Source organism: Streptomyces sp. NPDC044002 (genome assembly GCF_056434525.1).
Genome location: NZ_JBWKEZ010000031.1, coordinates 26,159 through 79,883, shown reverse-complemented (window position 1 = coordinate 79,883; position 53,725 = coordinate 26,159). Strand labels below are relative to the sequence as shown.

The 53,725-nt window shown below is 73.9% G+C and carries 58 protein-coding genes and 2 pseudogenes (1 of these 60 only partly in view); 30 read left to right on the top strand and 30 right to left on the bottom strand.

Annotated features, from left to right (window positions below):
* Together AC07A6_RS23060 and AC07A6_RS23055 are read right to left on the bottom strand one after the other, a co-directional pair.
* Positions 1 to 49 carry the 5' end (the start) of an endonuclease/exonuclease/phosphatase family protein gene (locus tag AC07A6_RS23060; protein WP_478778329.1) on the bottom strand. It extends 806 nt beyond the left edge of the window, so the window shows 49 of its 855 coding nt (coding positions 1–49); it begins with the start codon at positions 47 to 49; its stop codon lies off the left edge, out of view.
* A 94-nt stretch (positions 50 to 143) separates the two neighbouring features.
* Positions 144 to 335: a DUF6381 family protein gene (locus AC07A6_RS23055; RefSeq protein WP_362460190.1), complete on the bottom strand. Its 192-nt coding sequence runs from the start codon at positions 333 to 335 to the stop codon at positions 144 to 146.
* 371 nt (positions 336 to 706) lie between these two features.
* Between AC07A6_RS23055 and AC07A6_RS23050 the strand changes: the two genes are divergently transcribed.
* A complete protein-coding gene (locus AC07A6_RS23050) occupies positions 707 to 2,908 on the top strand; it encodes an endonuclease (protein WP_478778328.1) in 2,202 nt (733 codons plus the stop codon).
* 82 nt (positions 2,909 to 2,990) lie between these two features.
* Positions 2,991 to 3,704 (top strand): NAD(P)H-binding protein, encoded by a 714-nt coding sequence (locus tag AC07A6_RS23045; RefSeq protein ID WP_478778327.1) that lies wholly within the window; start codon positions 2,991 to 2,993, stop codon positions 3,702 to 3,704.
* 40 nt (positions 3,705 to 3,744) lie between these two features.
* Here the strand turns inward: AC07A6_RS23045 and bla are convergent, their stop codons facing one another.
* Positions 3,745 to 4,662 carry a class A beta-lactamase gene (bla, locus tag AC07A6_RS23040; protein WP_478778326.1) on the bottom strand — a complete coding sequence of 306 codons (918 nt, stop codon included), beginning with the start codon at positions 4,660 to 4,662 and terminating at the stop codon, positions 3,745 to 3,747.
* A 242-nt stretch (positions 4,663 to 4,904) separates the two neighbouring features.
* Here bla and AC07A6_RS23035 point away from each other — a divergent pair, with 242 nt between their 5' ends.
* On the top strand, positions 4,905 to 5,186 hold the full coding sequence (locus tag AC07A6_RS23035) for a hypothetical protein (protein WP_478778325.1): 282 nt from the start codon (positions 4,905 to 4,907) through the stop codon (positions 5,184 to 5,186).
* A 483-nt stretch (positions 5,187 to 5,669) separates the two neighbouring features.
* On the opposite strand, the gene AC07A6_RS23030 is transcribed toward AC07A6_RS23035, so the two are convergent.
* Together AC07A6_RS23030 and AC07A6_RS23025 are read right to left on the bottom strand one after the other, a co-directional pair.
* Positions 5,670 to 6,842, bottom strand: coding sequence for an amidase (locus AC07A6_RS23030; RefSeq protein ID WP_478778324.1), 1,173 nt, complete (start codon positions 6,840 to 6,842; stop codon positions 5,670 to 5,672).
* A 46-nt stretch (positions 6,843 to 6,888) separates the two neighbouring features.
* The gene (locus AC07A6_RS23025) at positions 6,889 to 7,737 is read right to left on the bottom strand and encodes a MurR/RpiR family transcriptional regulator (protein WP_386274495.1); all 849 of its coding nucleotides are present in this window, start codon (positions 7,735 to 7,737) and stop codon (positions 6,889 to 6,891) included.
* Positions 7,738 to 7,811: 74 nt separating this feature from the next.
* Here AC07A6_RS23025 and AC07A6_RS23020 point away from each other — a divergent pair, with 74 nt between their 5' ends.
* Positions 7,812 to 8,666, top strand: a complete 855-nt coding sequence (locus AC07A6_RS23020) for an EamA family transporter (RefSeq protein WP_478778341.1) — start codon at positions 7,812 to 7,814, stop codon at positions 8,664 to 8,666.
* Between the two features lie 34 nt (positions 8,667 to 8,700).
* On the opposite strand, the gene AC07A6_RS23015 is transcribed toward AC07A6_RS23020, so the two are convergent.
* Entirely contained in the window at positions 8,701 to 9,075 is a 375-nt protein-coding gene (locus AC07A6_RS23015) for a VOC family protein (RefSeq protein ID WP_362460170.1), read from the bottom strand.
* Positions 9,076 to 9,372: 297 nt separating this feature from the next.
* Here AC07A6_RS23015 and AC07A6_RS23010 point away from each other — a divergent pair, with 297 nt between their 5' ends.
* The 3 genes from AC07A6_RS23010 (at position 9,373) to AC07A6_RS23000 (ending at position 12,320) form a co-directional block, all read left to right on the top strand.
* Positions 9,373 to 10,185 (top strand): M15 family metallopeptidase, encoded by an 813-nt coding sequence (locus tag AC07A6_RS23010; RefSeq protein WP_478778323.1) that lies wholly within the window; start codon positions 9,373 to 9,375, stop codon positions 10,183 to 10,185.
* Positions 10,186 to 10,331: 146 nt separating this feature from the next.
* Positions 10,332 to 11,183 carry a caspase family protein gene (locus tag AC07A6_RS23005; protein WP_362460157.1) on the top strand — a complete coding sequence of 284 codons (852 nt, stop codon included), beginning with the start codon at positions 10,332 to 10,334 and terminating at the stop codon, positions 11,181 to 11,183.
* Between the two features lie 96 nt (positions 11,184 to 11,279).
* Positions 11,280 to 12,320 carry a CinY protein gene (locus tag AC07A6_RS23000; protein WP_478778322.1) on the top strand — a complete coding sequence of 347 codons (1,041 nt, stop codon included), beginning with the start codon at positions 11,280 to 11,282 and terminating at the stop codon, positions 12,318 to 12,320.
* Between the two features lie 58 nt (positions 12,321 to 12,378).
* Here AC07A6_RS23000 and AC07A6_RS22995 read toward each other — a convergent pair whose 3' ends face one another.
* Positions 12,379 to 13,041, bottom strand: a complete 663-nt coding sequence (locus AC07A6_RS22995) for a deoxynucleoside kinase (RefSeq protein WP_362460151.1) — start codon at positions 13,039 to 13,041, stop codon at positions 12,379 to 12,381.
* A gap of 424 nt (positions 13,042 to 13,465) precedes the next feature.
* Here AC07A6_RS22995 and AC07A6_RS22990 point away from each other — a divergent pair, with 424 nt between their 5' ends.
* A complete protein-coding gene (locus AC07A6_RS22990) occupies positions 13,466 to 13,948 on the top strand; it encodes a DedA family protein (protein ID WP_362460410.1) in 483 nt (160 codons plus the stop codon).
* Positions 13,949 to 13,973: 25 nt separating this feature from the next.
* Here AC07A6_RS22990 and AC07A6_RS22985 read toward each other — a convergent pair whose 3' ends face one another.
* Positions 13,974 to 15,497: an FAD-dependent monooxygenase gene (locus tag AC07A6_RS22985; protein ID WP_478778321.1), complete on the bottom strand. Its 1,524-nt coding sequence runs from the start codon at positions 15,495 to 15,497 to the stop codon at positions 13,974 to 13,976.
* A gap of 87 nt (positions 15,498 to 15,584) precedes the next feature.
* Here AC07A6_RS22985 and AC07A6_RS22980 point away from each other — a divergent pair, with 87 nt between their 5' ends.
* Complete coding sequence (locus AC07A6_RS22980) at positions 15,585 to 16,220, top strand: TetR/AcrR family transcriptional regulator (RefSeq protein WP_478778320.1); 636 nt, start codon at positions 15,585 to 15,587, stop codon at positions 16,218 to 16,220.
* A gap of 31 nt (positions 16,221 to 16,251) precedes the next feature.
* Here AC07A6_RS22980 and AC07A6_RS22975 read toward each other — a convergent pair whose 3' ends face one another.
* Positions 16,252 to 17,130, bottom strand: coding sequence for an NAD(P)H-binding protein (locus AC07A6_RS22975; RefSeq protein ID WP_478778319.1), 879 nt, complete (start codon positions 17,128 to 17,130; stop codon positions 16,252 to 16,254).
* Positions 17,127 to 17,558, bottom strand: coding sequence for a nuclear transport factor 2 family protein (locus AC07A6_RS22970; protein WP_362460407.1), 432 nt, complete (start codon positions 17,556 to 17,558; stop codon positions 17,127 to 17,129). Before AC07A6_RS22970 ends, AC07A6_RS22975 begins: the two co-directional genes overlap by 4 nt.
* 91 nt (positions 17,559 to 17,649) lie before the next feature.
* Here AC07A6_RS22970 and AC07A6_RS22965 point away from each other — a divergent pair, with 91 nt between their 5' ends.
* Positions 17,650 to 18,246 carry a TetR/AcrR family transcriptional regulator gene (locus AC07A6_RS22965; RefSeq protein ID WP_478778318.1) on the top strand — a complete coding sequence of 199 codons (597 nt, stop codon included), beginning with the start codon at positions 17,650 to 17,652 and terminating at the stop codon, positions 18,244 to 18,246.
* Between the two features lie 192 nt (positions 18,247 to 18,438).
* Here AC07A6_RS22965 and AC07A6_RS22960 read toward each other — a convergent pair whose 3' ends face one another.
* Both AC07A6_RS22960 and AC07A6_RS22955 read right to left on the bottom strand, forming a co-directional pair.
* A complete protein-coding gene (locus AC07A6_RS22960; RefSeq protein ID WP_478778317.1) occupies positions 18,439 to 20,208 on the bottom strand; it encodes a methyltransferase in 1,770 nt (589 codons plus the stop codon).
* 123 nt (positions 20,209 to 20,331) lie between these two features.
* Entirely contained in the window at positions 20,332 to 21,498 is a 1,167-nt protein-coding gene (locus AC07A6_RS22955; protein ID WP_362460135.1) for a 4-hydroxybenzoate 3-monooxygenase, read from the bottom strand.
* 398 nt (positions 21,499 to 21,896) lie between these two features.
* Here AC07A6_RS22955 and AC07A6_RS22950 point away from each other — a divergent pair, with 398 nt between their 5' ends.
* On the top strand, positions 21,897 to 23,342 hold the full coding sequence (locus AC07A6_RS22950) for a hypothetical protein (protein WP_478778316.1): 1,446 nt from the start codon (positions 21,897 to 21,899) through the stop codon (positions 23,340 to 23,342).
* Positions 23,339 to 24,493 carry an ARPP-2 domain-containing protein gene (locus tag AC07A6_RS22945; RefSeq protein ID WP_478778315.1) on the top strand — a complete coding sequence of 385 codons (1,155 nt, stop codon included), beginning with the start codon at positions 23,339 to 23,341 and terminating at the stop codon, positions 24,491 to 24,493. The genes AC07A6_RS22950 and AC07A6_RS22945 overlap by 4 nt, the downstream gene beginning before the upstream one ends.
* 19 nt (positions 24,494 to 24,512) lie before the next feature.
* Here the strand turns inward: AC07A6_RS22945 and AC07A6_RS22940 are convergent, their stop codons facing one another.
* The 3 genes from AC07A6_RS22940 to AC07A6_RS22930 form a co-directional block, all read right to left on the bottom strand.
* Entirely contained in the window at positions 24,513 to 25,214 is a 702-nt protein-coding gene (locus AC07A6_RS22940) for an esterase/lipase family protein (RefSeq protein ID WP_478778314.1), read from the bottom strand.
* A 106-nt stretch (positions 25,215 to 25,320) separates the two neighbouring features.
* Positions 25,321 to 25,818 carry a hypothetical protein gene (locus AC07A6_RS22935; protein WP_478778313.1) on the bottom strand — a complete coding sequence of 166 codons (498 nt, stop codon included), beginning with the start codon at positions 25,816 to 25,818 and terminating at the stop codon, positions 25,321 to 25,323.
* Positions 25,815 to 26,558, bottom strand: a complete 744-nt coding sequence (locus AC07A6_RS22930; RefSeq protein WP_478778312.1) for an AAA family ATPase — start codon at positions 26,556 to 26,558, stop codon at positions 25,815 to 25,817. The genes AC07A6_RS22935 and AC07A6_RS22930 overlap by 4 nt, the downstream gene beginning before the upstream one ends.
* A gap of 116 nt (positions 26,559 to 26,674) precedes the next feature.
* Here AC07A6_RS22930 and AC07A6_RS22925 point away from each other — a divergent pair, with 116 nt between their 5' ends.
* From AC07A6_RS22925 to AC07A6_RS22895, 7 genes and pseudogenes are all read left to right on the top strand, one after another.
* Positions 26,675 to 27,460: a YqjF family protein gene (locus tag AC07A6_RS22925; RefSeq protein ID WP_478778311.1), complete on the top strand. Its 786-nt coding sequence runs from the start codon at positions 26,675 to 26,677 to the stop codon at positions 27,458 to 27,460.
* 25 nt (positions 27,461 to 27,485) lie between these two features.
* Positions 27,486 to 28,001: a hypothetical protein gene (locus tag AC07A6_RS22920; protein ID WP_362460114.1), complete on the top strand. Its 516-nt coding sequence runs from the start codon at positions 27,486 to 27,488 to the stop codon at positions 27,999 to 28,001.
* Positions 28,002 to 28,116: 115 nt separating this feature from the next.
* Positions 28,117 to 28,644, top strand: coding sequence for an Lrp/AsnC family transcriptional regulator (locus AC07A6_RS22915; protein ID WP_478778310.1), 528 nt, complete (start codon positions 28,117 to 28,119; stop codon positions 28,642 to 28,644).
* 189 nt (positions 28,645 to 28,833) lie between these two features.
* Entirely contained in the window at positions 28,834 to 29,640 is an 807-nt protein-coding gene (ddaH, locus tag AC07A6_RS22910; RefSeq protein WP_478778309.1) for a dimethylargininase, read from the top strand.
* Positions 29,637 to 30,902, top strand: coding sequence for an ornithine--oxo-acid transaminase (rocD, locus tag AC07A6_RS22905; RefSeq protein ID WP_478778308.1), 1,266 nt, complete (start codon positions 29,637 to 29,639; stop codon positions 30,900 to 30,902). The genes ddaH and rocD overlap by 4 nt, the downstream gene beginning before the upstream one ends.
* 107 nt (positions 30,903 to 31,009) lie before the next feature.
* The gene (locus AC07A6_RS22900; RefSeq protein WP_478778307.1) at positions 31,010 to 31,999 is read left to right on the top strand and encodes a PI-PLC domain-containing protein; all 990 of its coding nucleotides are present in this window, start codon (positions 31,010 to 31,012) and stop codon (positions 31,997 to 31,999) included.
* Between the two features lie 62 nt (positions 32,000 to 32,061).
* Positions 32,062 to 32,280: pseudogene (locus AC07A6_RS22895) on the top strand (Imm49 family immunity protein); the annotation flags it as partial.
* Positions 32,281 to 32,324: 44 nt separating this feature from the next.
* Here AC07A6_RS22895 and AC07A6_RS22890 read toward each other — a convergent pair.
* On the bottom strand, positions 32,325 to 32,957 hold the full coding sequence (locus AC07A6_RS22890; protein ID WP_478778306.1) for a TetR/AcrR family transcriptional regulator: 633 nt from the start codon (positions 32,955 to 32,957) through the stop codon (positions 32,325 to 32,327).
* 107 nt (positions 32,958 to 33,064) lie between these two features.
* Between AC07A6_RS22890 and AC07A6_RS22885 the strand changes: the two genes are divergently transcribed.
* The 3 genes from AC07A6_RS22885 to AC07A6_RS22875 all read left to right on the top strand — a co-directional run bounded on the left by AC07A6_RS22885 (position 33,065) and on the right by AC07A6_RS22875 (position 34,927).
* Positions 33,065 to 33,580 carry a VOC family protein gene (locus tag AC07A6_RS22885; RefSeq protein WP_478778305.1) on the top strand — a complete coding sequence of 172 codons (516 nt, stop codon included), beginning with the start codon at positions 33,065 to 33,067 and terminating at the stop codon, positions 33,578 to 33,580.
* Positions 33,581 to 33,726: 146 nt separating this feature from the next.
* On the top strand, positions 33,727 to 34,008 hold the full coding sequence (gene ppnP / locus AC07A6_RS22880; RefSeq protein WP_362460404.1) for a pyrimidine/purine nucleoside phosphorylase: 282 nt from the start codon (positions 33,727 to 33,729) through the stop codon (positions 34,006 to 34,008).
* A gap of 127 nt (positions 34,009 to 34,135) precedes the next feature.
* Positions 34,136 to 34,927, top strand: a complete 792-nt coding sequence (locus tag AC07A6_RS22875) for a bestrophin-like domain (RefSeq protein WP_478778304.1) — start codon at positions 34,136 to 34,138, stop codon at positions 34,925 to 34,927.
* Here the strand turns inward: AC07A6_RS22875 and AC07A6_RS22870 are convergent.
* Complete coding sequence (locus AC07A6_RS22870) at positions 34,912 to 36,174, bottom strand: MFS transporter (protein ID WP_478778303.1); 1,263 nt, start codon at positions 36,172 to 36,174, stop codon at positions 34,912 to 34,914. The genes AC07A6_RS22875 and AC07A6_RS22870 overlap by 16 nt on opposite strands.
* A 99-nt stretch (positions 36,175 to 36,273) precedes the next feature.
* Between AC07A6_RS22870 and AC07A6_RS22865 the strand changes: the two genes are divergently transcribed.
* Positions 36,274 to 37,356: a helix-turn-helix domain-containing protein gene (locus AC07A6_RS22865; RefSeq protein ID WP_362460086.1), complete on the top strand. Its 1,083-nt coding sequence runs from the start codon at positions 36,274 to 36,276 to the stop codon at positions 37,354 to 37,356.
* 35 nt (positions 37,357 to 37,391) lie between these two features.
* On the opposite strand, the gene AC07A6_RS22860 is transcribed toward AC07A6_RS22865, so the two are convergent.
* The gene (locus AC07A6_RS22860) at positions 37,392 to 37,595 is read right to left on the bottom strand and encodes a hypothetical protein (protein WP_478778302.1); all 204 of its coding nucleotides are present in this window, start codon (positions 37,593 to 37,595) and stop codon (positions 37,392 to 37,394) included.
* A 52-nt stretch (positions 37,596 to 37,647) separates the two neighbouring features.
* Between AC07A6_RS22860 and AC07A6_RS22855 the strand changes: the two genes are divergently transcribed.
* The 3 genes from AC07A6_RS22855 to AC07A6_RS22845 are packed head-to-tail and all read left to right on the top strand — an operon-like array spanning position 37,648 to position 40,104.
* Positions 37,648 to 38,196 carry a YcxB family protein gene (locus AC07A6_RS22855; RefSeq protein WP_478778301.1) on the top strand — a complete coding sequence of 183 codons (549 nt, stop codon included), beginning with the start codon at positions 37,648 to 37,650 and terminating at the stop codon, positions 38,194 to 38,196.
* Between the two features lie 37 nt (positions 38,197 to 38,233).
* Positions 38,234 to 39,496, top strand: coding sequence for a sensor histidine kinase (locus AC07A6_RS22850; protein WP_478778300.1), 1,263 nt, complete (start codon positions 38,234 to 38,236; stop codon positions 39,494 to 39,496).
* Positions 39,460 to 40,104: a response regulator transcription factor gene (locus AC07A6_RS22845; protein ID WP_362460076.1), complete on the top strand. Its 645-nt coding sequence runs from the start codon at positions 39,460 to 39,462 to the stop codon at positions 40,102 to 40,104. The genes AC07A6_RS22850 and AC07A6_RS22845 overlap by 37 nt, the downstream gene beginning before the upstream one ends.
* 92 nt (positions 40,105 to 40,196) lie before the next feature.
* On the opposite strand, the gene AC07A6_RS22840 is transcribed toward AC07A6_RS22845, so the two are convergent.
* The 6 genes and pseudogenes from AC07A6_RS22840 to AC07A6_RS22815 form a co-directional block, all read right to left on the bottom strand.
* Complete coding sequence (locus AC07A6_RS22840) at positions 40,197 to 40,601, bottom strand: aggregation-promoting factor C-terminal-like domain-containing protein (RefSeq protein ID WP_469114024.1); 405 nt, start codon at positions 40,599 to 40,601, stop codon at positions 40,197 to 40,199.
* Between the two features lie 391 nt (positions 40,602 to 40,992).
* Positions 40,993 to 41,256: a hypothetical protein gene (locus AC07A6_RS22835; protein ID WP_386272405.1), complete on the bottom strand. Its 264-nt coding sequence runs from the start codon at positions 41,254 to 41,256 to the stop codon at positions 40,993 to 40,995.
* Positions 41,243 to 41,518, bottom strand: coding sequence for a DUF6400 family protein (locus AC07A6_RS22830; protein WP_478778299.1), 276 nt, complete (start codon positions 41,516 to 41,518; stop codon positions 41,243 to 41,245). The genes AC07A6_RS22835 and AC07A6_RS22830 overlap by 14 nt, the downstream gene beginning before the upstream one ends.
* A 100-nt stretch (positions 41,519 to 41,618) precedes the next feature.
* On the bottom strand, positions 41,619 to 42,815 hold the full coding sequence (locus AC07A6_RS22825; RefSeq protein ID WP_478778298.1) for an alpha/beta hydrolase family protein: 1,197 nt from the start codon (positions 42,813 to 42,815) through the stop codon (positions 41,619 to 41,621).
* Between the two features lie 46 nt (positions 42,816 to 42,861).
* Entirely contained in the window at positions 42,862 to 43,326 is a 465-nt protein-coding gene (locus AC07A6_RS22820) for an MFS transporter (protein WP_478778340.1), read from the bottom strand.
* Positions 43,327 to 43,456: 130 nt separating this feature from the next.
* Positions 43,457 to 44,305 (bottom strand): annotated as a pseudogene (locus AC07A6_RS22815) (MFS transporter); the annotation flags it as partial.
* 265 nt (positions 44,306 to 44,570) lie between these two features.
* On the opposite strand from AC07A6_RS22815, the gene AC07A6_RS22810 reads away from it, so the two are divergent.
* Positions 44,571 to 45,821, top strand: coding sequence for a glycosyltransferase (locus AC07A6_RS22810; protein ID WP_478778297.1), 1,251 nt, complete (start codon positions 44,571 to 44,573; stop codon positions 45,819 to 45,821).
* A gap of 10 nt (positions 45,822 to 45,831) precedes the next feature.
* Here the strand turns inward: AC07A6_RS22810 and AC07A6_RS22805 are convergent, their stop codons facing one another.
* From AC07A6_RS22805 to AC07A6_RS22785, 5 genes are all read right to left on the bottom strand, one after another.
* Positions 45,832 to 46,614: a hypothetical protein gene (locus AC07A6_RS22805; RefSeq protein ID WP_478778296.1), complete on the bottom strand. Its 783-nt coding sequence runs from the start codon at positions 46,612 to 46,614 to the stop codon at positions 45,832 to 45,834.
* 72 nt (positions 46,615 to 46,686) lie between these two features.
* Entirely contained in the window at positions 46,687 to 47,289 is a 603-nt protein-coding gene (locus tag AC07A6_RS22800) for a GTP-binding protein (protein ID WP_362470970.1), read from the bottom strand.
* Positions 47,276 to 47,647, bottom strand: a complete 372-nt coding sequence (locus tag AC07A6_RS22795; RefSeq protein WP_042800368.1) for a DUF742 domain-containing protein — start codon at positions 47,645 to 47,647, stop codon at positions 47,276 to 47,278. The genes AC07A6_RS22800 and AC07A6_RS22795 overlap by 14 nt, the downstream gene beginning before the upstream one ends.
* The gene (locus AC07A6_RS22790; RefSeq protein ID WP_007261964.1) at positions 47,647 to 48,051 is read right to left on the bottom strand and encodes a roadblock/LC7 domain-containing protein; all 405 of its coding nucleotides are present in this window, start codon (positions 48,049 to 48,051) and stop codon (positions 47,647 to 47,649) included. Before AC07A6_RS22790 ends, AC07A6_RS22795 begins: the two co-directional genes overlap by 1 nt.
* Complete coding sequence (locus AC07A6_RS22785; RefSeq protein WP_478778295.1) at positions 48,048 to 50,381, bottom strand: sensor histidine kinase; 2,334 nt, start codon at positions 50,379 to 50,381, stop codon at positions 48,048 to 48,050. The genes AC07A6_RS22790 and AC07A6_RS22785 overlap by 4 nt, the downstream gene beginning before the upstream one ends.
* A 236-nt stretch (positions 50,382 to 50,617) precedes the next feature.
* Here AC07A6_RS22785 and AC07A6_RS22780 point away from each other — a divergent pair, with 236 nt between their 5' ends.
* Complete coding sequence (locus AC07A6_RS22780; protein ID WP_478778294.1) at positions 50,618 to 51,670, top strand: sulfotransferase; 1,053 nt, start codon at positions 50,618 to 50,620, stop codon at positions 51,668 to 51,670.
* A gap of 21 nt (positions 51,671 to 51,691) precedes the next feature.
* Here AC07A6_RS22780 and AC07A6_RS22775 read toward each other — a convergent pair whose 3' ends face one another.
* Complete coding sequence (locus tag AC07A6_RS22775) at positions 51,692 to 52,294, bottom strand: TIGR03086 family metal-binding protein (RefSeq protein ID WP_478778293.1); 603 nt, start codon at positions 52,292 to 52,294, stop codon at positions 51,692 to 51,694.
* A gap of 270 nt (positions 52,295 to 52,564) precedes the next feature.
* On the opposite strand from AC07A6_RS22775, the gene AC07A6_RS22770 reads away from it, so the two are divergent.
* Complete coding sequence (locus AC07A6_RS22770) at positions 52,565 to 53,329, top strand: GNAT family N-acetyltransferase (RefSeq protein WP_478778292.1); 765 nt, start codon at positions 52,565 to 52,567, stop codon at positions 53,327 to 53,329.
* 87 nt (positions 53,330 to 53,416) lie between these two features.
* Entirely contained in the window at positions 53,417 to 53,641 is a 225-nt protein-coding gene (gene infA, locus AC07A6_RS22765; protein ID WP_362470986.1) for a translation initiation factor IF-1, read from the top strand.
* The last annotated feature ends 84 nt before the right edge of the window (positions 53,642 to 53,725 follow it).

Here is a 53,725-nt window from a genome sequence, read left to right as displayed (position 1 = left end):
CCGCGGTCAGCGCGCCCGCGGCCCACCGCGCGCCCCTGCTCAGCACCATCGCCTCCCCGGAGTGGACGCACATCATCACACGCCGCCCTCGACGCGCGATCGAGGGATCCGCCCCGGCGGGCTACAGGCGGACTGCAAGCGGGCTACATGGGGTCCATCGTGGCGCTCTCCGGGCCGTGGCGCTCTTCGAGGTCCTTCCGGATGCGCAGGGCCTTGTCCATCAGTCCCTGGCGTTCGGCGGCGTCGGCGGACTTGTTGGCCGCCAGTTCGAGCGCCTCGGCCTGTTCACGCATGCGCCGGGCCTGCTCGCCGGTCCGGCTCTTCTCGGTGGCCATGGGGTCTCCTCCGGGTGGGTACGGGGCTGGACCTCCACTCAAGCACTCTCGGCGCCCGTGCGCTCCGGGCTCGTGGAGGGGTGGCCGCCGCCCGGCCGGACGGCGGAATGACGGGGCCGGCGGGCCTCCGGGGCGCGGCGGAACGGGCGCACGGGCGTCGCGTTTGAACACGTTCAATCACGCATCCGGGCCGGCCGGCCCGGATGTTCGCCGTCCCCGGGATCGGAGAAGGCTCAAAGATTGACGCCACAACCACCCAGGGGCGTCCCCCTGTTCGGCCGGGCGGGCCCCGGGCCCTGTGCCCATACTGGAACGAGGGGAGGAAACGGGACGTCCACGCGCGGAAGGTGCGGCCGAGGAGGCGAGCCGAGATGTCAGTGGAACAGTTGTCACAAACCGGCACGGGCTTCATCGAGCAGATGGAGAAGGCCAGCCGGCGCTACACGGCCCGTGCCGCCGAACGTGACGGCCACAGGGAAGCGCTGGAGCGGCACGGCATCCTCCATGCCGACACCCGGGAGCGGGTGAGCAGCCGCCTCAGCCGCCTGGGCGTCGACTGGGCCATGGCCACGGCCGTCGAACGGACCCCGGGGACCGCCACCACCGGTACCAGCCTGGATCTGGACCGCGAGTTCGTCAGCACCGACCTGCTGACGCTCGAACGGTTCATGGGCCGCAACGACCTCATCGGCATCGACTACCTGGAGGGCGGATTCCTCGCCGCACGCCCGGTCGGCCGGATCACCGTCCGCGGTCCGGGGTCGACCCTCCACGGAACCGGCTTCCTGGTCTCCCCCTCCCTGCTGATGACGAACAACCACGTGCTGGCCTCCGCCGAGGAAGCGGCCGCCGGAGTAGTCGAGTTCGACTTCCAGGCGGGCGCCGACGGGCGGCCGCTGGTCCCGGTCGTGTTCCCGCTCGAACCGCAGCGCTTCTTCCTCACCCACCGCGAGCTGGACTTCACCGTGGTCGCGGTGTCCGCACGCGCCCGGGACGGACAGCCGCTGGCGTCCTTCGGGAGGCTCCCCCTCAAGGAAGCCCAGGGCAAGGCCGTCATCGGGGAGCTCGTCAACATCATCCAGCACCCCAACGGCGAACCGAAGCAGCTCGCCCTCCGCGACAACCGGATCGTGGACGTGCTGGACGACTACCTGCACTACGCGGCCGACACGGCGCACGGCTCCTCGGGCGCCCCGGTGTTCAACGACCAGTGGGAGGTCGTGGCGCTGCACCACTCGGGCGTGCCCCGCAGGGACCGCGACGGCAACGTGCTGGCCGTGGACGGCGGCATCTGGCATCCGGCCATGGGAGAGCACCGGGTGGACTGGAAGGCCAACGAGGGCGTACGCGTCAGCCGCATCCTCGGCATGATCCAGCAGTTCCCCCTGTCCGGCGCCGCCGCGGCCCTCCGGGCGGAACTGATCGCGGCCGGCTCGTCCCCGCACACCGTGGAAGTCCCGCCGTCGGCCGTCCTGGCCGGCCGGACGAACGGCTCCGCGCCCCATGTCACGCCGGCGGACCACGACGGTGAGCAGCACGCCGCTCCAGGGTCCGTCCGCTGGACCGTCCCCCTCCACATCAGCGTCAGCCTCGACGCCGAGGCCCTGCGGCAGGGGACGGCGGTACCGGACCCGGCAGCGGCACCTCCCGCGGCCGCCTCGTCCCACGTCGGGGCGCCCGCCGGAACCGGGTACGCCGACGGCCGGTCGCCCGCCGAGCGGGACCTGGCCGCCGCCCTGGCCAACCTGGCGGCCTCCCGGACCCGTCCCTACTACGACCAGGCCGCCGACCTGGCGGCACGCGAGGCCTACTACGCGGGCATCGGCGCCGGCGACCCCACCGCGCTGCGCCTCGCGCTGACGCAGCGTCTGGAGGCGACGCACGACCGCCGTCCGGCGTACAAGCCGATGCGCCTGCTCTACCCGTGGGTGGACCTGCACCCCGACGAGAAGCTCCACGGCATCTACTCGGACAACGCCTTCGCGCCCGAGGAGCTGATCGCTGCCGACGCGGCCGTGGAGGCGGCACGCAGCGGACGCTGGCAGGAGTTCATGCTCCTGGAGGGCGCACCCGGCCCGGACGCCATCGAGGCCGAACTCGACCTCCTGGAGGCGTCCTTGCCCTTCAACTGCGAACACGTGGTGCCCCAGTCGTGGTTCGCCAAGAAGGAGCCGATGCGCGGGGACCTGCACCACCTCTTCGCCTGTGAGTCGACGTGCAACAGCTTCCGCGGGAACATCCCCTACTTCGACTTCCCCGACTTCGACGAGGCCGTCCGGCACAGCTGCGGGCGCCGGGAGGCGGGCAGGTTCGAGCCCTCGGCGGGCAAGGGGCCGGTCGCCAGGGCGACGCTCTACTTCCTGCTGCGCTACCCGGGCAGGATCGGCGACGAGGCGCGCGAACTCCAGCGGGACGGCCTGCGGATGCTGCTGGACTGGCACCGCGACCATCCCGCGGACCTCTACGAGCAGCACCGCAACGCGGCCATAGCCGAGATGCAGGGCAACCGGAATCCGCTGATAGACCACCCGGAGTGGGCGGAGCAGATCGACTTCGCGGGCGCCTGGCCCTGAAGGGGCCCCCGGCACGAGCGGTCCCCTGTGACATGCTGCGGGGACTCCGGCGGACCGGCCGCCGGCGGCGGAGAGGACTCCCATGACCCGCAGCGCGCTCCTGGTCGGAGCCACCGGACTGGTCGGCGGACAACTGCTGGTGCGGCTGCTGCGCGACCCGCGCTACGACCGTGTCACCGTGCTGGCCCGCCGCCCGCTCGGCCTCGAACACCCGCGGCTGGACGCCCGGGTGGTGGACTTCGCCAAGCTGGGGGCCGACGACCTGCCGTCCGGGCCGGGCGGGAGCGACGTGTACTGCGCGCTGGGCACCACCATCCGGCAGGCCGGCTCTCAGGAGGCCTTCCGCGAGGTGGACCAGCACCACACCGTGCGGGTGGCCGCACTGGCCCGGGAGGCGGGCGCCGAGCGGATCGCCGTCGTCTCCTCGGTCGGCGCCGGATCGGGCAGCCGGGCCTTCTACCTCCGGGTCAAGGGGGACATGGAGGCGGAGGTGGCGGCCCTGGGCTACCCGCAGACCGAGTTCTTCCGGCCCTGCTTCATCCTCGGCCGCCGTGCCGCTCAGCGCCGGAGCGAGGGGCTCGGCGGCTCCGCCGCGGCCGTACTGGCCCCCCTGCTGGCCGGGCCCGCCCGCCCCTACCGGCCGGTGCAGGCGGGCCGTCTGGCCGCAGCCATGATCGCCGCGCTGGCCGAGGACCGGCCCGGGGTCCGGGTCCGCACCCACGACGACTTCCTGGCCCTCGCCCCGGACGCGAGCGCCGACGCGGGCGCCGACGCGGCCGTCGGCGGGCGGTGCTGACGGGGCGTCCGGTTCCGGGGGCGGGCGGCGCCGGCCCCCGTCAGCGTCCCGGGTCGGCGAACGCCTCGGCCAGGGTCCTGGCCGTCCGGGACACCAGCGCGTCGTCCGCCTTCGCGTCCTGCGCCGGTTTGGTCGTCAGGACCGCCAGGACCAGCGGTGCCCCGTGCGGCCGCCACACGATGCCGACGTCGTTGTTCGTGCCGTAGGAGCCGCCGCCCGTCTTGTCGCCCAGCCGCCACTCGGCGGGCAGCCCCGCCCGGAAGCGCGCGCTGCTCGTCGTGTTCGCGCACAGCCATCCGGTCAGCAGGCCGCGGTCTGCCCGGCCGAGCGCGTCGCCCAGGACCAGCCGGGCGTACGTGCGGGCGATGGCCCGCGGGGTGGTGACGTCGGTGGTGCGGTCCGGTTCGGCGGTGTTCAGCTCGGGCTCCCACCGGTCCAGGCGCGTCACCCGGTCGCCGAGGGAGCGGGCGAAGCGGGTGACGGCGGCGGGGCCGCCGAGTTCGCGCAGCAGCAGGTTGGCCGCGGTGTTGTCGCTGTAGGTGATGCTCACCTCGCACAGCTCGCCGATCGTCAGGCCGTTCGCGAGGTGGGCCGGCCGCTTGGTCCACTCGGAGTAGCCGGACCTCTCGATGTCCGCCTGGGTGTAGTGGATGCGGCGGGCGAGGACCGAGCCGTCGTGGTCGAGGTCGCGCAGGACCGCCGCGGCTGCGAGGGTCTTGAACACCGAGCACATGGGGAAGAGTTCGTCCGGCCGGTGGGTGACGGTGCGTCCGGTGTCCGTCTCCAGGGCGTACACCCCGAGCCGTGCGCCGTGCTCGCGTTCGAGCTCGGCCAGGGCTCGGGCGACCCGGGGGCCGGGCGAGGCCGCCGCGGCGGGGGCGAAGCCCGTGGTGAGTAAGGAGCCGGCGCCGGCGCCGAGGGCGGCCAGCACGGTCCGGCGGGCAGGGGGCGTGGGCATGGGCATGGGGACCTCGTCTTCTTCCGGGTCTTCTTCCGGGAACCTTGACGATCATGACGCAAGGAGCGGATACGGTGGTTCCACCCCGCTTTGCGCCGGTCCCCCGGCGCCCGCTCGTGGGCCGCGGGTCCCGGTCGTACGGTGGTGAGGGGGGACCGGCGCGGGCACGCGCGGCCGGCGAGCCGTACGGGTGCCCCAGGTCCGGTGGCGATGACCGCATGCCGAGAGCAGGTGTATCCCCCTTGCGCACGTCAACCCGTATTCCGGCCCGTATCGCAGGTGTCCTCACCGGACTGGCCCTCGCCGTCGCAGGCGCGTCCCTCGCCGCCCCCGCCGCGCACGCGGACGTCAGGGCCTGCATCAACCAGGTCGAGCGCGAACTCCGCGGCGGCGAGGCCCCCGAGTACGTCCGCACGGCGTGCTCCTCCGGCCTCGGCGGCGACCACGACCGGTGCGTGTCCGGCCTGACCGCGGGCGGCGTCACCAACGGGACCGCGGTCAGCGCCTGCCGGGTCGCCCCGTAACGGCGGCACCGGCCGCCGCGGCCTTGCGGGCCCTCGCCGCACCGCGGGGCGCGGACCTGCGGAAAGGCCGGGCACGGGTGCGGGAGCGGCCGGCGCGGCTACGCTGGAAGAGCGGCCGGCCAGGTGAGCGGCCTTCCGGCCGCCGGGCCCGGTCGTGAGCGTCTCCTCCCCCTCAGCAGACGCCCGCGCCGGGCTTCGGGGTGCGTCCCTCCATTCCGGTGGCGGCTTCGATCCCTCGGCAAGGTCGATGAGTTCCGACACGTCGGGCAGGAGCCCCTCGGGCGCCGCCGCGTCGGGCTGCGGGGGCTGCGGCGGCAGGGGCTGCGGCCAGCAGCTTCGAGTACGCCGTGCACGCGTCCGCCGGTACCGGCGGGTACGGCCATGCGGCCGCCTCCGGGCCATTGGAGGTGTCCGATCGAGGGGATCCCCTCGTGCCCGAGGTCGGGGACGGATACGGCGATGCTGGGACACCGGCCCCGGAGCTCAGGATTCCGAAGGCGGTGCAACACTGCCGGCCGTGGTTCCGCCGGCCCTGACCGCCACGTCGAGGAGCAGGGTGTCGGAGCCGTGGCGGGCGACCAGTTGGAGGCCGACGGGTTCGCCCGCGGGGGTCGTTCCGGCGGGCAGGGTGAGCGCCGGATGGCCGGATATGTTGAACGCCCAGGTGAGGGCCACGCTCATGCGGGGTCCGGGGCCGTCGTGGCCGTGCGGGGGATGGGGGGTGGTGGGGGTGGCGATGAGGTCGAACTCGTCGAAGACCGCTCGCAGGTGCTCGTCGTTCGCCGAGACCAGGCGTTCGGTGCCCGGGCCCGGGGCACCCGCGCGCAGAGCGGTCCACGCGGGGGCGGGATCGTGGAGCGTGACCGGGTGGTCGACGACGTCCGACGGGACGGTGCGGGAGAGCCGGTACAGGGCGCGCCGGGCCGTGTCGGCGACGTCCGGGTCGGTCGCGGCGAAACCCAGGGTGGGGGTCCAGGCCACTCTCGGTGTCCGGGGAAGCGGGAGTGGGGCGGCAGTGGGGGCGACGGCACGGAGGTAGGCGGCGGCGTCCTGCGGGGTGCGGGCCAGCACCCCGGGGGTGTTCAGTCCGGATCGGTCCCGGGAGGGCAGGAGCCCGTTGGTCGGCTTGAGGCCGATGACGCCGCACCAGGCGGCGGGGATGCGGACCGAGCCGGCGCCGTCGGACCCGGTGGCGAGCGGTACGAGACCGGCGGCGACCGCGGCGGCGGAACCGGCTGACGACCCGCCCGGCGACCAGACCGGACCGAGGGGGTTGAGGGTGGGTCCGCGGTCGGTGGAGCCGTAGGTCTGCCAGCCGGTGCCGGCGCGGGGGACGGAGGTCGCCCCGATCGGGACGCACCCGGCGGCGGCCAGCCGCCGGTTCTGGAACGAGTCCGGGCCTTCGCTCGCCTTGACCCCGATCGGCACCCCGGCCAGCGGCAGCCGGACCCCGCGGGCGACCGCCGCGTCGACCTCGGCCGCCGAGGCGCGGGCGGCGTCCGCCCAGAGGGCGGTGAAGGCGCGCAGGGCGCCGTCGCGTTCGGCCGTCAACGCCAGGGCGGTGTCGACGACGTCACGGGCGGTCACCCGGCCGTGGTTGACCAGGCCGGCGATCTCCACGGCGGACAGGGCGGCGTACGGGCGTTCTTCGAGCATGCGGTTCCCCCTGTGGGCGGGCCGCGCCGGGCGTGCGTACCCGGCGTCAGTACGAATGGTCGACCGTGACGTCGGCCGACAGGCGCAGCGCCGCTCGGGCCGGTTCCCCGCGGAGCTCCAGCAGGGTGAGGGCGAGGGCGTCGATCACGGTGAGGTGGGCCAGCCGGCTGGCGACGGTTTCGAGGCCGAACACCAGGTCCTGGCCGCCCGCGACCAGCGTGCGGTCGGCGGTCTCGCTGAGCGGCGAGCGGGCGTAGCTGGTGAGGGCGAGGACCCGGGCCCCGGCCTGCCGGGCGCGCCGGGCGGCGTCCACCGTGCTGCGCGTGGCGCCCGTGTGGCTGACGGCCAGGCAGACTCCGTCGGGGGGCAGCTGTGAGGCGGCCAGTTGCGCGGTCAGCGGGTCGGCGGGCGCGTCGACGGCGCAGCCCAGTGCGCGCAGCCGGTATGCGGTGTCCAGGGCGACCGCGCCGGACAGTCCCGCGCCGGCGACGAGGATCCGGGGAGCCGCGTCGATCAGCTCGGCCGCCGCCCGCAGGTCCCCCGGGGTCACCGTCGCCGCGACTGCGTCCAGGGCCTCCCGGCCGGCGCGGATGGTGTCGGCCAGGGCCCGGGCCGCGGGGTCGCGGTCGCGGGAGGGCTCCGGGGCGGGTGCCTGCCGGGCGGCGGCGATCTTCAGCTCCTGGTATCCGCGGAACCCCAGCCGCTGGCAGGCCCGTACGACGGAGGACGGCGCGGTGCCGGCCAGCGCCGCGACGTCACTGACGCTGAGCCGCACCAGGCCGGCGCCCTTGTCGAGGACGACCTGCGCCACCCGCGCCTCGGTGTCGCGCAGCTCGGACAGGTGGGCCCGGATGTGGGCGGCGAGCCCGCCCGAGGGTGTGGAAGCAGATTCCATGGGTTTACGCTAGCAGGGAATTTCATTCCACCGCCCGTCGTGGGGAGCGCCCCGTGCCCGCAAACCTGCCGTCCATGACGGGCGCCGCCGTGCCCGCCGTCGTCCTCGCCTCGGCGGTGCTGCACGCCGTCTGGAACGGCCTCACCCACGGCCTGCGGGACAAGCTCGCCGGCTTCACCCTGATCAGCCTCGCCTCCGCGGGCTGCGGAGCGGTCCTCGTCTGCCTCGCCCCGCTGCCCGCCCCGGCGGCCTGGCCGTACATCGCCGCCTCGGCCGCGCTGCAGGTCACCTACCAGCTCCTGCTGCTGCGCGCCTATCAGCTCGGGGACTTCGGTCAGATGTACCCCACCGCGCGCGGCACCTCGCCCGTAGTGGTGGCCGTGGTGTCCACCCTCCTCCTCGGCCACTCCCTGGCCGCCGGGCAGGCCCTCGGCATCGCGGTGATCGCCTGCGGACTGGCCGGCCTGGCCCTCGCCGACGGGATCCCCGGCCGCGAGCAGCTGCCGGCACTGGCCGCCGCCGTCGGAACCGGGGTGATGATCGCCTCCTACACCCTCGTCGACGGCAGCGGCGTCCGGGTCTCCGGGAGCGTCCTCGGCTACGTCGCCTGGCTGTTCCTCTGCCAGGGGCTGGTCCTGCCGCTGATCGCCGGGGCCCGCCGGGGCCGCGCCCTGTTCACCGCACTGCGCCCGCTGTGGGGGCGCGGCCTGGCGGGCGGACTGCTCTCGCTCCTGGCGTACGGGCTCGTCGTGTGGGCGCAGTCCCGGGGCGACCTCTCCACCATCGCGGCGCTGCGGGAGACCAGCATCGTCTTCGGGGCCCTGATCGGCGCCGTGGTCTTCCGTGAACGCCTGGGCCGCCGGCGGATCACCGCCAGCGCCACCGTCCTGGTGGGGATCGCGGTGCTCCAGCTGGCGGGCGGTTCCTGAGCGGGCCCGCCACCGGGCGGCGGGGGCGGCGGGCTCAGTGGAGGCAGAGGCAGAAGGGGTGGCCGGCCGGGTCCGCGTAGACGCGCCAGTTGGCGTCCGGGCGGAGCTGGTCCGTCCGCTCCAGTACGGTCGCCCCCAGGGCCAGCGCCCGTTCCTCCTCGCCTTCGAGGTCGTCCACGTCGAAGTCCAGGTGGAGCTGCTGCGGGTGCTGCGGGCTGGGCCACTGGGGCGGCCGGTAGCCGTCCACGCGCTGGCAGGCCAGCGGTGTCCCCTCGAAGCCGTGCACCTCGACCCAGTCCGGGTCGTCGGGATCCGCGACGACGCGGCCGCCGAGGAAGGCGGCGTAGAACTCCGCCAGCCGTACGGGATCGGCGCAGTCCAGTGCGACCGCCTGCAGCTTCCGGATCACTTCCGACACCCTCTCAACTCTGCCGCTTCCGCGGCGCTCCCGTACCGCAGGGTTCGTACCCGTCGCGGGGCCGGGCATGCCCGTCGGTCCGCAGGTTCTCGTCCGCCGGTGCGGCCGGGGCCCGCAGGGGGGGCGAGCCCGCAGCGGTCGACTCCGGACCGTGGACGGTATCCGCCATTCCGGGGTGTTCCGCTGGACAGACCGGAGGGCCGGGGCATACCTGGCGTGGGAGCGGGCCAGTACACGGAGGGACCGGACCATCCGCAGCGGAACCCGCTCAGGTACAGGGAGAACCCGATGACCATGTCGACGACGGCGCGCATCGCCGTGACGGTGGGTGTGACGACCCTGCTCACCGCGGCCTCGACCCTCAGTGCCGCCGCCCAAACTCCGGAGCCCAAGGCTCCCGTGGAGTTCGTGTCGCTGAGCTCCGTCGACCCCACGATCATCCAGGAGATGCGCTACCTGTCGGCCCACAACTTCATCGGCGAGCGGATCGACGGCTACCGGCAGCCCGTCTGCATCCTGACCCGGCCCGCGGCCGAGGCCCTGCACCGGGCCCAGAGGCGCCTCGTGCGCCAGGGGTACTCACTCAAGGTGTACGACTGCTACCGGCCGCAGCGGGCCGTCGACCACTTCGTACGGTGGGCCAAGGACCTGTCCGACGAGCGGCGGAAGGCCGAGTTCTACCCGCGGGTCGACAAGTCGCGCCTGTTCGAGGACGGCTACATCGCCGAGAAGTCCGGGCACAGCCGGGGCAGCACCACGGACCTCACGATCGTCCCCCTTCCGGCGGTCCCCGCGCCCCCGCCGCGGCCGGGGCAGGAATCCGTTCCCTGCTACGCGCCGCAAGCGGAGCGGTACCCGGACAACTCCGCGGACATGGGCACCGGCTTCGACTGCTTCGACACGCTGTCGCACACCGACGACCCCCGCGTGCAGGGGGAACAGCGCGCACACCGCCAGGTACTGAAGACGGCGCTGGCGGCGGAGGGGTTCGTCAACCTGCCCGAGGAGTGGTGGCACTTCACCCACAAGCCCGAGCTGTTCCCGGACACCTATTTCGACTTCCCCGTCGCACGCCGGTCGGTGTCCGGACACCGCCCCTGACGGGCGGCGCCCGCGTCAGCCGAGGACGGAGGGGTCGCCCCTTCGTGTGGCACCCGCGCGTCACCGTGGTAACGGTCTGTCACTTTCCCTAACGTCGACCGGGGCTCGGGTTTCGCCCCCACGGACTCGACGACCAAGGAACGGCCATGCCCACAGGACTGTCCATCCACATCGGCATCAACGAGATCGACGAGACCCGCTACGGGACCAAGGGGGAACTGAAGAACCCCGAAAACGACGCCCTGACCATGCGGGACCTCGCCAAGGCCAACGGGTTCGAGACCGTGGCGACCCTGCTCACCAAGGACGCCACCAGCGAGAAGGTCGTCTCCGCCCTGAAGACGGCCGCCGCACGGCTCACCGGCGGCGACCTCCTGCTGCTCACCTACGCCGGCCACGGCTCCCAGGTCCCCGACAAGAACGGTGACGAACCCGACCGCCGCGACGAGACGTGGGTGCTCTACGACCGGCAGTTCATCGACGACGAGCTGTACGCCCTCCTCGCCACCTTCGCCGAGGACGTACGCGTCCTCCTCCTCTCCGACAGCTGCCACAGCGGTACGGTCTCGCGCGACGTCTCGCACCTCCTCGACGACGCGGAGCTGGTGCGCGCCTTCGACACCACTGAGCCGTCCGAGGTCCGCGCCCGCATCCGCGCGCTGCCGCAGGACGCCCAGTTCCGCAATTACCAGCGTGATCAGGAGCTGTACGACGAGATCCAGCGTTCCGTGCCCGCCCTGGACCTCCAGGACATCCGGGCCGACGTCCTGCTGATCTCCGGCTGCCAGGACAACCAGACCTCCAGCGACGGCGTGGGGCCCAACGGCCTGTTCACCGAAGTACTGCTCAAGACGTGGAAGAACGGGGCGTTCCGGGGAAGCTACTCGACCCTCCACCGCCAGGTCGTCGAGAGCATGCCGTTCTACCAGACGCCCAACATGCTGCAGACGGGCAAGCGCAGCCAGGATTTCGCCTCCCAGGCGCCGTTCTCCATCTGATTCTCGTCCGTCCCTCTAACTACCCGGTGGTAGTCATGTCCTGACCGGCCCGTTCGCCCGAGAGGGGCGCACGGGCCTCGACAAGGGGGACCCATCATGACGATGACGTACCGTCGGAGCAGGCCAGTGCTCTCGGCGCTCTCGGCCGGGATCGCGGCCACCGCGCTCCTCCTGGGGCTCGCCGGACCGGCCGACGCCACCCCGGTACCGCCGATCCAGAACTTCGGCACCATAGACGGCTTCGGACAGAACTCCGAGCACGAACGGATCACGCGCGCGGCGCTCGCCTGCGCACCCGGCACCGCCCCCGGCGCGGCCGGTGCCTGCTTCCAGCCGGCTTCGATCCGCCAGCTGGCGGGGGCGAACGGAACGATGGGGGCCATCGGGGCGCCGGACGCGGACCAGACGTTCACCGAGGCCGCGCACTGCGACGGCGCCGACTACCTGAACGCGCCCGGCTACCCGCGGACCAGGGCGCAGGCCACCTCGGTGCTGCTGTCCTGCATCGCGCACCTCAAGGGTGAGTTCGACCGCGGGGTGGAGAAGGCGGACGTGCTCGTGAACGCCGCGGGCTCCGTCAGCGTCTCCGACACCGACCTCTCCTCCGACTGCACCTTCGTGCTGGGCGTCGCCGGCCGCGGCAAGTGCAACGCCATCGAGGGCTTCGGACGGGCGCTGCACGGCACCGAGGACTTCTACTCGCACAGCAACTGGGCGGACCAGGCGGACAGCAGGTCCGCCATCGGCATCGCCAACCCGCCGGGCCTGGGCCGTACCGGTCCCGCGCCCTTCCTCCGGCTGGCCGCCCCGGCGCCCTCGGCCTCCGACATCCCCGGCGACCTCACGACGGGCTGCTTCAGCCTCAACCCGTGGGGCTGCGGCAAGCGGATCACCCACGGCGTCCTGAACAAGGACAACGGGACCATCGACCCCGCCACGGGGAGGACCACCTCCCCCACGACCGCCAGGGGTCAGGTCGCCGGCAACTTCAACGCCGCCGTCCAGACGGCCATCGCGGACACCCGTGCCCAGTGGGACGGCTTCCGCGGCTCGCTCACCGCGCGCTACGGGACGGTGCGCGGAGAGCGCATGGCGTGCGCGATGACGCACGACGACCCGGCCCGCGACTGTCGCTGACGACGTCGTCGCGGAAGGGGCGCCGGTCCCCTTCCGCGACGGCCGGGCCGGTCCTGCCTCAGACCCTGGACCGGGCCGCGGCCACGGCTTCCCGGACCGTCCGCGCCACGCGGGCCGCGTCGTCGGGGTTGTTCACCACGTCCGTCCGGCTCATGTCGATGACGAGCACCTCGCTGGCCGAGTAGTGCTTGTACACCCAGTCGTCGTAGCCGGACCAGAGCGTCCGGTAGTACTCGACGAGGCTGTCGTCCTGCTCGAAGTCGCGGCCCCGCAGCCCGATCCGGTGCAGCACCGTCTCGAAGTCCGCCTTGAGGTAGACCATGAGATCGGGTGCCTTGCGGTAGGGCAGGCCGTCGATCTCGCGCATCATCTCGTCGAGCAGCCCCTCGTACACCTGCATCTCGAGGGAGCTGATCCGTCCCAGGTCGTGGTTGACCTTGGCGAAGTACCAGTCCTCGTAGATGGACCGGTCGAGGACGTTGTCGCCCTGCTTGTAGGCCGCCTTGATGGCGGCGAACCGCGTCTGCAGGAAGTAGAGCTGGAGGAGGAAGGGGTAGCGCTTCGCCTGGATCTCCTCCGGGCTCGCCGTGTAGAAGAGCGGCAGGATCGGGTTGTCCTCGACGCTCTCGTAGAAGACCTCGCTGCCCAGCTCCTTGGCGATCAGTTCGGCCACACTCGTCTTGCCGATTCCGATCATGCCTCCGACGCAGATCACCGACATACCTCACTTCTCCCTGGGGGTCTTCTGTTCGCGGGTGGGAGGAGCGGTCGGCACCCCATACCCCTGAGACGCACGCAGGCGGTCACCCGATGCCCCCACGAACTTCATGATCAACGCCACAGGGCTCTGAGCCCCGGTCGAGAGTTGTGTGGTTTGCCGCACAGAAGAGCCACCGCCCCGCGGCCGCCTTGAAGCATAAATGACGATTCACTCCACGCCGGACAGGTCACCCGGGCCCGACCCGACCTCCTGATCGCCCCTATGCCCCGCACGCGCGTCCGGTTAGGCTTGCCTTGCCTGGCATGCGAGCGTGCAGGTGAAGACGCATGGAACGGAACGGGCAGAGGCAGGGTGCAGGTGGGATACGGGGACCGGGTTCATGCACGTCGTTCCGGCCCCGGGCGCGGGAAGGGGCGTGGGCGTCGTGGATAAGATCCTGGTCACGGCCGGGGCCCTGTACGCCATCGTCCTGCTGCGCGCCGGAGGGACGTTCGCCGTCGGGTGGCTCGCCGGCGCCGGTGCCCGCCGCAGCAGGTTCGCCGGGCGGATCTCCTCGGCGAAGTTCCGGCGCGCCGAACTCGCGATCCAGCGGTGGGGCGCGCCCGTGGTGGCCGTCTCCTTCCTGACCGTCGGCTTCCAGACCGCCGCCAACTTCCTCGCGGGCAGCATGCGCATGCCGCTGCCGCGCTACCTCCCCGCCCTGTTCGTGGGCGGAGCGGCCTGGGCTCTGATCTACGCGACCGCGGGGCTCGGCGTCCTCGAAGTGCTGGGAAGGCTCTTCGCACAGCAGACAGCCCTCGGAGTGTCCGCCGTCGCCGTCCTCGTCGCCGCGGTGTGCGGGGTGGTGGTGTACCGCCGGAGGCGGGCGGCCCTGTCCACTGGTGGCACCGCGGCCGAGGAATCGTGAGCTTTGCGGACACCCCCTGGGACGCTCACCCGGACGTCCCGTCGCCCGCGAGGCCGGCCGGGCCGAACCAGCGGGTGAGCGTCTCGGTGAGACCGGCGCCGCCGGCCCAGCAGACGTAACCGTCCGGGCGGACGAGTACGGCCTCGGCGTCGGCCCGGCCGGATATCACCCGGGCCCGCACCTGTGTGATCCGGTCGGCCCAGGGGGCCGCGGCGGCGAGCGGGGCGTCGGCGAGGTCGAGGAGGACGCCCCGTCCGGTCCGCGTCAGATCGCTGAACCGGACCCGCCCGCCCTCGCCGAGGTCCAGTTCGACGTCGGGCATGCGCAGGCCCAGCAGCGGATGGGGGGCGGCGTCGGGGGACGGGAGGCAGAGGTCCAGCCCGGCCATCACACCGGCCATGTACCGGTTGGCGTCGGGCAGGCGGAGCAGGTCGGTGAGGACCTCGCGCAGCTCGGCCAGCCCGCCGTCCCGCTGCGGCCCCATGACCACCCCCTGGGCCCGGGTGAGGGCGAGCACCCGCGCGGCGACGGGGTGCCGCTCGGTCTGGTAGGTGTCCAGCAGTTCCTCGCCCACCTCGCCGCGCAGGACGGCGGCGAGCTTCCAGCCGAGGTTGAACGCGTCCTGGACACCCAGGTTGAGCCCCTGGCCTCCGGCCGGGGAGTGGATGTGGGCGGAGTCGCCGGCGAAGAGGACGCGGCCGTGGCGGTACTGCTCCAGCTGCCGGCTGGCGTTGCTGAACCGGGAGGCGTAGCGGATCTCGGCCACGTCGACCTTGCCGCCGTGGGTGGCCTGGAGGACCTCGCGCACCTCCTCCACCGTGACGGGGGCGTCCCGCTCGGCCGTCATGGTCCGCGGGCCGCTGAGGATGAGCTTGTGGAGCCCGTCCGCCAGGGGCGTGATCATCGCGAAATGCCCCTGGGGCGAGGTGTGGATCCGTGAGCTGATGTGCCCGGCGGTGCCGGCGTCGACGTCGCCGGTGAGCACCAGGTCGGCGGTGGCCATGCGGACGGTGGCCGCCTCGCCGGGGAACGCGGCTCCGACGGCCTTGCGCACACTGCTGTGCGCGCCGTCGCAGGCGACCAGGTAGCGGCCCCGCAGGGTCCGCTCGCCGTCCGGTGCCGTCACGGTGACCGTGACGCCCTCGGCGTCCTGGCGCAGGCCCGTCAGCCGGTGCTCCCTCAGCACCTGGCCGCCGAGCGAGGCGAGGCGGTCCTCCAGCACGGCCTCCAGCTGGTCCTGCGGGAGCAGGACGGGGTGCGGGTAGCGGGTGTCCCACGCCGCGTAGTCCAGCGGGACGGGCAGGCCCGCGAAGTGGCCGCCGACGAGCCGGTAGTCGATCGACCGGCCGAGGGTGTCGTCCAGCAGGCCGCGCAGGGCGAGCATCTCCGCGGTCCTGGGCTGGATCGCCCCGGCCCGGGACTGGAGGTTGCGGCCGGGCAGCCGGTCCAGCACGACCGCCGGTACGCCGGCGAGGGCGAGTTCGGTGGCGAGCGTGAGCCCGGCGCCGCCGGCCCCCACGACGATGACACCGGTGACCTGCGCGTTCATGGAGCCTCCTCGGAAGATTCCTTCACTTGGTCGATAACTATACCAGGTGCAACTTTCCCCTCGGTACCCCTTTGTTATCGTGGACGCATGGCTGAGGAACTGGGACTCCGGGAACGCAAGAAGCAGCGCACCCGGCAGACGATCTTCGAAGAAGCGCTGCGGCTGTTCCTGAGCCGCGGCTTCGACGAGGTCTCGATCGCGGAGATCGCCGAGGCGGCCGAGGTCTCCAAGCGCACGCTGTTCTCGTACTTCCCGACCAAGGAGGACCTGGTCCTGCACGTGTTCGCGGACCACGAGGACGAATCGGCCCGCGTGGTCCGCGCCCGCCCCGCCGGTACGAGCCCCCTCGCGGCCCTGCACGCGCACGAACTCGACGCCCTGGCCCGGCAGGACCCCAACACCGGACTCACCTCCGACCCCGAAGCCGTGGCCTTCGCCCGGCTGCTGAGCACGACGGCGAGCCTGAGCGAGCGGCTGCTGCGCTACGCGGGCCACAGCATCGCGGCCCTCGCCGAGGCCCTGGAGGAGGCCGGCGCCGACGAGCTCACCGCCCGGCTCGCCGCGGTGCAGATCGTCACCGTCCTGCGCACCCTGGCCGCCCGCAACAGCGAGCAGGTCCAGGCGGGCCGCCCGGCCGACGAGGTCTACCCGGAGGCCGTGGCCGCCGCCGACCGGGCCTTCCGGCTCCTCGGCTCGGGCCTGGCCGACGCCCTGCCCGCTTAGACGCCCTGCCCGCTCAGGCGCCCTCCCCCGCTCAGGCGCCCGCCCCCGTACCGTGCGCCAGCTCCCGCGCCACGACGTCGCGGAAGCCCGTCGCGGGGCGGCCGGTGAGGCGTGGGACGGAGTCGGTGACGCGGTCTTCGGCGCCCGCCGCGATGGCCAGGTCCATGTCGGCGAGCATCGCGGCGAACTCCGCGGGCATCAGCGCGGCGAGCCGGTCGCGCAGCTCCGCGTGGGACAGCGACCGGTGGGCCACGGGCTTCCCGGTGACCTCCGTGAGGATCGCCGCGATGTCGTCGTAGCCGAGGGTCTCGGGCCCGGTGAGGACGAGGTCGGTGTTGGGGGCGCGTACGCCGGTCAGGGCGCGGGCGGCCACGGCCGCGATGTCCTCGGCGTCGACGAAGCCGACCCTTCCGGTCCCGGTGGCGGTGCGGACGACGCCTTCGCCGCGGATGCTCCGCGCGTGGAGGTGGCCGCCGGTGAAGTTCTGCATGAACCAGGACGGCCGCAGCACCGCCCACTCGTCGAAGACTTCCGGCAGCTCCGCGTGCACCCGGCCCACCGCCGGGCCCCCCTCCGCGACGGAGGAGGCGCTCAGCAGCACCGCGCGCCGGACTCCGGCGGCGCGGGCCCGGCGCAGGAAGGGCAGGACGGTGGCGGCCGGGTCGGGATCGCCCACGGGCGGGACCACGTAGACCCGGTCGGCGCCGGCGAGGGCGGCGGCATGGGTGGCGGGGTCGTACCAGTCGAAGGCGACCGCCTCGGCGCCCGGCACCGGCGTGGCCTTGCGGCCGGCCGCCCTGACCGCGTGGCCGGCGGCGGCCAGTTGCGCGCAGGTGCGGCTGCCGGTGGTCCCGGTGGCGCCGAGGACGAGGGTGGTGCCGGTCGTGGGGGCGGCGTCATTGGTGGTCATCGGGCGCTCCCGGCGGATTCGGCGCCCGCTTCGAGGACGGCGAGCGGGTTCCAGTAGTCGCGGTAGGAGGTGAACCTGCCGTCCTCGACGGTGACGACGGCTATGTACGTCATGTCGAAGGGCCGGCCGTCCGCCACCCACCTGCCGACGCCCCGCATCTCGGCCACGACGGTCCGCGGATCGGTGGTCCCGTGGATCCGCAGGTCGGCCTCGGGGAAGTCGTGCAGGTCGATCCGGTCGGGGTAGGGGCGCATGTAGCCGGCGATCGCCTCGCGGCCGTCCAGCCGGCGGGGCAGGCCCGGGGGCGCGAACGGGAACTCCATCACGCCCCCTTCGGCCCACAGGCCGACCCAGCCGTCGATGTCCTTGTCGAGCAGGAGCCCGAGGCCGTGTCGGTACAGGGCGGCCGGTGCGTGCGGTGCGGCCAGGGACATGGGTATCCTCCAGTCAGAAAATACGGACCATCGGTCCGCTTCAACAATACGGACCCCGGGTCCGCTTTTCAATCGGAGGTATCCGGTGACCCCGCCGCCCGAGCCCGAACGCCGGACCCGCAAGGACGCGGCCCGCAACCGGCAGGCCGTACTGGAGGCCGCCGACGCCCTCTTCGCCCGCTCCGAGAGCCCCGAGGAGCTCACGATGGCCGACATCGCGGCGGCGGCAGGCGTCGGCAAGGGCACCCTCTTCCGGGCCTTCGGCGACCGGGCCGGGCTGCTGCACGCGCTCTACGAGGCGCGCCTGGAGCCGGTCCGCGAGTCCGTGGCGGCGGGCCCGCCGCCCCTCGGGCCCGGCACTCCCCCGCGGGAACGGGTGCCCGCCCTGCTCGACGCCCTCCTGTGCTTCAAGCTCGACAACCGCCCCCTGGCCCTCGCCCTGGAGGAGGCCGGGAGCAGCGGCCCGTACCAGGCCGGGCAGTACGAGGGGTGGCACGGCCTGCTCCGGTCCGTACTGGAGCAGGTCCCCGGCCTGGCCGACCCCGGCTTCACCGCGCACGCCCTGCTCGCCGCGACCCGGGCCGACCTCGTCGAGCGGCTGGCCGGCCGCGACGGCGTACCGCGCGAGCGGCTGCGGGCCCAGCTCGCGGCGTACGCGGGCAGGGTCGTGGGCGCGGGCTAGGGGGTGTCCGCAAAGTGGCGCCGTCCGCCCGGAGGGCGGGCCCCGCGGGGTCCGGTGCGTGCTCTCGGCGTGCCGGGCGGAAGGCCTCGTACTGGACGTACTCGGTCTTTCGCCCGGTGCGGCGAGAGCGCGTGCCGGGCGTCGCGGGGCAGGCGAGACTTTGCGGACACCCCCTAGGCGGCGCCTTCCGGATCAGGGGTGCGGCGGGGTCTTGCGGGCGTGCAGGACGTGCGCGTCCAGGGGCAGGGGGGTGTGGCCCCGGAGGTCGAGGCCGGCGTCCGCCAGGAGCCGGGCGTAGTGGGCGGCGGTGCGTTCGCGGCCGCCCACGTTGCAGAGCATGTGCAGGTCCCAGGCGGTGGCCAGCGAGGGGGAGCCGTCCGCGGGCAGGAGGCGCTCGACGATGAGCAGGTCGGCGTGGGCGGGCATCGCGCGGGCGCAGTGGCGCAGGATCTCGCGGCAGCGGTCGTCGTCCCAGTCGTGCAGGACGCGGGAGAGGAGGTAGACGTCCCCGCCGGACGGCACGTCGGCGAAGTCGCCCACCCGGTAGACGCAGCGCTCGCCGCAGCCCGCGGTGTCGAGGAGGCGGCGGGCCGCCTCGACGGCGTGCGGGCGTTCGAGCAGGACGCCGCGCAGGTCCGGGTGGGCGGTGAGGATCTGGCCGAGCAGCTCTCCGTTGCCGCCGGCGACGTCGACGACGGTGGCGGGCGCGGACGCGGACGCCCGAGCCGCGGCGGTGACGGCCGGGTGGGCGGGGAGCGGCCGGAACATGCGCGCGCTGGCGGCCATGGACCGGTCAAAAAGGCCGGCGAGTTCGGGGTCGCGGGCGAAGTGGTCGAAGTGGTTCTCGCCGAAAAGGTGGTCGAAGGCGGGCAGTCCGGTCCGTACGGCGTGGTCGAGGCCGCCGAAGGAGCGGTAGAACGGGCCCCCGTACATCAGGGCCAGGGGGCGCATCGACGCGGGCTCGTCCGTGCGGAGCAGGGCTCCGAGCCCGGTGAGGCGGAATCCTTCCTGCTGGCCCGGACCCGTGTCGTGGGTGACGGCGCCCAGCATTGCGAGGTAGCGCAGCAGGGAGTCGAGGCCGCGGGGGTGGGTGCCGGTCAGCCGGGCCAGGTCCTCGGTGCGGCACGCGGTGCGCGTGTCCATGGCGTCGGGCAGGCGCAGCCGGGCGAAGGCTGCGAGGGCCTGTGTGGTCCACGCGCCCGTGAGGAGGTGGAGGAGCGTTTCGGCGGGCTGCCGTTCGCCCTGGTGGGCGAGGTGGTCGGCGAGGGCGCCGCGGTGGTCGCCGTGGGCGTAGAGCTCCAGGCGCCGGTAGCCGCAGGCCGAGTCGGCGGGGGTGGTGAAGTACAGGACGGTCCCGTTCTCGTGCGGGTTGTGGCCGCCGCCATCGGGGCGCGCTCCGTGACGGGCGAGGGTCGCGCACAGGCCGCGCAGGACCAGCGGGTCGGGGCGTTCGATCTCGAAGGCGAGGTGTGCCTCGTGCCGGCGGGTCCGTTCGTAGGCGGCGATGGGCTCCAGGGCGGAGTGCGGGGGCACGATCAGGGCGAACACCTCGACCGCGCGGTGTTCTCCGGCGGCGCCCGGCACCTGGGGGCGCAGGATCCGGACGTCGAGTTCGGCCGGGTCGCGCCGGTGGCGCCGGGCGAGGCGGTCGCGGACGACCACGCTGGGGTGGGAGGGGGTGTCCGCCGCCAGCCCGCACGCGTCGAGCTGGGCCCGCAGGCTCCGCGCGTCGGGCGGGAAGAGCAGCATCCCCGCGTGGGCGAAGCGGCAGCGCTCGGCCAGCGTCCGCAGGTCCGGGCCGTCGAGGCCGGGCAGGAGGAGCGGCAGCAGGGTGGTGCTGTCGTGCTCGCGGACGAACGCGGCGGCCGCACGCAGGCGGGCCGTGTCGTCCGGAAGCATCGTTTCGTCGGGGAGCATCGTTTCGCCGGGCAGCATCGTTTCGCCGGCGAGCGTCGTCGTCATCGTGGGAATGTCCTCGGGCCGGTACTGGTCGGGGCGGAGCTGGGCAGGGCGGAGCCGTGCAGGGCGGAGCCGTGCAGGGGGAAGCGGGGTGGAGGCAGGGGCGGGGGCCGGGGCTCGGCGGGGTCAGACGCCGACGTAGTTCTCGGCGAACCAGTCCTGGTGGATGCGCGAGGTGCGCAGCGAAGCGATCCGGGAGCGCCGCCGGGCGGCCTGGAAGAACGATCCGGCATCCGGGTCGCCCTCGGGCGGCGCGTGCAGCAGCCGGGTCATCCAGCCGGTGAACTCCTGCGCCCTCCAGATGTACGCCAGGCACCGGTCCGAGTACGCGTCGAGCCCCCGGGTGTCACCGCGGGTGAGGGCGTCGACGAGCGCCCCGGCGAGGATCTCGGCCTCCAGGACGGCCAGGTTGGCGCCCTTCGCGGCGGCCGGGGCCGGCACGCTCGCCGCGTCGCCGGCCAGGAACAGCGAGCCGTGGCGCAGCGGTTCGACCACGTCGCAGGCCAGGTCGAAGAGTCCGCGCTCCAGGAGGGTGCCGCGGCTCAGCGGGCCGTATTCCGGGGCGCGCATCCGGGTGTCGAGCTCGTCCCAGATCCGTTGCGCGGGCCAGGCGTCGGCGGCGACGCCGCGCTGCCACTGGAGGTAGTAGCGGGTCACTTCCGGGGTGCGGGCCATGTGTCCGGCGAAGCCGCGGTCGTGGATCGCGTAGCCGACGGCGTCGAGGCTCGGCGGGGCCTGGGCGAGCAGGCCGAGCCAGGTGACGCCGTGGTCGTGGTGGTGGACGGAGCCCGCCGGCAGGGAGCGGCGGGCCGCGCCGTGGCGGCCGTCGCACCCCGCGACGTAGCGGGCCGTCCACCGGACGTCCCGGCCGTCGGGGTCGCGCGCCGTGAGGCAGGGGCGGGTGCCGTCGGTGTCGTGGACGGCGAGCGCCTCGGTGCCGAAATGGATGCGCCCGCCGCGGGCGAGGTAGTGCCGCAGGAGGTCCGTGACGAGGTGCTGCTGCGGGTAGACGTGGTGCCGGCCGCCCCGGCCGAGGGCGCCGTAGTCGAGGCGGAACCGCCCCTCGGGGGTGCGGAACTCGCAGGTGCCGTGCGGGCGTCCGTGCTGGTGCAGGCCGTCGGCCAGGCCGTGGCCGTCCAGGATCCGGACGGTGTTCGGGGCGAGGAACCCGGCGCGGGCGCGGGTCCGGACGCGGGAGGAGGAGGCGCGTTCCAGGATGACGCAGTCGATCCCGGCGGCGAGCAGGAGGTTTCCGAGGACGAGCCCGGCGGGTCCTGCACCGAGGACGATCACGTCGGCTGAGGCGCGTAAAGCGCGGGGTGTCTGGCTGTCCGTCATAGCGGGTGAAGCATAAGCATGCGAACTTCAACCAACCTACGCCAGCCATCCCTTAGCAGGAATAGAGTGACAATCACGCTTAAACGGACCGGCCTGTAACGACGGGAGGGAAGCGGCCCGCACAGGCCTTGGCGGTGGTATGCGCCGGGCGTGCGGGAGCGGAATCGCGCGCTCGCGTACGCCCCGGCCGGGGCCGCCCCGGAAGTCGGTGGAGCGCCCGCCGCCCGCTCTGTTACGGTCCTGTTGCCGGCCGCGGGACTCCGGTGCGACTTCCGGAACCTGCCTCTGAAGCAATGATTCGCAGCTCGTGCCCCCATTCCCCGGCCGGCGTCCATCTCGGGGGAAGAGCGGAAATGGATTCGTACGGGGACCTGGTCGCAGCCGAAGACGTACTGCTGTTCGTCAATGCGGCGATCACCTCCACAGGCCAGCGGGAGTTCCGCGACGACGCGGACGAGCAGCGCATGTCCCTCGACTTCCTCCACGCGTACATGCTGGGGAACTACCGCGAGCTGTACGCCGGGGTCCTCGCCCTCGACATCAACGACCACAACGCGGTGCTCATCATCCGGCGGCTCCTGGAAACCGCCGGGGAGGCCAGTGCCGATCAGCGCCGCCGCGAGGGCCGTCTGATCGCGTCGCGGCTGGCTGCGCTGCCGCCGCAGCGCGTGTACGGGCTCTTCGACGCCCTGCGCCGGGCCGGGGTGAACAACCGTCGCACCCGGGCGATCGTGCGCGACTGGCTGGCCTCCCGCAAGGACCTGGCGTTCGACGCCGTCAAGTACCGCAGCGGCCTCAAGCGCGTCCTGCGCCACACGCACCTCACCCCCGCCAACGCCCCGGAAGAACTCGGCACGTTCCTGTTCGCGCCGCGTGCCCGCCCGCGTTACGCAACACCCCTGCTGGAGACGTGGCGCCGGGCCCACTACGAGAAGGCGGCGCTGTACGAGCTGCCCTACACGGCCGCCGAGGGGTTCGCCGCCCGGCACGGCATACCCCGGGACGTCTTCCTGGAGCGCATGGCCCCGCGGCTGACCCGCCTTGAGACCCTCCGGCTGCAGCAGTCCGCGCGGGCGCTCGGGGCCACGGCGGTGCAGACCGACCTGGCCGGGATGCCGCTGACCCGCCTGGCGGCCTACGTGCTGTCGCTGCCGCTGGAGGACCGCCTGCGCCGGCGTGCCGAGCTGACCCGCGCCCTGGAGTCCGCCGCCGGCCGGGTGGCCGGCGCCCACCGGGGAACCTGGGGGAAGGTCACCGCCGTCCTGGACGACAGCTTCTCCTCCTTCGGGTCGGTCCACAAGCGCCGGCGGCCGCTGGCCGTGGCACTGGCCTGCCACCATCTGCTCGCGGCCCTCGCCGGCGAGTACACCGCGCTGTGGACGTCCGGGCGGACCGACGCGCTGCTGGCGTACCCGTACGGGCCGACGCCGGTGGGCCGGCGGATCCTCGACGCGCTGGAGACCGCCCCGGACCGGCTGGTGATCGTCTCCGACGGATGGGACAACGCGCCTCCCGGCCTGGCGGGCGAAGTGCTGCGCGTCTGGCGCACCCGCCTCGACCCCGGGCGCCGCACCGGCGTCGTGCACCTCAACCCGGTCTACGACGCGGCCGGTTTCGACGTGCGCCGGCTCGCCGCGACCGTGCCCACCGCGGGCATCCGGGACGCCGAGGACCTTCCTGCCCTCGTGGAACTCGCCCAGTTCGCGGAAGGCCGCACCGGCCTGGCCGAGCTCACCGCGTACATGGACACCCGTGCGGCCCTCATGACGGCCGGACACGACCGGGAACGGGCACGATGACCACCACACTGGACCTGACCGGTCTCACCGCCCGCCCCGCCCAGGTCTGGGGTGCCGTCCGCCTGGTCCCGCTCGTCCGCGACGAGCCCATCGGCGACCTCCGTCTGCACGCCGAGCTCTACGGCGAGGCGGCCGGCCTGGTCGAGACCGGCCCGCGTCACGCCTACCTGTCGTACGTTCCGCACGGGTTCGTCGCCACGTGGACCGGTGACGGCACGCCGGCGGCCGCCTACGGCACACAGCTCACCGCCGACCACGACCAGGGCCCCGCCGCCACGATGGGCCTGCGCTTCCACCGCCGGACGGCCCGCCGCCAGGCCAAGGACCGGCTGCGGTTCCTCCCCATGCACCTGTCCCTGGAGGGCTACCTGGCACTGCACTCCGGCGGTCCCACGATCGCCTGGGAGGAGTGGTCGCAGCGTGCGATCGGCCAGGGCCTCTCCCCACGGGCCGAGGAGGCCTACGCGGGAGACGAGGTACGGGGACTCGACGACGCGCTGCGCCTCTTCGAGATCCACCCCGGCCAGTGCGGCGTGATGGTGTACGTCGCCGACGCACTCGCTGCCGCGTTCGCGGTCCCGCATCCCGACGACTACCGCGCCCTGCACCCGACGCTCCTGCAGGACCTGTACGGCGAACTGATCCACCACTACGGCACGCTGGTGCTCCCGGTCGCGGACTTCCGCGCCCGGATCGCCGACACGCGCATCGGATCCCTGGACGACCTGCGCAGGGCGGCCGCCGAGCAGGAGGAGGCCTGGGCGCGGTTCCACGACACGACCATGGCCGCCGGACTGCTGGGGCACGCGTACACCTGGCAGTCCGTCTACCGGATGGGGCGCTTCACGCTCGCGCGCTTCCGGCCGCCGTTCCGTCCCAAGGAGGAGAACCACATCGGCGAGGCCATCACCGACGACAGCGGCCGGATCGCCTACCTCAAGACGTTCCGGCTGTCGGAGAGCCAGGTCCGCCGCGGCCACCTGCTCGACAGGCTCGCCGCCCACGACTGGCACCTGCCGGCCACGGCGGCCGGTCTCGGGATCGACACCGCCCAGTTGGGACTGCGTCTGGAGGCCGCCGGCTTCGCCTTCCTGCTCCGCCAGGACGTGCTGGACGGATACCGCAAGCGGGCCCGCACCGGGACGGGATGAGCGGCGGCCCGTCGCCGTTTCAGGAGCGCGGCCGTGCCGCCGTGCCGCCGATGTGGTCCCGCACCTGCCGGTAGACCCCGGCGTCGTCGGTGAAGGCCGTGTGCTGCAGGCACGGGGTCCGCGTGTTCACCGCGCCGGTGAGGGCCACGGTGCCACCAGGCTGGTTGATCATGTCGCAGGAGGACCACCAGGTGGCGTAGCGGACGGGCCCCGGGGTCTCGTCGCCCGCGTTCAGCGCGTTGAGGAACGCGGAGCCCGGACGCATCTCGGCGCACGAGGTGCCGCCGCACCAACGGGCGGTTTCCGTGCCGTGGTTGGGGCCGGCGAGGGACACCCAGGCGTCCACCTTCGCGTCGCCGCCGAGGTTCTTGAGGTAGTGGCGGGACGACAGGGAGCCCATGGAATGCGTGACCAGGTCCACCCGGGAGGCCCCGCTCGCGGCCAGGACGCGGTCGATCTCGGTGGCGAGCTGCGCGGCGGTGGTGGCGTTGGACTGCGACGTCGGGTAGGTCCACCGGTACAGGCGGCCGGCCGGCCAGCCGTCCGCCCCGAACCGGGCGGCCATGGTGTTCCAGGCCGTACCGTCGCTGTTCCAGCCGTGTACGAAGACCACCGGATCGGGCGTCTCGGCAGGGGCCGCCGGGACGGCCGCGGCCGGAACGGCACAGACGGCCATCACCGTCAGGACGGCGGGGAGGGAGCGGAGCAGAGGCGTGTTCACGGCCCGTTTGTAGCGGTCCTCCCCGGCCCTTCCCGTGCCCCTGCCGTGGACGCTCACCCGTCCGGCCGCCGCCGTTCACCCCAGGAACGTTTCCGCCGCGAGGACCTCAGTCGTCGGCGAGCTGCAGGGCCAGGGCGTAGTGCTCGCCGTCCGTCCCCGCGAGCAGGCTGTCGAACACCGGGGTCAGGCCGTTCACGGCGCCGCCCGCGGCGTCGTGGTTGGTCCACCAGCTGCCCTCCGGTCCGAGCAGGGACACCACCCGGTCCGCCGCGCGCTCCGCGGTGTCCGCCGGCAGGTGCCGGTGGGACGGCCACAGCAGGTCGACGGCGGCGAGCCGGGCCAGGAACCCGGCGGCCTCGTGCGGCTCCAGCGGCTCCAGGGCGGCGCACAGCCGCGGGAGGGGCGGAGGGGCGTATCCGGGGAAGTAGCGCCGCCAGGCCCCGTCGGCCGCCGCCCCGGCCAGCAGTGCGCGGATCCGGTCCGCCAGCTCGGGCAGGTCGGGCTCCGGCTCGGTGAACCGCCCGGCCGCCACGTACACCCGCGCCGGTGTCCGCAGTTCCGCCATCCGCGCTTCCAGCTCCGGGAGGATCCCGGTGGACTTCACGGGGAGGTCCTGCCGGACGGCGGGGCCGGCTCCGCGGGTCCGGGGCGGTCGTCGAAGTCCACCGAGGCGGCGCCGCGGTCGCGTTGGCGGCGGTCGATCAGGACCATGGAGCCGATGCCCCGGCCGGCGGGCAGGCCGTCCCGTGCGATGCGCGCGAGGAGCCGCGCGAGCCCCCGCCGGTGGATTCCGAAGACGCGGGGTGAGGCCAGCCGCCGCCGGGCGTGCTGGCCGGACAGCGCTTCCCGGGGGCCGACGTCGAGCACGACCATGTGCAGGGGGCGCCGGCCCCGGTGGGCCGTGTAGGCGAGCCATCGGCGCATCCACGGCCTGGTGCCGCAGTCGTGTATGAGGAGGGGGTGGCCCAGGCGCATCCGGGAACGCGTCCACCGCATGTGGCTCAGCCGTGCCCAGGGCCGGTACACCGCGTAGGGGAGCCAGGCGGGCATCCGCGACTCGAAGGCCGTGCGGGTGGCGCGGGGATCGACGACCTCGGCGGCGGGGGACCACGCGCGCAGCAGGGTGCTCTTGCCGCTGCCGGGAAGTCCGGCGACGACGACGGCCGCGTTGGGCGGGTAGGACAGCCTGATGTCGCCGTCGGCCCCGCCCCGGAGGTCGACGACCCCCCGGGGGCGTATGCGGCGGCCGGGGCACGCGCTGCCCGGCTGCCGTACGGCCTCCCCGGACCGCTGTGCCCGCTGTGCCCGCTGTGTCGGGTCCTCGGTGCTGGTGGGTGTGCTCACAGGTGAACTGCCGTTCGGAGGGGGCCGGGGAAGAACCCGAGGCTACCCGAGTCGGCGGCGGGGCTCCCGGCCGGAGGCCGCTTCCCGGCGCGAGCGGTCCGCGGGACACTGGCGCGATGTCGCAGCCGCCGCAGCCGCCGCCCGAAGCCGTCCCGGAGCCGATCACGGCCGAGCCTCCGCACACCGCCGAGCGCCCCCTCATCACGCAGTCGTGGCTGGACCTGGCCTTCCTGCACTGGGCCGTCGACCCCGCCGACGCCGCCCCGCTGCTGCCGGCCGGTACCGTGCCGGACACCCTCGACGGGGTCACGTACGTCGGCCTGGTGGCGTTCCGGATGCACGAGGTCGGATGGTTCCGCCTCCCCGGCGTCCCCTACCTCGGGTCCTTCCCGGAGACCAACGTCCGCCTCTACTCGGTCGACTCGCACGGCCGGCGGGGCGTGGTGTTCCGCTCGCTGGACGCCTCCCGGCTGGTCCCGGTGGCCGTCGGGCGGGTCGCGTTCCGCCTCCCGTACGTCTGGTCGCGCATGACGGTCCGCCACGGCAGCGGCGGCACCGTCACGTACAGCAGCCGCCGGCGCCGGCCCGGGGCGGCCGGCGCGTACAGCCGGATCACCGTGCGGATCGGCGAACGGGTCACCGAGCCGACCGCGCTGGAGCACTTCCTGACCGCCCGCTGGGGCATGCACACCGCGTTCCGCGGCCGGTCGCTGTACCTCCCGAACAGCCACCCGCGCTGGCCGCTGCACCGTGCCGGGCTCCTCCACTGCGACGAGACCCTGGTGGCCGCCGCGGGCCTGCCCGCCCCGGCCGGGCCGCCCGCCAGCGTGCTCTGGTCCCCAGGGGTCCCGGTGCGGTTCGGGCCGCCACCGCGCCGCGTTCCCGCAGGACATCCCGGATGAAACCCTCCTGATCTAGGGTGCCCCCATGGATCACGAGAGTGCCGCCGGACCGGCGGGGGACCCGCGGTTCGCGGCCGCCCGCCTCAAGGAGCGCATCTACGCGACGATCACGATCATCTCGGTGGTCATCGGGCTGCGGGCCTCCGCGCACGTGGACGCGGCAGGTGCGGCCGCCACGCTCCTCACCACCGCCGTCGGGCTGTGGCTGGCGGCGGTCGTAGCCGACCAGCAGGCCCACCGGGTGGTGCACGGCCGGCTCGCCACCGGCCACGAGCTGCGCGGGATCCTGTCCGTCAGCAGCCCGCTGCTGCTGTCCGCCGTGGGCCCGCTGGTGCTCGTCGCCTCCGCCGCGCTGGGCGTGATGCGCGTCGACACGGCACTGCTCGCGGCGGCGGTCGTCAGCGTCACCGGCCTGTTCGTCTGGGGCTGCTACGGCGGGGTGCGCATGGGCGGCGGCATCCTCGCCGCCCTCCTGGCCGGGGCCCTGGACGCCGCGATCGGCCTGGCCGTCGCCCTGGTGAAGGCCTTCGCCGGGCATTGAACACCCGCGGGGCGCCGGGGCCGTCGCGGTTGCGGTGACGGTTGCGGTCGCCGTTGCGGCAGAGTGGGCGCGGAAGTCCCCCGTCCGGGGCCGCACGAGGAGAAGATCACCTGCCATGAGCACCAGGTCCACGCCCTTCGACGAACTCGACCGGCAGATCGTCGCGACCCTGATGGACAACGCCCGGGCGAGTTTCGCGGAGATCGGGGCGGCCGTCGGCCTGTCGGCGACCGCCGTCAAGCGGCGGGTGGACCGGCTGCGCAAGGCCGATGTGATCACCGGGTTCCGGGCCACGGTCCGGCCGGCCGCGCTGGGCTGGCGTACCGAGGCGTACATCGAGGTGTACTGCGACAGCGCGGCGCCGCCCCGGCGCCTCGCGGAGGTCGCGCGCAAGTACCCGGAGATCGCGGCGGCGATGACGGTGACGGGCGCGGCCGATGCGCTGCTGCACGTCAGGGCGACCGACGTGGAGCACTTCGAGGAGGTGCTGGAGCGGATCCGCAGCGAGCCGTTCATCCGCAAGACGATCAGCTACATGGTCCTGTCGCACCTGCTGCCGGAGAGCCCCGAGGCCGGGGCCAGTGCCTCGGCGCCGGCCGAAGCCGCCGCGCGGGCGGCCGAGGGCGCAGCAATCCTGCTCTGAGGGGAACGTACGCGCAGGATTCCTGCTCCGGTACGCAGCACTTCGTTCTTGTCGCGCTGACCTGCCGCTTCCTACGGTGGGGCCACTCCCCCAGTCGTCACCGCAGGAAGCGGAGGAAGCTCTGTGCCCGTAGGACCCGCAGGCCCCGTAGGACCCGTAGCCCCAGCAGGGCGGCCAAGGCGCTATGTGATGTGTGAGCCTCGCTATTTCGACGTGCGCTACGCCATCAACCCGTGGATGGACGTCCGCACCCCGGTCGACGTTCCCCTGGCCCGTGCGCAGTGGCGGGCCCTGGTCGAGGCGTACCGCGCCCACGGCCACACGGTCGAGACGGTCGCCCCCGTGGCGGGCCTGCCCGACATGGTGTTCGCGGCGAACGCGGCCCTCGTGTCGGGCGGCCGGGTCTTCGGGTCCTCCTTCCACGCCGCCGAGCGCCGGCCGGAGTCCGCCGAGTACGAGGCCTGGTTCAAGGCCGCCGGATACGAGGTCCACCGCTCGGAGGCGGTCTGCGAGGGCGAGGGCGACCTCGTTCCCGCCGGCCGGTTCGTACTGGCCGGCACGGGCTTCCGTACCCAGCGGGCCGCGCACCGCGAGGTGCAGGAGTTCCTCGGGCGGCCGGTGATCGGGCTCGAACTGGTCGACCCGCGCTTCTACCACCTGGACACCGCTCTGTTCTTCCTCGGTGAGGAGGAGGGCGTCGCGGGCGGCGCGGCCGGCGGGGGGAACGTCGCGTACTACCCGGCGGCGTTCTCCCCCGGCAGCCGGGAGGTGCTCCGGTGGCTCTATCCGCATGCGGTGATCGCCACCGAGGAGGACGCCCTGGCCTTCGGCCTCAACTCCGTGTCGGACGGCCGCAACGTCTTCGTCGCCCCGCAGGCCCACGGCCTCGTCGACGGGCTCGCCGACCGTGGATACGTTCCCGTCCCCGTCGACCTGTCGGAATTCCGCAAGGCCGGCGGGGGAATCAAGTGCTGCACCCTGGAGATCCGCTCATGACGTCCACCGCCGCTGCCCCCGCCCCTGCTCCTGCTCCTGCTCCTGCCGCCACCGCGGCGCGCTCGTCGGCACAGCTGATCCGCGCCGAGGAACCGGTCCTCGCGCACAACTACCACCCCCTGCCCGTGGTCGTGGCGCGAGCGGAGGGCAGCTGGGTGGAAGACGTCGAGGGCCGCCGCTACCTCGACATGCTGGCCGGCTACTCGGCCCTGAACTTCGGGCACCGCCACCCCGCCCTCGTCGAGGCCGCCCACCGCCAGCTCGACCGGGTCACGCTCACCTCGCGCGCCTTCCACAGCGACCGGCTGGCCGGCTTCGCCGAGCGCCTCGCCGAGCTGACCGGTCTCGACATGGTGCTGCCGATGAACACGGGTGCCGAGGCCGTGGAGAGCGCCGTCAAGGTGGCCCGCAAGTGGGCGTACGAGGTCAAGGGCGTCGCGCCGGACCGGGCGACGATCGTGGTGGCGGACGGCAACTTCCACGGCCGTACGACGACCATCGTGAGCTTCTCGACGGACCGGACGGCCCGCTCCGGCTTCGGCCCCTTCACCCCCGGCTTCCGTGTCGTGCCCTACGACGACCTGGCCGCCCTGGAAGCGGCGATCGACGAGACGACCGCCGCCGTGCTGATCGAGCCGATCCAGGGCGAGGCCGGCGTGCTCATCCCCGGCGACGGCTACCTCGCCGGGGTGCGGGAACTGACCCGGCGCACGGGGTGCCTGTTCATCGCCGACGAGATCCAGTCGGGCCTGGGGCGCACGGGCCGCACCCTGGCCGTCGACCACGAATCGGTCGTGCCGGACGTCCTGCTGCTGGGCAAGGCGCTGGGCGGCGGCATCGTCCCGGTCTCCGCCGTCGTCGCCCGGCGCGAGGTGCTCGGCGTCCTGCGGCCGGGCGAGCACGGGTCGACCTTCGGCGGCAACCCCCTGTCGGCGGCGGTCGGTTCGGCCGTCCTGGACCTGCTGGAGACGGGCCAGTACCAGCGGCGCGCCGCCGAGCTGGGGGCCGTGCTCGACCGCGGCCTCGCCGAGATCGGCCGCGCGGGCGGCGCCGTCACCGCCTACCGGGCGCGGGGCCTGTGGGCGGGCGTGGACGTCGACCCGGCGCTCGGTACGGGGCGGCAGATCAGCGAACGGCTGCTCGCCGAGGGCGTCCTGGTCAAGGACACGCACGGCTCCACGATCCGGCTGGCTCCGCCGCTGACCATCACGGAGGAGGAACTCGGCACCGCGCTCGCCGCCCTCCGGAAGGTCCTGGCCTAGGCCTTCGCCCCCCCGACCGGATCTGATTCATCGTGCACGTACCGCGTGCCAGCATGTGGGCGGCGAGATCGCTCGCCGGAGTACCCCGACTTCGAAGGAGTACGTTCTTGACCGCCCACATCCGGCCCGGTACGGGCCCCCGGTCGTTACTGGCGCTGCTGACAGCCCTCTGCGCGGTCGTCGGAGTCACCGCGCTCGGCGCGGGATCCGCGGCGGCGGCCGATCAGCGCCGCCCGGTCTACGCCATCGCGCACCGCGTCGACACCCTGGACGGCGTGGACGCCGCTCTCAAGCACGGTGCCAACGGCATCGAGATCGACGTCTGCGCCTGGTGGAACCCGAACGAATGGCGTGCCTACCACGACTGTTCCTCCGCCGGTGACAACCGGCTGGGCCCCGGCTTCGACAGCATGATCGACCGCATCCTCTCCCATGCCGGTGCGGGGCGTCGCCTGTCGCTGGTCTGGCTGGACATCAAGGACCCCAACTACTGCGGGGAGCGGGAGAACCGCGGCTGCAGCGTCGCCGGACTGCGGGACAAGGCGCAGCGGCTGACCGCTGCCGGGATCCAGGTGCTCTACGGGTTCTACGAGTACCACGGCGGCAGCAACCCGGACGTCGGGGGCCGGGGCTGGAAGAGCCTGGAAGGCAGGCTCGGCGCGCTGGAGGGCATCACGACGACCGGCACCCGCGACCAGGTCCGGGGCGCGTTCGACCGGTCCGGCTCCGGATTCCCCGCCGGCCGCCGGGTGATGGACTACGGCGACAGCGACATCACCAAGGGGTTCGGCAACTGCACCGAAGCCACCTACTACACCTGTGCGGAGCTCAAGAAGGGTGCCGGGGACCGGGACGCCGGACGGCTCGCGGCCACCCTGTCCTGGACCACGACGTACAACGACCCCTGGTACGTGGACAAGCTGCTGGGCGACGGGCGCGTGGACGGCATCATCGCCGGCTACGGGGCCTTCACCGGGGTGCGGGAGTACGACGACGGCTGGCAGTGCGCCAACTCCGTCGGCCTGGTCCGTGACTGGGTGAACCGCCACGGCGGCACGCACCGCATGGCCACCCCCGGGGACCGCCTGTTCAGGTAGGGCGCGGCACCCGCCCGCCCGGCGCCGCTGCCGGATCCGCTGCCGGAGCCGTTGCCTGGGCTGTGGGGACGGAATCGGGCGTGGGGAGCGGTGCGGTGCGGATCGAGCGTCAGGCGCTGGCTCCGGCGGCCGTCCTGCTGTCGCAGCTCGTGGACGGCGACGAGGAGAGCTTCAACCTGGCCCTCGCCGATGCCCTCGAAGCCCACCGGGACCGCTTCCGGGTGGCCGACCGGGCCGACGGACCCGACGCCGCGGTCGGCCTCGACGTCCTGGCGCCGGCCTGCCACGCCCGCCGGCGCGGCTGGGACGTCCGGGTCAGGTCCCCCTACCTGCCCGGGCGGCTCCTCAAGGCCGCCGAAGCCGGCTGGCCGGGGCGTCCGGGGGCCTGGTGCAGCCCCTCCAGGAGGCGGTCCAGCGCCTGCTCCGCGCCCTGCGCGTCTCCGCCCCGCGCGATCCAGAGCGCGGCCTCGTTCATGGCTCCCGAAAGCAGCCTGGCCAGGGGCTGGACCGGCTGGTCGGCGATGGTCCCCGCCGCGGCGAGCGCCGTGAGGGCCTCGGCGAGGTGGCGGGCCGAGGACTCCTCGTCCATGGCCCGCCATTCGTCCCAGCCCAGCACGGTCGGTGCGTCGACCAGCAGGATCTGCCGCACCGCCGGGTCGGTCCCCGCCGCCAGGAAGGCCCGGCAGCCGGCCCGGAGCTGCTCCCAGAGGTCCTCGTGCCGCTCCGCCGCGGCCGCGACGTGCTCGCCCAGTTCCTGCTGGACCTGGGCGACGACCGCCCGGAAGAGCCCCGCCTTGCTGTCGAAGTGGTGGTAGGCCGCCCCCTTGGTGACCCCGGCGGCCCGGGCCACCTCCGCCAGCACCACGTGGTGGTACCCCGCCTCTGCGAACCGCCGCCGTCCTTCGGCCAGCAGTGCCTGCCGCGTGGCCTCCCGCTGCTCCGCCCGGTTGAGCGCCATCGAGGGCACCCCCTTCCCATTTCGCGTACCGAGGGTATGCTAACGCCATAACTCACATACCCCGGGTATGCGAAATGAACCGACCGGCGACTCGAAGGGCCTCAGCCATGACGATCGAAGCCACCACCCCTCCCCCGGCCAAGCTCGGCGGCTTCTACCCGGTGCTCGCCACCCGGGACGTCACGGCCTCGCGCGACTTCTACACCCGCCACCTCGGCTTCGTGGTGACGTTCGAAGCGGACTGGTACGTCAGCCTGCGCCGCCCCGACGCCCCGCAGTACGAGCTGGCCCTCCTCGCCCACTCCCACCCGACCGTCCCCGACGGCCACCGGGTCGCGCTCGGCGGCGGTCTGCTGCTGAACTTCGAGGTGGACGACGTGGACGGCGAACACCGGCGGCTCGTGGTGGAGGGCGGCCTGCCCGAGGTGCTGTCCCTGCGCACGGAGGAGTTCGGCCAGCGCCACTTCATCGTGGCCGCCCCCGACGGAGTGCTCGTCGACGTCATCACCGTCGTCCCGCCGACCGGGGAGTACGCCGCCCAGTACACCGACGCACCGCCGGCCGGGGAACCCGTCCCCCAACACGACACGATCGGCTGGCGTCCACGGCCATGGGTGAACTGATCGACGCGACATCACGGCCGCACGGGTCCTCGCGGGCCGCCTCGGCGGGGGCGGCAGCAGGAGCGGTAACCTTCCCCTCGCCGGTGAGCGGGGCGCGACGAGCCGGCGTTCCGATTCCGCTCGTTCCCGAAGAGGACACCACGCACATGTTCACGGTCAACGAATACTTCGACGGCACGGTCAAGTCGATCGCCTTCAACCAGGAGCAGGGCCCGGCGACCATCGGCGTCATGGCTCCCGGCGAGTACGAGTTCGGCACGGCCGCCCCGGAGGTCATGCACGTCGTCAGCGGCGCCCTGACGGTCAGGCTCCCCGGCTCCGCCGAGTGGGAGACCTTCTCCTCCGGCAGCCACTTCAAGGTGCCGGGCGACAGCAAGTTCCAGCTCAAGGTGACGGCCGAGACCGCCTACCTCTGCGAATACCGCTAGTCACCGGGCGGGCGGCGCGCACACATCACCCGACTTCACCCGGTCGGGTGAACGTCGTCGCGTACGCCCGCAGCGGGCCTTGGAGCCGGGGTCGGAGGGCGTCGCGTGCGGCCTAGACTCCCCGCACATGTCGCTATGGCTCCTCAACCATTTCAGCACCTCCGTCCTGGCCGTGGTCGCCGTCGGCGGGACCGTCCTCCTGGCCGTCGCCGGCAGCGTGCTCCTGCGCCGGCGGCACCCGTCGCTGGCCCGCGGGGAGCACAACGACATGGTCGGCGTGACCCTGGGGATGTTCGGCGCCATCTACGGGATCATCCTCGCGTTCGTGATCGTCACCCTGTGGACGCAGCTGGAGGAGGCCCAGACCATCGTCGCCTCCGAGGCCACCAGCGCGGCGCTCATCTCCCGTGACGCCGCCGCGTTCCCCGAGCCGGTGCGGGCCCGGCTCGACGGGGCCGTGAGCGGTTACGTGCACGCCGTCGTCGAGGACCAGTGGCCCCGGATGCGGGCGGGGAACCCCAGTTACGGGGCCACGGAGGCCCACTTGCAGGACGCGTTCCGGTTGCTCCAGACGTACGCCCCGCAAAGCCAGTCGGAGCAGGTCTTCTACGAGCAGGCCGTCGGCCACCTCGACGACGTGGCCGCCCAGCGCCGCGCCCGCATCACCATGGCCAGCCGGGAACTGCCCGTCCTGCTCCAGGCGTTGGCCTTCGGCGGTGCACTGGTCCTGATCCCCCTCACGTTCCTCTACGGTCTGCGGAAGCTGCGGGTGCAAATCCTGTTCGTCGCCTCGGTGGCCGGGCTCGTCGGCTTCAGCCTGCTGCTGGTCTTCGTCCTGGACCGGCCCTTCTCCGGTGACCTCAGCGTGAGTCCCCTCCCCTATCGGGAAGGGTCCCTCGCCCGTTACTGGACGTCCTGAGCCGGCTCCGCCGGGTCCCTTTCGGCGGCGACGGCCGCGGCGGACAGCAGGGTGGCTCCGGCGAGGGTGCCCCACAGGGCGGCCGGGCCGTGGGGGGCGAGGGCGGTGATCGCGGCCGGGGACACGGCGAGGCCGAAGCCGGTGGAGAGTTCGAAGCGGGCGAGGGTGCGTCCCAGGACGCGGGGCGGGGCGAGGGCCGTCACGAGGGCGGTGGCGCTGCCGGCGTAGACGATCTCGCCGAGGGTGCAGGCGACGGAGACGGCGGCGACGGCGGGGGCGGCCCATCCGCCACCCTCCCCCGCTCCCAGCGACGTCACCGCGAGGAAGCCCGCGTAGGACGCGGCGAGGACGGCGCCGGCGACGGCCAGGGCGGTGCGCCGGGCGTAACGGGACATCAGGACTGTGACCGGGACCTGGAGCGTGACCACCAGCACCGTGTTGGCCACGAAGATCGCCGCCGCCCACACCGGTGAGGCGTGCAGCTGGGTCAGCAGGACCAGCGGGAGGGCGATCTCGGGGACGTTGAGACAGAAGACGTAGACCACGTTGGCGGCCAGCAGGGCGCGCATGCGGGGCGGGGCGTCCTGCCGGCCCGCCGGAGCGACGAGCCGGGCCGGCTCGCGTTCCGCGCGTACGCGGACCGACCACGCCAGGCCGGCGGCCGCCAGGTAGGCCAGTCCCGTGACGGCCGCCAGTGCCCGCAGGGCCGAGGTCCCGCCCGCCAGGCAGGCCATGGCCAGGAGCGCCCCCACCCCGAGCCCCGCGTTGCGCAGGGCTCGTCCGGCCGCGAGGGCGGTGTCCCGTTCACGGCCGTGGGAAAGGGTGGCGACGAGCGCCGCGTGGGCGGCCGGCCAGGCCTGGTTGCCGATGCCGAGGAGGAGGGCCGCGGCCGCGAACGGCCAGACGCGGCCCGTGGGGGTCGCCACCAGTACGGCCACGCCCAGCACGCGCACCAGCATCGACGCGGCGACGACGGTGCTGCGGGCGCCGCGGTCCAGCCACCGCCCGACGGCGGGCGTCGACAGCAGGCCGACGACGATGCCGGCCGTCATGGCGAGGCCGGTGGCGGACGCGGAGAGGCCGAGCACCGTCACTCCGTACAGGAGGAGGAAGGGTCTGAGCAGGCCGGTGCCGAGGGCGTCGACGGTCAGGGCGACGGCGTAGCGGGGGCCGCCGGAGGCGCGCAGGACGGCGCGGGCCCTCGGTGTGCGGGTGGCGGCGGGGGCGGGGGTGCTCGTGGCTGTCATGGGGTGAACGGTGGGTTCACCGGCCCGGCCGGGCACGTCGGTTGACGGAGATCGTCAACAGTCGTCGGCGCCGGCCGGCGGGGCGGGGATGATGTGCGGATGACGTTGAGGATCGACATCGCCGGCATGCCGTCCGAGGGGCTGCGGTTCGCCGCGTCCCCGCTGGCCGAGCTGACCGCGATGCTGCACGTGCTCGCCGAACCGGGGCACCATCCGGAGTTCGCCGCGTGGGCCTCCGACGTGTGGGCGGGGCTGCGGCCGGGGCTGGCCGAGCGGTTGCGGGAGGCGGAGTTCCTCTGGCGCACGTCCCAGGCCGACTTCATGCTGCCGGCCCGGCCCCGGGCGACGCTCGGGGAGGAACTGGACGACGTCGACCGGATCGACGACGAGCGGTACGTGTCCGCCGCGCTGGTCACCACGTGCGGGAACCGGATCCACTTCGCTTCCCCGTCGCCCCTCACCGACGCCGCCGCGCGCGACCTGGCCCTCGACCTGGCCCAGGCACGGGGCGTGCGCCAGGAGGCCTTCGCGGAACGGCTGCTCGCCGACCCGGCGGCGGTGCGGGCGCGCGTCCGCGGCACCCTGGAGGCCTGTGGCGAGGCCTTCTTCGACGCGGCCTGGGCCGACGCCGCCGTCAGGCTCGCCACGGACCTGCGTCTGAAGAACGACCTGCTGAGGCGGCAGGGACCCGGGGCGGCCCTCGCCTCGGTCTCCGGCGCGGTCACCCTGGCTCCGGACGGCGACGCCATCCTCGTGGACAAGCTGCTGGACAAGGCGACGACCGCCCACGGCAGCGGCGTCACCTTCATTCCGAGCGTCTTCGGCCGGCCGCACCTGGCGATGGTGCACGCGCCCGGCTGGCAGCCGGTGGTCCAGTACCCGGTGGACGGGCCCGGCCCGTCGGAGCCGGTCTCCCTGGAGACGGTCAGCCTGCGGCTGGAGGCCCTCGCCCACCCGGCCCGGCTGCGCCTGCTGCGCACCCTGGCCCGCGGCCCGCACACCAACGGCGAACTGGCCCACGCCTGGGACCTGACGCCCCCGGAGGTGTCGCGGCACGTGGCCCTGCTGCGGCGGGCGGGGCTGCTGACGGCCCGCCGGGAGGGGCGGTACGTGCGGTACAGCCTCAACCTGTCGGACCTGTCGGCGCTGGGGACCGACCTGCTGGCGGCCGTCCTGCGGTGAGGGCGGGCCGGGGGGCGGGGGCGGGGGGTGTGGGATCAGCGGTTGCCGGGGCCGCTCGTCACGGTCGTCCACGTGCCGCCGGTGACCGTGTACACCATCAGCCGGCGGTTGCGCGGATCGCCGTACTCGTCGAAGGCCACGCGGCCGGTCACACCGTCGAACCCGAGCCCCGACACCGCCGCGCGGGCCTCGGCGGTGAAGCGGCCTCGCCGGCCGGCCCGGTGGGGGTGCCGGAACATCCACGAGGGGCACCCGCCGGCCCCCGGTGGCGGTACCGTACCCTCCGCTGTCATGGACATGAATCAAGCCGGGCAGGCCGGAACCGATGCCCCGGCCCGCGCCGCACGGTTCGACTACACCCCCGCCGCCGCGGACTACGACAAGGCCCTGTGGCGCTACACCCTCGGCACCTGGCCGGGACGCACCAGGCACCTGCCGGTCCTCGGCGCCGCCGCGGCCATCGTGTTCGCCGTCCGGGCCTGGAAGTCGCACTTCGACGACACCCAGATCGTCATCGCGGGCACGCTCTGCGCGCTCGCCGTGATCGTCGTGCGCCAGTGGGGCCGCCGGCACCGGGCGCGCGACCAGTTCGCCTCCCACGCGGAGCACGGCGCGTGCCTCACCACGATCGACGAGGACGGGCTGACCACCACCGGCACGTCCGGCCGGACCGTCACGGAGGACTGGAACAGCTACCCCTGGTGGTTCGAGACGCCCGAACTGTTCGTCCTCACCGGCAGCATGGAGTTCTTCTTCGTACTGCCCAAACGCGGTGCGGCCGCCCCCGACGACCTCGACCGGGCCCGTGCGCTGTTCGCCCGGCACCTGCGACGCCTCTGACCGGGCCGGCCGGCCCGCACGGAACATGAGTCCGAACGTGAGTCCGACTCCCCTCTCGCGGCGGACGGCCGCCGTCGGCCACTGCCACCTCGACGGCCTGCTGGCCGTGTGGGTCGCCGTCGTCGGCTCGGCCGTCGTCGGTGCGCTGCTGTTGCTGCCCGTAGGGGTCGGCCACCGGCTGCTGCCCCCGGCCGCGGGCGCGCTGCGCCGGTGCGCCGACCTCGCGCGGCAGCGGGCGGCCCGCCGGGCGGGGGTGCCGATCCCGCTGCCCGATCCGCTGCCGCGCGCGGCGGGGGCCCGCGCGGTCCTGGCCGACGCGGGGTTCTGGCGGGACCTGGCCTGGGCGTGGCTGGAGCCCCTGGTGGGCGGCCTGCTGCTCGCCGTACCCCCGTCCCTCGTGGTGTACGGGCTGTTCGGGGTGCTCGTCCAGCCCTTCGTGTGGCGGCTGCTGGGCGACGGCAACTGGTACGCGTTCGTACCCGTGCACGGCACCGGCACGGTGCTCGCGGCCGCGGCGCTGGGGCTCGCCTTCACGGCCGGGGGCCTCCTCCTCGCACCGCCCGTCCTGCGGCTGCACGCCCGCTGGGGCCGACAGCTCCTCGCCGCGCCGCGCGGCACCGAACTCCGGCGCCGCATCGAGCGGTTGACGGAGACCCGGGCCGAGGCCCTGGACGGCCGGGCCGCCGAACTCCAGCGCATCGAACGGGACCTGCACGACGGGGCGCAGGCCCGGCTCGTCGCCCTGGGGATGCGCCTGGACAGTGCGTCGCGCCTGCTCCAGGACGATCCGGCGGCGGCCCTGAGCGCAATGGCGGAGGCGCGCGAGCTGTCCGCCCGAGCCCTGCAGGACCTGCGCGACCTGGTCCGGGGCATCCAGCCGCCGGTCCTCACCGACCGGGGCCTCGGCGACGCGGTGCGCTCCCTGGCCCTGGACAGCTTCCTCGACGTGACGGTCGAGGTCCGGCTGCCGGGGCGGCTGCCTGCCGCGGTGGAGTCGGCCGCCTACTTCGCGGTCAACGAACTGCTCGCGAACGCGGCGAAGCACTCGGGCGCCGGGCGCGTGGAGATCGTCCTCGTGCACGACGGGGCGGCGGCCGGCGGTCCGCGGCTGCGTGTCACCGTCACCGACGACGGGCACGGCGGGGCGGACCCCTCCCGGGGGACCGGACTGCTCGGCGTCCGGAGGCGGTTGGCTACCTTCGACGGGAACCTCGCCCTGCACAGCCCGCCGGGCGGTCCGACCACTGCCACCCTGGAGATCCCGTGCGCGTCGTCCTCGCCGAAGACCTCTTCCTCCTGAGGGACGGCCTGGTCCGTACGCTCACCGAGCACGGCTTCGACGTCGTCGCCGCGGTGGACAACGGCCCCTCCCTGCTGCGCGCCCTGCTGGAGCACCGGCCGGACGTCGCGGTCGTCGACGTGCGCCTGCCCCCGGGGTTCACCGACGAGGGTCTGCAGGCCGCACTGGAGGCCCGCCGCCACCATCCCGGTCTCCCGGTCCTCGTGCTGTCCCAGTACGTCGACCAGCTCTACGCCAACGAGCTCCTGGCGAGCGACGACGGCGGCGTGGGCTACCTGCTCAAGGACCGGGTCACCGACACCGGCCAGTTCGTCGACGCCGTACGCCGCGTCGCCGGCGGCGGCACCGTACTGGACCGGCAGGTGATCGGCCGGCTGCTGTCCCGCGGTGACGCCCGCGGCACCATCTCCGCCCTGACCCCGCGCGAACGCGACGTCCTGGAGCTGATGGCGGAGGGGCGCTCCAACGCCGCCATCGCGGGCACCCTCCACCTCAGCGAGAGCGCCGTCGCCAAGCACACGGCGAACATCTTCACCAAGCTCGGCATCGCCCCTTCCGCGGAGGACAACCGCCGGGTCCTGGCCGTCCTCGCGTACCTGCGGCGCTGACCGCCCGTACCCGGTCCATACGCACGGGAACGCCCGGCCGAGGGTCTCGGCCGGGCGTTCCCGGTACGTCTGCTGTGATGCCCGCTGGTGGTTTAGTACCAGTGGTTGGCCTGCCAGAAGTTCCAGGCCTCGACCGGGCTGCCGTAGCGCTCGTTCATGTAGTCCAGGCCCCACTTGATCTGGGTGGCCGGGTTCGTCTTCCAGTCGGAGCCCGCCGACGACATCTTCGACGCGGGCAGCGCCTGGACCAGGCCGTAGGCGCCGGAGGAGGAGTTCGTCGCGGTGTAGTCCCAGCCGCTCTCGTGCGTGACGATCTTGTCGAAGGCGGCGAACTGGGCCGGGTCCTTGATCATCTGCTGGGCGATCGCCTTCGCGCCCGTCGGAGCGGCCTGCGCGGGAACGGCGGCGAGCATCGAGCCCGCAACACCGAGGGCGAGGACGGTACCGGCGAGGGTCTTCTTCGAAGCGGCGATGCGGCGGATGACGGCGTTGGACACGGATGAACCTTCCGACGGGGACAAGGACGGTCGCCGCATGCCGAAGACATGCGTGAGCCACTCACACAGGTGGAGAGGGGATCAGCCGGCGGGGGGCGGTGCGCCCCGGCCGCCTCGGCGACAACACCAGTTAGCCAGCCCCCCGCCGCCCTGGCAACGCCCCCCACCTACTAACCACCCTCGCAGACCGGGACCGACGACCCGGGCGGCAGGGCCTGCGGGGACCGGCCGGCCCGGCTACTAACCCCGGCCGGATGTGACCTGGGTCCTGTGGGCCGCCTCACCGCCCAGACCCCCCGATCTCACCCCACGTAACCGGCCAGACCCGCTGCGGTGGGTGTCCCGCGTCACTTCCGGCCCCCGAATCGAAGGCGAACCGCCCCCGCCGCGCCTACGACGAGAGGCGCGGCAGGCCGCTGGTCACGCGGCTCCACAGGGAGCGGGTGGCGCCGAAGCCGCTCTCGTGCGTCCAGACGTGGGTGCAGCCGGGGCACTGGAGGTGCAGGAGGCTGCCCTTGTTCGAGAGCAGGTAGCGCCAGTGGCGGGAGCAGGCACGGCGCTCCGCGCACGGCTCGCAGTCCCGGGTGTCCTCGCAGCCCGGGCACGGCACCCAGGCCCGGCGGCCGATCTCGGCCTGCGGGTCAAGCGGCAGCACGGCCGCCCCCGCGCACGGGCAGCACTCCGGCCGCCACCAGGTCGTCGTACATGCGCTGCTGTTCGGCATCGAGGCCGGAGTAGAGCAGGTCGTACGCCTCTTCCTCGCCCCGCAGCACCTCGACCGGATCCCAGTCGGGGCCGAGCGCGGCCATCACCTGGGCGCGCCGGAGCATCTCCTGGGCGGTCAGGTCGACGGCGAAGTCGACCAGGTCGGCGGGGCCGCCGGGGCCGACGGGGGGCGTGGAGTGGTGCGTGGACATGAGGCAGAACTTAGGTATGCCTTCTCTCCCGGGTCAAGGGAGGGTGGGCGGATTCACATCCCACCCTCCCCGGGATGATCCGTACATATCCCATCGACCGTCAGCTGCGCTGGAAGACCACCTCGGGGTCGGCCGCCGTCGGCCCGTCCAGGCGCGGTGCGGGCAGGCCCTTGAGGTGCCGGTCGAAGAAGTCACCGGTGTAGGCGCGGGTGATGCGCTGGGAACGGTCCCCCGAGAGGGGGGTCTCCGGATGGGGGGCGCCGGCGGCGTCGGCGAGGACGGGCCAGTCGGTGAATCCGGGGTGGCCCATGCCGGTGACGGTCAGCCAGCGCTTCCAGCCGTCCATCCGCGGCCAGGCGTCGGCCCAGCTGGTGTCCTCGATCTCCGGCGGGATCAGGGCCGGGTCGCCGCCGAGCAGCAGGAACGGACGGCCGCCGAGGCCGGACTCGGGCAGCGGGGCGAAGAAGGTGCCGTCCATGTTCACGCCGGCGGCCACGCGCGGGTCGGCGGCCATGGCCGCGGCCGCGGATGCGCCGCCGATCGAGTGGCCGGCCATGCCGATGTGGCGGGCGTCGATCAGCCGGGAGTGGCGCCAGGCGGGGCGGTCCCCGGTGAGCCGGTCCAGCAGGAACGTCACGTCGCGGGCCCGGGCTTCGGACACGCGGTGCAGCGACCGGTCGGGGAAGACCAGCTCGCAGGCCTTGCAGCCGAAGAGCCTGCCGCCGGGGAAGACGGTGCCGTCGGACTCGTAGGCGTGGTCGAGTGCGGCGACCACGTAGCCGCGCGAGGTCAGGTCCTCCGCGAGCGCGGTGAGGGAGGAGCGGGGCAGGGTGAATCCGGGCGAGAGCACGACGAGCGGGTACCGTCCGCCGCCGACGCGCGGCAGCGCGCCCTCGCGGGCGTGGGTGCGGACGGCGGCGACCTGTTCGGCGGTGGCGTAGCGGCCGAGTTCCCCGCGGTCCGCGAGCAGGGCGCGCGCTTCGGCGACGGTCGCGTAGGGGGCCGGGTGCCCGGTGCCGCGCACGGCGGGGTAGTAGAGGGACACCAGCAGTTCGCGGTCGGCGGTCGGGACCCAGGGGTCCTTGCGCGTGGTGTCGACGAGGTGGAGGGTGTCGCGGCCGACGGCGAAGGCGCCGGTGGGGCGCGGCAGTTCGAGTCGCGCGGCGCCCGCGGGGGTTTCCGCCCGGCCGCCCGTCACGGCGGGCGCGGCGGTGGCGGCAGCGGCGGTCGCCGGGCCGCCGGCCAGCAGGAGTCCGGCTGCGGCGGTCACCGCGAGCATGCGGATGATCTTGGTCATGCTCACACCATAAAGATGTTAGGCAAGCCTCACCTAACCAAAGCCCCTATCCGGACGCGGAATGGCCGGAATCCGCTGCCGGGAACCGGCCACCCGCGCGCGACGGGAGGCCGGTGGCCGCGAGCAGCAGCGCGGCGCACAGGAAGCCGCTCGCGGTGACGAAGGCCAGCGGGGCGGCCGCGGCGGTGACGATGCCCGCACCGTCGGCGGAGTCGTCGTTCGCGGCCAGGACCAGCGCGCCCGCCACGGCCAGGCCCACCGCGCCGCCCAGCTGACGGAGCGTCTGGCGCAGGACGGACGCGTCGGCCCGCTTCTCCTCGGGTACCGCGCGCATCAGTTCGGCGCTCAGCGCCGGCACGGGCATGCCCATCCCGAGCCCGGCCAGCGCCATCCCGGGGACCTGCCAGAGGTACGCGCGCGACGGCAGGGCAGCCGTCCAGAGCGCCGCGCCGGCCGTGGCGGCCGCTAGGGGGTGTCCGCAAAGTCTCGCCTGCCCCGCGACGCCCGGCACGCGCTCTCGCCGCACCGGACGCCGCGGGGCCCGCCCTCCGGGCGGACGGCGCCACTTTGCGGACACCCCCTAGCCCGAGCAGGACGGGCACCCGGATCGACCGGAAGCGGTCCAGCAGGTGCCCCGACAGGTAGGTGCCCGCCGTCAGCGAGCCGACCAGGGGCAGCAGGGCCAGGCCGGTGGCCAGGGGCGGCAGGTGCATCGTCTGGCGCAGGTACAGCGTGCCGTGCACCATCACGATCAGCTGGGGGGCCTGGACCAGGGAGGTGAGGGCCGTGGCCACGGCGTACGGGCCGATGCGCAGCAGCCGCAGGTCGACGAAGGGGCGGGGCGAGCGCAGCACCAGCCGTACCGCCAGGGCCAGCGCCAGCGCGCCCGCCGCCGGCACGGCGAACGTCCGCGGGTCCGCCGGGCTCCCCACCCCGCACTGGTAGAGCCCGAGCACGAACAGGGCCACGGACGGGACGACGACCAGCGGCTGCGCCGCGGTGAGCGGTGTCCCCTCCGGCTCCTCCGCCACCCGCGCGCGGGCCGCCAGCCACAACGCAAGGGCGGCGACGGGCAGGTTGACGGGGAAGACCGAACGCCATCCGAGGTACTGGGTCAGCACCGCGCCCACCACGGGGCCGAGGGCGAAGAAGACCTGCGCCAGACCCGCGTACGCCGCCAGGGCCCTGCCGCGCTCGTGCTCCGCGTACACACCGGTGATCACGGTCGTGGCCACCGGGAGCATCAGCCCGGCGCCCACGCCCTGGAGGGCCCTCGCCAGCAGCAGCGCCCCCGCCCCGTCCGCCGCCGGGACGAATCCGCAGGCGGCCGAGGCCGCGGCGAAGAGCACGACACCGGACCGGAAGGTGCTCATCAGCCCGAAGCGCCGGGCCGCCATCCCCCCGACGGGCGCGAACGCGCACAGCGCGAGGACGTAGACGAGCACCACTCCGTGCATCACGAACGTCGTCAGCCCCAGGCTCCGCGCCATCGGGCCGAGGGCGACCACCACCACGGTCTGGTCGAGCATCACCAGGCCCCCGGCGCACCCCGTCGCCGCGAGCACGCAGCGCTTGCGGGCCGCGCCGGCAGCTTCCGCCATGGGCAACCCCGGGTCTCGGTGGCGTGGACCGTACGGGCGCCCCATGCTGTCACGGTCCGCGCCGCCGGCCCGTCAACCGGGTGCCCGGAGGATTTCCGTGCCGCCCCGCGCGGACGTACGGCGCGGCCGCCCCGCGGACGCCACACTGACGGGCATGAGGATCGTCGTCATGACAGCGGGGTCGCGCGGGGACGTCGCGCCCTACACGGGACTGGGAGCCGGCCTGGCCCGGGCAGGACACGAGGTCACCCTGGTCACCCACGAGGTGTTCGCACCGCTGGTGGCCGGGTCGGGGGTGCGCTTCGCCACCCTTCCCGGGGACCCCCGGGCCGAGTTGCACTCGCCGCGCGGGCGCGGGCTGCACCGGAGCCGGAACGGGGCGGCGAAGCTGCTGCGCGCCGTCGCACTGGCACGGCGCATCGCGCCGGAGATGACGGGGCCGCTGGTCCGTGCCGCGCGCGACGCGGACGTCGTACTGGCCGGCGGGGCAGTCGCGCCGCTGGCGTACGCCATCGCCGAGGGCCTCTCCCGGCCCAGCATGGGCCTCTTCCTGCAACCCCTGCACGGCACCCGGGAGTTCCCGCCGCCGATGCTCGGCACCCGCTCCGCGGGTCCGCTGGGCAACCGGCTCGGCGGGCAGGCCGTCGTCACGGCCGTCGACCACGTCTTCACCCGGGCCGCGCGGGCCCTGGCCGCCGAGCACGGCCTGCCCCCCGGCCGTCTGTCCACCGCCCGCCGTGCCCGCGAGCGACGGGGCTGGCCCGTCTGGCACGGCTTCAGCGAGCTGGTGGTCCCCCGCCCCCGCGACTGGCGCCCGGGGCTGGAGGTCTCCGGGTACTGGTGGCCCCACGACAGCGCCGGCAGCCGGCTACCGCCGGAGCTGGAGGACTTCCTCGCGGCCGGCCCCGCCCCGGTCTACGTGGGCCTCGGCAGCGCCACCGCACCCGACCCCGGGCGGGTCAGCGCCGACGTCGTCGCCGCGCTGCGCGCCGCCGGCCTGCGGGGGGTCGTCCAGCAGGGGTGGGCCGGGCTGTCCGCCGCCCAGGACGACATGATCACCATCGGCGAGGTGCCGCACTCCCTGCTGTTCCCCCGCATGGCGGCCGTCGTCCACCACGCCGGGGCGGGCACCACCGGCGCGGCGCTGCGCGCGGGCGTTCCCTGCGTACCCGTGCCCGTGCAGTTCGACGCCCACTTCTGGGCCGCCCGCCTCGTGGAGCTGGGCACCGCACCCGGTGTGCTGCCCCTGCGCCGGCTCGGCCCGGCCGCCCTCGGCTCCGCTCTGCGGGAGGCCGTGGGCAACCCCTCCTACCGGGAGCGGGCCCGGTACCTCGCCGGCCGGCTGGCCGTGGAGGACGGCGTCGCTCCCGTCGCCGCCGCGCTCGAACGGCTGGCGCGCGCCTGACGAACGCCCCTCAGCCGCGCGGCTGCTGCTGCCAGGGCTGCGGGTACTGGCCGGGCTGCTGCTGGTACTGACCGGGCTGTTGGTACTGACCGGGCTGCTGCTGGTACGGCGCCGGCTGCTGGTACTGGCCGGGCTGGTGGTACTGGCCCGGCGGCTGGTGCTGCGCCTGCTGCTGGTACTGGCCCGGCTGCTGGTACGCCGCCTGGGCCGGCCGGGCGCCGCGCAGCAGGGCGTCGAAGCGCGCGTACAGGTCGTGGGCCGTGTCCGGGGCCGACGCGTACGTGGTCACGGATCCGTCGGTGAGCTGGACGGTGATCACGCTGCCGCCGCGGGGGTCGGGCTGGTGCCAGACGCCGGAGAGGGCCGTGGCGGGGACCCAGCTCCCTTCGGCTTCGGGGCTGCCGCTCCCCCAACGGCGGCGCAGGGCGCGCCGGTAGCCCGGAATCAGCAGCATGGGGAAGCTCACCACGACGAACAGGAAGAGGAAGATGCTCCCGAGCACCCCGCTGGTCCAGTGCAGCAGCGCGATGACCGCCCCGTAGCAGACCGAGACGATCGCCACCATCAGGCAGGCCGTGACGGCGGCCTCCGGTGCCCCGTTCTTCTTCAGCAGGCTGTAGAGGCCTATCGACGCGAGCATCACCAGCAGGGTGACGCAGCCGGCCCCCTCGCCGAAGAGCTTGTCGGCGAGGGAGTCCTCGCCCCCCTCTTTCTTGGCGGCGTAGCCGTTGTCATGGAACTGGACGGAAACGCGCCCGCCCGGCGTGGCGGTCACGCCATTGATCGTGTACATGGTGATCACGCTAGCGCCGCCGTCCGGCAGGCCGGGGACCGCCCCCGGTCCGGCAGGCGGTACGGCCCGGTGTCAGACGCCGGCGGGTGCCCCCGCCCGGGCGATGACCACGTCGAGCAGGGCCAGCAGGGCGCCGCGGGCGTCCGTGCGGGAGCGGGCGTCCAGCAGCAGGACGGGGGTGGCCGGGTCGCGCAGGTGCAGGGCGGCGGCGATCTCCTCGGCGGTGTAGGCCTGTTCGCCGTGGAAGCAGTTCGCGCCGACGACGAACGGCAGGCCCCGGCTCTCGAAGAAGTCGATCGCGGGGAAGCCGCGGTCCAGACGTCGCGTGTCGACGAGCACGAGCGCGCCCAGGGCCCCGTTCAGCAGGTCGTCCCACATGAACCAGAACCGCTCCTGGCCGGGCGTGCCGAACAGGTAGAGGACGACCCCGGCGTCGGCGAGGGTGATCCGGCCGAAGTCCATCGCGACGGTGGTCAGCGTCTTGGACTCGATGCCTTCGAGGTCGTCGACGCCGACGCCCGCGCTGGTGAGGCGTTCCTCCGTGCGCAGCGGCTCGATCTCGGAGACCGCCTCGACCAGGGTCGTCTTGCCGACTCCGAACCCCCCGGCGATGAGGATCTTGACGGGGGACGCCGCCCGGGCGGTGGAGTCGTCGGAGGGGTCATATCCGGGCAAGGTTGTCCCTGATTTTCATGAGCAGGTGGACGTTGGTGGTCTCGGCGCCCTCCAGGGGCGGCCGGTGGTGGATCAGTCCGCGGTCGGCGAGTTCGCCCAGGAGGAGCGTCATCGGGGTGAGGCGCATGTGCATGCGGGCGGCGATCTCGGCGACCGCCAGCCCGCCCGGCCGGGCGCACAGGGCGAGGACGGTCCGCCATTCGGTGGCCAGACCGGTGTGGGCGCCGTCGGCGACGGCCGCCGCCTCGATGGTGGTGTCCATGGTGAGGACGGTCTGCGGGGCGGCGGCCGTACGGCCGTCGGTCAGCGCGTACAGCCGTGTCCGGCGGGGGCTTCGGCGCGGCGGCTGGTCGGGCATTACGGCGTCGGCGGGGTGGTGCGCTCGGGGGTTCCCAGCCATTCGCCGAGCGCCTGGGCGGTGCGTACGGCTTCGCCGCCCAGTTCTCCGAGCCGTGCCTTGCGGGAGGTCACGACGATGAGCGTGCTGCCTTCCCCGCAGCCGACGACGCACAGGTAGCGGTCGTCCATCTCCACGAGCTGGCGGATGACCCGGCCGCCGTCGATCTCCCGGGATATCGCCTTCATGGTGGCGGCTATGCCGGAGGACGCGGCGGCGATGCGCTCCGCCTGGTCCCGCTCCAGCAGATAGGCGCTGAGCTTGATCCCGTCGTTGGACAGGAGCACGGCTCCCTGGATGCCGGCGATCCTGCTCAGGTTGTTGTCCAGGATGCCGTAGATCATGTCGCTGGCTGTCGTTGTCATGGCTGGTCCGCTCCGAGCTCTGCTTCCACTTTCTTGGTCCCCTCTTCGTAGTCGGCCCAGGCGTCGGCCACCTCTTCGGGTGTCTCCGGGTCCCGGCCGGCCGCCGGTTCCGGGGCGCGCGGGCCCCGGAGCTGCCGGGTGAGGTGGGTCTGCGGGACGCGCTCGGGCAGGGCCGGCCGCGCGCCGGGTCCGGGTGCGGGCCCGGGTGCGGGCGCGGGCCCGGGTGCGGGCGCGGGCCCGGGTGCGGGCGCGGGCACGGGCTCGGGCTCGGCGGCGGGCGCGGGCGCGTCCTCGGGTACGGGTACGGGGCCGCGTACGGCGGTGGGGCGCGGGGGCCGCTCGGGCAGCGGCCTCGGCTGCGCCGGTCGCGGCGCCGGGGGCTTCGCCTCGGCGGGCAGCAGCAGCGCGCCCGGCAGGATGACCACGGCGGCCGTGCCCCCGTACACCGAGCGGCGCAGCGTGACGCGGGCCGCGAGCTGGTCGGCCAGGTGGCCCACGACGAAGAGGCCGAGCCGGTGCGCGTTCTCCGCGAGGACGGAGAACGGCGGCGCCGAGTGCAGGCGCTCGTTCATGGCCTCGTATCCGGCGGCCGATACGCGCGGTCCGCGGTCCTCGATCTCGACCGAGAGGCCCTCGGCGACGAGTTCGGCGCGGACGACGACCTTCGACCGGGGCGGCGAGAACCGGGTGGCGTTGTCCAGCAGTTCCGCCAGCAGGTGGCTGATCTGGCTGATCACGTGCGGCCGCACGCTGGCCTCGTCCAGTGCCTGCCGCTCGATGCGCCGGAAGTCCTCGACCTCCGCGGCGGCCTCGCGCAGCAGGTCGGCGACGCGCATGGGTTCGGTGTGCGGGTCCGGGATCTCGCCGCCCGCGAGGATGAGCAGGTTCTCGACCTGGCGCCGCATGCCCACCGTCAGCTGGTCGGACCGCATCAACTGGGCCAGCAGCGCCTCGTCGTTGCCGAAGGTGTCCTGGAGGTCCTCGGTCAGGCTGAGCTGGCGGCTGACGAGGTTCCCGGTGCGCGAGGCGATGCCCGAGGCGAACAGGCCGAAGCCGTGCCGCTCGGCGGCGAGCTGCCGGTGCCCGTCGACGGAGACGGCTACGACGCGGGCGAAGGCGTCGGCGATCTGCCCGACCTCGTCCTCGCGTCCGTGCACGGCCGGCAGTGCCTCCGTGTCGACGGGCTCGCCGCGCTGGAGCCGGGCCACGACCTCGGGGAGGGTCTCCTCGGCGATGGCGACCGTACGGGTGTGCAGGCGGCTGAGGCGGCGCAGCACCGACCGCGTGGTGAGGACGACGACCGCGGTGACCAGCAGCAGGGTGCCGCCGCTGGCTCCCACCAGCCAGTAGACCTCGGTCTGGAGTCCGGCGGCCTTCGCGTCGGCGTGCGCGAGCACGTTCTTGGCCCGGGCCGTGGTGAGTTCGGCCAGCCGGGGCGCGAAGGTGTGGTGCGCGGCGGGCCAGTCGTCGACGTCGGCGGGCAGTTTCACGCCGGTCGGGGTGTCCTTGTGGTTGGCGATGACCGCGTTCTCGACGCGGAGCTTGGTCTGCCAGGCGTCCGAGCCGGTGAGCTTGTCGTACGAGGCCAGTTCCGCGGGCGGCAGGTACGGCACGATCCAGGTGTCGTACAGGTAGCGGTGGGTGCCGACGGCGTCGAGGAACTGGGAGAAGCCGGTGGACGCCAGTTCGCGGGAGGGGCCCGCGAGCGTGAGGGCGGTGTCCTCGCGGGCGACCATCTCGGCGGCGGAGAACAGGGCCACGGCGGGCCTGCTCTCCTGGGCGAGTTCGGCGTCCTCGGCGTGGCTGAATTCATCCTGGTAGGCGCGGATGATGTCGTCGATCACGCCGGTGTAGTAGCCGACGGCCTGTTCCGCGCTGCCGCTGTGCGCGTCCACGCGCTTGCGGTACGAGGCGAGCAGGTCGAGCCGCCCGCTCACGGCGGCGAGGCGCGCCTCGCCCTGTCCGGAATGCCCCGGGCTGCCGCTGCCGGCGATCTTGCGGAACTCCGCCGCGGCGCGGTCCGTCGCGGCCCGCCGCTCGCGCAGGGCTTGGTCGGCCACGGAGGATCCCGCCCACCGCGCCGCCGTCACCGCCCGCTCGGCCTGCAGCTCCGTCATCAGCCCGACCAGCGGCACGCCGATCCGTTCGCCGGCCTTCACGTCGGCGCGCAGGTGCTCCGACTGGGCCAGCAACCGCTGGGCGGTGACGGTGACCTGGGCCCCCATCGCCACGGTCGGGACGACGGCCAGGCAGACCAGCATCGTGCGCAGGCGCACGGTGCGGCGGCGCCGGGCGGGGGGCGGCGGGGTTGGCGGTCCTTCGGGGTCCATCGCAGACATCGGTCCTCGGGAGCGGCGGAGACGGGGGCCTGGACGAGGGCATGGGGGAACTGCCGACACGGCCCTGCGGGGTGGGGATGCCGATCATATCCAGCCAATCCGAATATGCGGAGACCTTACTTCCAGGCCCCTGCGTGGTAAGGAGCCCGGCCGGCGGCATCGGACGGCGGCGGCGGGGGAAGGCTGGTCGCGATCGGTACGGGCCGTCGTCGGAGGAGTGGGACGGGATGCGCACGCTGACCTTTGTCGTGGGTACGGGCCGCAGCGGGTCGACCGCGCTGTCGGGGATCGTCAACGCGCATCCGGACGTGCTCAGTCTGAACGAGCTGCTGTCCTCGGTGCAGAGCCGGGGTTTCCCCGAAGGTCCCGTCACCGGCGAGGGGTTCTGGCGGCTGCTGGCCGACCCGAATCCGCTGTTCGAGCGGATGATCCGCAGCGGGGCGCCGATGCCGGAGTTCGTCTACACCCGCCGTCCGGGGCGCTTCTCCACCGGCACCACCGGCATCCCCGCACTGTCCCTGATGGTGCTCCCGCACCTGACCGACGACCCGGACGGCCTGTTCGACGAACTGGAGAAGGAGGTGCGCGGCTGGCCGGCCCGTACCGCCGCCGGCCACTACGAGGCGCTGTTCGGCCTGCTGTGCGCACGGTTCGGGTCCACTGCGGTGGTGGAGCGGTCGGGCTATTCGTCGGACCGGGTGCCGCTGCTGCGCCGGGCGTTCCCCCGGGCGCGCTTCGTGCACCTGTTCCGCGACGGGCCGGACTGCGCGCTGTCCATGAGCAGGCACACGGGATACCGGCTGATCTTCCTGATGCGGGAGATCATGGCCCGGACGGGCGCCGAGCGCGTGGAAGAGCTGACCGGGGAACAGGTCCGGTCCCTGCCGCCCGAGCTGTCCCCGCTGCTGGAGGAGCGCTTCGATCCCGCGCTGGTGCTGGACCGGGAGCTGCCGGTGGCGGGGTTCGCGGCGCTGTGGTCGGAGATCGTCGTCCGGGGCGTGGCGCACCTCGGCGGGGTTCCCGCGCCGATGCGCACCACGCTGGCCTACGAGGACCTGCTCGACCGGCCCCGCGAGGAGCTCGCGAGGCTGGCCGCCTTCATCGGCGTCGAGCCCCTCCCCCAGTGGCTCGAGGCGGGTGCCGCGCGGCTGGACGCCGGCCGGCGGGGGGCCTCGCTGCGGCTGCCCCCGGCCGAACTGGCGGCGCTGCGGGAGGGATGCGCAGCCGGCGAACGGGCCCTGGCGGAAGGCCGGGGGCAGGCCGCGCTCGGCAACGGCTGAACCGTTGCCGCCCACGGTGCGTCAGGAGGGCTCCGGCGGCGCCCAGCCCGGGTCGCGGCCGCTCAGCCCGATCGTCCGGTCCAGCAGCGGGGCGTCGTCCGGCACGGGCACGACGGGGCCGAAGATGCCCCCGCCGCGGTCGTCCTCCTGGGCCGCCGCGAGCAGGAAGTCGTACGAGACCCCCAGCGCGGCCCGGTCGGGTGCGTAGTCCTGGCCGGTGGCCCGGGCCAGGTCCCAGCCGTGGACGACCAGTTCGTCGGCGGCCACGGCGGCGGCCACGGAACCGGGCAGGTCGACTCCGCCCGCGCGGGTCGTGCCGCTCCAGGCGGCCGGGTCCCGCCAAGCTTCGGCCAGTTCGCCGAGCAGCCTCGGCAGCCGCTCGCGCCAGTCGGCGGGCAGCCGGGGCGCGGTCGTGCCCGGGGGCGTGTCGGTCGTGGGGCCGAGGTCCTTGCGGGCCGCGTCGCGGAACGCTTCGGCCAGTTGGGCCAGGTGGCCCAGCAGTTCACCGACCGGATAGGCGGGGCAGGGGGTGGGCCCGGAGAGCCGGGCGTCGGGGACACCGACGACCAGGCCGGCGACGACGGCCGCCTGCGGTCCGAGGTCGAACCCCGTCGTGCTGTTCATCGGCATCTCCCTCCGCGACGCACCGGGGTGAAGGCTAGACCCGGGTTCCGCCCGGAGCCGGCCGGACATGCCCGTCCGGAAATAAATCGGATGAGACGCGGAGCCGCCCGTTGCTAGGGTGCGGAACGCCGTGACAGGACCAGAGGAGGTGACACCCATGAAGGCTGTATCGAGGTGGGTGCTCCCCAACTTCCGTCACGGTGTGCGACTGACCTAGGTGTCGTCGTCGGGAGCGCCTGCGCAACCAGGCACTCCCGAAAGGCGACAACCATGGACACCGTGATCATCAACCGGGTGGACGAGACCCGGTGGCAGGCCCTGGCCGACGGCCGGATCGTCGGCCACGGCGATGTCTCGCAACGGCCCGACGGACGGCTCTTCGTCAGCATCGACGTGTGGCGGGACGAGGCCTTCGGCCGGCTCGCCGCCGCCATCCTGGCGGACCTTCCGGCCCCGCTCCACACCCTGGTCGGCGAGGCCGACGCCGGCCTGAAGTCCCGCTGGGAGCGGGCCGGTTTCGCGGCCGGACGCCGCGAGCGCGAGTACGTCCTGCCCACCGACCCGCGCGAGACCGGGCTCGGCCCGTCGCCGGCACCCGACGGTGTGCGGATCCTGGCGGGCACGGAGGCGGACGAAGGCCTGCTGCGCGCCCTGCACCGGGCCGTCCGCGAGGAGGTCGAGGCCGGCGCCGGATGGCGGACCATGCCGGCCGAGGTCCTGCCCCGCCCGGACGGGCCGATGCCGCTGGACCCTTCGAGGTTCACGGTGGCGGTCCGGGACGGCGCCTACGTGGGGCTGGTGCGGGTGGCTCCGGTCCCCCGCCGGGCGCGGATCGGGCTGGTGGCCGTACGGGCCGGCGAGCAGCGCAGGGGCATCGGACGGGCGCTGCTGGCGCACGCGCTGGGCTCGCTGCACCGCGCCGGGACCGACTCGGCCTGGGCCGAGGTGGACGAGTCCAACACGGCCGCGATCACGCTGTTCGAGGGCCTCGGCGCCCGCCGGACCGGCGGCAACGTGGAGCTGGTGCACCACTGACGCCGCACCGGACCCGCATTTCCCCCATCCGCACCCGCACCCGCATCCGCACCCGCACCCGCACACCGATCCGAGAGACGAGGGACATTGGCAAGAACATCGAAGGGCCTGGAGATCGAGGGCACCGTCGTCGAGTGCCTGCGCAACGCCACCTTCAAGGTGGAGCTCCAGAACGGGCACCACGTGCTCGCGCACATCAGCGGCAAGATCAGGAAGAACTACATCAGGATCCTGCCGTTCGACCGGGTGCTCGTGGAAGTCAGCACCTATGACCTGACCCGCGGCCGCATCCTCTACCGCTACCGGACCTGAGCCGCGGCGGACGTGGGGGGGGGGGGGGGGGGGGGGGGGCGCCGCCCCCTCGCCGAAAACGCAGACGTCGTGGGGCCTTTTATC

Excerpts from the sequence above, each read along its gene's own strand:
- AC07A6_RS22890 (WP_478778306.1), bottom strand. The coding sequence starts at position 32,957 with ATGGCGCTCAACCGGGCGGAGCAGCGGGAGGCCACGCGGCAGGCACTG.
- AC07A6_RS22985 (WP_478778321.1), bottom strand. The coding sequence starts at position 15,497 with ATGAACGCGCAGGTCACCGGTGTCATCGTCGTGGGGGCCGGCGGCGCC.
- AC07A6_RS23050 (WP_478778328.1), top strand. The coding sequence starts at position 707 with ATGTCAGTGGAACAGTTGTCACAAACCGGCACGGGCTTCATCGAGCAG.
- AC07A6_RS22875 (WP_478778304.1), top strand. The coding sequence starts at position 34,136 with ATGTCGCTATGGCTCCTCAACCATTTCAGCACCTCCGTCCTGGCCGTG.
- AC07A6_RS22950 (WP_478778316.1), top strand. The coding sequence starts at position 21,897 with ATGGATTCGTACGGGGACCTGGTCGCAGCCGAAGACGTACTGCTGTTC.
- AC07A6_RS22995 (WP_362460151.1), bottom strand. The coding sequence starts at position 13,041 with ATGTCGGTGATCTGCGTCGGAGGCATGATCGGAATCGGCAAGACGAGT.
- AC07A6_RS23020 (WP_478778341.1), top strand. The coding sequence starts at position 7,812 with ATGACGGGCGCCGCCGTGCCCGCCGTCGTCCTCGCCTCGGCGGTGCTG.
- AC07A6_RS23045 (WP_478778327.1), top strand. The coding sequence starts at position 2,991 with ATGACCCGCAGCGCGCTCCTGGTCGGAGCCACCGGACTGGTCGGCGGA.
- AC07A6_RS22775 (WP_478778293.1), bottom strand. The coding sequence starts at position 52,294 with ATGAACAGCACGACGGGGTTCGACCTCGGACCGCAGGCGGCCGTCGTC.
- AC07A6_RS23010 (WP_478778323.1), top strand. The coding sequence starts at position 9,373 with ATGACCATGTCGACGACGGCGCGCATCGCCGTGACGGTGGGTGTGACG.
- AC07A6_RS23055 (WP_362460190.1), bottom strand. The coding sequence starts at position 335 with ATGGCCACCGAGAAGAGCCGGACCGGCGAGCAGGCCCGGCGCATGCGT.
- ddaH (WP_478778309.1), top strand. The coding sequence starts at position 28,834 with ATGTGTGAGCCTCGCTATTTCGACGTGCGCTACGCCATCAACCCGTGG.
- AC07A6_RS23005 (WP_362460157.1), top strand. The coding sequence starts at position 10,332 with ATGCCCACAGGACTGTCCATCCACATCGGCATCAACGAGATCGACGAG.
- AC07A6_RS22915 (WP_478778310.1), top strand. The coding sequence starts at position 28,117 with ATGAGCACCAGGTCCACGCCCTTCGACGAACTCGACCGGCAGATCGTC.
- AC07A6_RS22860 (WP_478778302.1), bottom strand. The coding sequence starts at position 37,595 with ATGTTCCGGCACCCCCACCGGGCCGGCCGGCGAGGCCGCTTCACCGCC.
- AC07A6_RS22885 (WP_478778305.1), top strand. The coding sequence starts at position 33,065 with ATGACGATCGAAGCCACCACCCCTCCCCCGGCCAAGCTCGGCGGCTTC.
- AC07A6_RS22780 (WP_478778294.1), top strand. The coding sequence starts at position 50,618 with ATGCGCACGCTGACCTTTGTCGTGGGTACGGGCCGCAGCGGGTCGACC.
- AC07A6_RS22920 (WP_362460114.1), top strand. The coding sequence starts at position 27,486 with ATGGATCACGAGAGTGCCGCCGGACCGGCGGGGGACCCGCGGTTCGCG.
- AC07A6_RS22795 (WP_042800368.1), bottom strand. The coding sequence starts at position 47,647 with ATGCCCGACCAGCCGCCGCGCCGAAGCCCCCGCCGGACACGGCTGTAC.
- AC07A6_RS22810 (WP_478778297.1), top strand. The coding sequence starts at position 44,571 with ATGAGGATCGTCGTCATGACAGCGGGGTCGCGCGGGGACGTCGCGCCC.
- AC07A6_RS22790 (WP_007261964.1), bottom strand. The coding sequence starts at position 48,051 with ATGACAACGACAGCCAGCGACATGATCTACGGCATCCTGGACAACAAC.
- AC07A6_RS22925 (WP_478778311.1), top strand. The coding sequence starts at position 26,675 with ATGTCGCAGCCGCCGCAGCCGCCGCCCGAAGCCGTCCCGGAGCCGATC.
- AC07A6_RS22870 (WP_478778303.1), bottom strand. The coding sequence starts at position 36,174 with ATGACAGCCACGAGCACCCCCGCCCCCGCCGCCACCCGCACACCGAGG.
- AC07A6_RS22865 (WP_362460086.1), top strand. The coding sequence starts at position 36,274 with ATGACGTTGAGGATCGACATCGCCGGCATGCCGTCCGAGGGGCTGCGG.
- AC07A6_RS23025 (WP_386274495.1), bottom strand. The coding sequence starts at position 7,737 with ATGGAATCTGCTTCCACACCCTCGGGCGGGCTCGCCGCCCACATCCGG.
- AC07A6_RS23030 (WP_478778324.1), bottom strand. The coding sequence starts at position 6,842 with ATGCTCGAAGAACGCCCGTACGCCGCCCTGTCCGCCGTGGAGATCGCC.
- AC07A6_RS22960 (WP_478778317.1), bottom strand. The coding sequence starts at position 20,208 with ATGACGACGACGCTCGCCGGCGAAACGATGCTGCCCGGCGAAACGATG.
- rocD (WP_478778308.1), top strand. The coding sequence starts at position 29,637 with ATGACGTCCACCGCCGCTGCCCCCGCCCCTGCTCCTGCTCCTGCTCCT.
- AC07A6_RS22825 (WP_478778298.1), bottom strand. The coding sequence starts at position 42,815 with ATGACCAAGATCATCCGCATGCTCGCGGTGACCGCCGCAGCCGGACTC.
- AC07A6_RS22830 (WP_478778299.1), bottom strand. The coding sequence starts at position 41,518 with ATGTCCACGCACCACTCCACGCCCCCCGTCGGCCCCGGCGGCCCCGCC.
- AC07A6_RS22855 (WP_478778301.1), top strand. The coding sequence starts at position 37,648 with ATGGACATGAATCAAGCCGGGCAGGCCGGAACCGATGCCCCGGCCCGC.
- AC07A6_RS22805 (WP_478778296.1), bottom strand. The coding sequence starts at position 46,614 with ATGTACACGATCAATGGCGTGACCGCCACGCCGGGCGGGCGCGTTTCC.
- AC07A6_RS22975 (WP_478778319.1), bottom strand. The coding sequence starts at position 17,130 with ATGACCACCAATGACGCCGCCCCCACGACCGGCACCACCCTCGTCCTC.
- AC07A6_RS22945 (WP_478778315.1), top strand. The coding sequence starts at position 23,339 with ATGACCACCACACTGGACCTGACCGGTCTCACCGCCCGCCCCGCCCAG.
- bla (WP_478778326.1), bottom strand. The coding sequence starts at position 4,662 with ATGCCCACGCCCCCTGCCCGCCGGACCGTGCTGGCCGCCCTCGGCGCC.
- AC07A6_RS22980 (WP_478778320.1), top strand. The coding sequence starts at position 15,585 with ATGGCTGAGGAACTGGGACTCCGGGAACGCAAGAAGCAGCGCACCCGG.
- AC07A6_RS23000 (WP_478778322.1), top strand. The coding sequence starts at position 11,280 with ATGACGATGACGTACCGTCGGAGCAGGCCAGTGCTCTCGGCGCTCTCG.
- AC07A6_RS22785 (WP_478778295.1), bottom strand. The coding sequence starts at position 50,381 with ATGGACCCCGAAGGACCGCCAACCCCGCCGCCCCCCGCCCGGCGCCGC.
- AC07A6_RS22770 (WP_478778292.1), top strand. The coding sequence starts at position 52,565 with ATGGACACCGTGATCATCAACCGGGTGGACGAGACCCGGTGGCAGGCC.
- ppnP (WP_362460404.1), top strand. The coding sequence starts at position 33,727 with ATGTTCACGGTCAACGAATACTTCGACGGCACGGTCAAGTCGATCGCC.